At 65.9% G+C, this 55006-nt stretch carries 57 protein-coding genes (2 of these 57 running past the window's edge); 29 read left to right on the top strand and 28 right to left on the bottom strand.

All coding sequences use genetic code 11. From position 1 onward, the window contains the following. The 8 genes from ASE52_RS12090 to ASE52_RS12055 form a co-directional block, all read left to right on the top strand. On the top strand, positions 1 to 345 hold the 3' portion of the coding sequence (locus ASE52_RS12090) for an IPTL-CTERM sorting domain-containing protein (protein ID WP_082606850.1). Its footprint begins 456 nt before the window's first position; the window shows 345 of its 801 coding nt (coding positions 457-801); the start codon falls outside the window, past its left edge; it ends in the stop codon at positions 343 to 345. A gap of 125 nt (positions 346 to 470) precedes the next feature. Then, positions 471 to 1367 carry a DUF3667 domain-containing protein gene (locus ASE52_RS12085; protein WP_057226394.1) on the top strand — a complete coding sequence of 299 codons (897 nt, stop codon included), beginning with the start codon at positions 471 to 473 and terminating at the stop codon, positions 1365 to 1367. 125 nt (positions 1368 to 1492) lie between these two features. Beyond that, entirely contained in the window at positions 1493 to 2674 is a 1182-nt protein-coding gene (locus tag ASE52_RS12080) for a helix-turn-helix transcriptional regulator (protein WP_158004156.1), read from the top strand. Between the two features lie 202 nt (positions 2675 to 2876). Continuing rightward, positions 2877 to 4583, top strand: coding sequence for a TPM domain-containing protein (locus tag ASE52_RS12075; protein ID WP_140426223.1), 1707 nt, complete (start codon positions 2877 to 2879; stop codon positions 4581 to 4583). A gap of 3 nt (positions 4584 to 4586) precedes the next feature. Next, the gene (locus ASE52_RS12070) at positions 4587 to 4904 is read left to right on the top strand and encodes a hypothetical protein (RefSeq protein WP_140426222.1); all 318 of its coding nucleotides are present in this window, start codon (positions 4587 to 4589) and stop codon (positions 4902 to 4904) included. A 97-nt stretch (positions 4905 to 5001) separates the two neighbouring features. Beyond that, a complete protein-coding gene (locus ASE52_RS12065) occupies positions 5002 to 5442 on the top strand; it encodes a lysozyme inhibitor LprI family protein (RefSeq protein WP_057226386.1) in 441 nt (146 codons plus the stop codon). Beyond that, on the top strand, positions 5442 to 5855 hold the full coding sequence (locus ASE52_RS12060; RefSeq protein WP_140426221.1) for a hypothetical protein: 414 nt from the start codon (positions 5442 to 5444) through the stop codon (positions 5853 to 5855). The genes ASE52_RS12065 and ASE52_RS12060 overlap by 1 nt, the downstream gene beginning before the upstream one ends. A gap of 57 nt (positions 5856 to 5912) precedes the next feature. After that, positions 5913 to 7634 (top strand): DUF4832 domain-containing protein, encoded by a 1722-nt coding sequence (locus tag ASE52_RS12055; RefSeq protein WP_140426220.1) that lies wholly within the window; start codon positions 5913 to 5915, stop codon positions 7632 to 7634. Between the two features lie 33 nt (positions 7635 to 7667). Here ASE52_RS12055 and rsmD read toward each other — a convergent pair whose 3' ends face one another. Genes rsmD through ASE52_RS12040 form a run of 3 tightly spaced genes read right to left on the bottom strand, consistent with a single transcriptional unit; the run spans position 7668 to position 11180 of the window. Continuing rightward, complete coding sequence (gene rsmD / locus ASE52_RS12050) at positions 7668 to 8369, bottom strand: 16S rRNA (guanine(966)-N(2))-methyltransferase RsmD (protein ID WP_057226380.1); 702 nt, start codon at positions 8367 to 8369, stop codon at positions 7668 to 7670. After that, a complete protein-coding gene (locus ASE52_RS12045) occupies positions 8366 to 9712 on the bottom strand; it encodes a pitrilysin family protein (protein WP_029414016.1) in 1347 nt (448 codons plus the stop codon). The genes rsmD and ASE52_RS12045 overlap by 4 nt, the downstream gene beginning before the upstream one ends. A 22-nt stretch (positions 9713 to 9734) precedes the next feature. Then, on the bottom strand, positions 9735 to 11180 hold the full coding sequence (locus ASE52_RS12040; RefSeq protein WP_057226378.1) for a pitrilysin family protein: 1446 nt from the start codon (positions 11178 to 11180) through the stop codon (positions 9735 to 9737). Positions 11181 to 11207: 27 nt separating this feature from the next. On the opposite strand from ASE52_RS12040, the gene ftsY reads away from it, so the two are divergent. The 3 genes from ftsY (at position 11208) to ASE52_RS12025 (ending at position 16624) form a co-directional block, all read left to right on the top strand. Then, positions 11208 to 12647: a signal recognition particle-docking protein FtsY gene (ftsY, locus tag ASE52_RS12035; RefSeq protein WP_082606849.1), complete on the top strand. Its 1440-nt coding sequence runs from the start codon at positions 11208 to 11210 to the stop codon at positions 12645 to 12647. Between the two features lie 127 nt (positions 12648 to 12774). Further along, on the top strand, positions 12775 to 15447 hold the full coding sequence (locus ASE52_RS12030) for an EAL domain-containing protein (RefSeq protein WP_057226375.1): 2673 nt from the start codon (positions 12775 to 12777) through the stop codon (positions 15445 to 15447). A 112-nt stretch (positions 15448 to 15559) separates the two neighbouring features. Next, complete coding sequence (locus tag ASE52_RS12025; protein ID WP_057226373.1) at positions 15560 to 16624, top strand: hypothetical protein; 1065 nt, start codon at positions 15560 to 15562, stop codon at positions 16622 to 16624. Between the two features lie 74 nt (positions 16625 to 16698). Here the strand turns inward: ASE52_RS12025 and cutA are convergent, their stop codons facing one another. Beyond that, positions 16699 to 17046, bottom strand: a complete 348-nt coding sequence (cutA, locus tag ASE52_RS12020; RefSeq protein ID WP_057227197.1) for a divalent-cation tolerance protein CutA — start codon at positions 17044 to 17046, stop codon at positions 16699 to 16701. Positions 17047 to 17428: 382 nt separating this feature from the next. Here cutA and rpoH point away from each other — a divergent pair, with 382 nt between their 5' ends. Next, on the top strand, positions 17429 to 18370 hold the full coding sequence (rpoH, locus tag ASE52_RS12015) for an RNA polymerase sigma factor RpoH (protein ID WP_057226371.1): 942 nt from the start codon (positions 17429 to 17431) through the stop codon (positions 18368 to 18370). A gap of 114 nt (positions 18371 to 18484) precedes the next feature. Next, positions 18485 to 19507 (top strand): tripartite tricarboxylate transporter substrate binding protein, encoded by a 1023-nt coding sequence (locus ASE52_RS12010; protein ID WP_057226369.1) that lies wholly within the window; start codon positions 18485 to 18487, stop codon positions 19505 to 19507. 87 nt (positions 19508 to 19594) lie between these two features. Here the strand turns inward: ASE52_RS12010 and ASE52_RS12005 are convergent, their stop codons facing one another. From ASE52_RS12005 to ASE52_RS11985, 5 genes are read right to left on the bottom strand one after another with little or no spacing between them, the layout of a single operon-like run. Then, positions 19595 to 20212 carry an SCO family protein gene (locus ASE52_RS12005; protein WP_050812412.1) on the bottom strand — a complete coding sequence of 206 codons (618 nt, stop codon included), beginning with the start codon at positions 20210 to 20212 and terminating at the stop codon, positions 19595 to 19597. An 8-nt stretch (positions 20213 to 20220) separates the two neighbouring features. After that, positions 20221 to 21123, bottom strand: a complete 903-nt coding sequence (gene cyoE / locus ASE52_RS12000; protein ID WP_057226367.1) for a heme o synthase — start codon at positions 21121 to 21123, stop codon at positions 20221 to 20223. Continuing rightward, a complete protein-coding gene (locus ASE52_RS11995; protein ID WP_057227195.1) occupies positions 21120 to 22298 on the bottom strand; it encodes a COX15/CtaA family protein in 1179 nt (392 codons plus the stop codon). Before ASE52_RS11995 ends, cyoE begins: the two co-directional genes overlap by 4 nt. Beyond that, positions 22298 to 23041 carry a hypothetical protein gene (locus tag ASE52_RS11990; RefSeq protein ID WP_057226365.1) on the bottom strand — a complete coding sequence of 248 codons (744 nt, stop codon included), beginning with the start codon at positions 23039 to 23041 and terminating at the stop codon, positions 22298 to 22300. The genes ASE52_RS11995 and ASE52_RS11990 overlap by 1 nt, the downstream gene beginning before the upstream one ends. After that, positions 22983 to 23762: an SURF1 family protein gene (locus ASE52_RS11985; protein WP_057226363.1), complete on the bottom strand. Its 780-nt coding sequence runs from the start codon at positions 23760 to 23762 to the stop codon at positions 22983 to 22985. The genes ASE52_RS11990 and ASE52_RS11985 overlap by 59 nt, the downstream gene beginning before the upstream one ends. A gap of 15 nt (positions 23763 to 23777) precedes the next feature. Here ASE52_RS11985 and ASE52_RS11980 point away from each other — a divergent pair, with 15 nt between their 5' ends. After that, positions 23778 to 24002: a twin transmembrane helix small protein gene (locus ASE52_RS11980; protein ID WP_010458091.1), complete on the top strand. Its 225-nt coding sequence runs from the start codon at positions 23778 to 23780 to the stop codon at positions 24000 to 24002. A gap of 123 nt (positions 24003 to 24125) precedes the next feature. Here ASE52_RS11980 and ASE52_RS11975 read toward each other — a convergent pair whose 3' ends face one another. The 8 genes from ASE52_RS11975 to ASE52_RS11945 form a co-directional block, all read right to left on the bottom strand. Beyond that, positions 24126 to 25007 carry a cytochrome c oxidase subunit 3 gene (locus ASE52_RS11975; RefSeq protein WP_057226361.1) on the bottom strand — a complete coding sequence of 294 codons (882 nt, stop codon included), beginning with the start codon at positions 25005 to 25007 and terminating at the stop codon, positions 24126 to 24128. A 61-nt stretch (positions 25008 to 25068) separates the two neighbouring features. Beyond that, on the bottom strand, positions 25069 to 25293 hold the full coding sequence (locus ASE52_RS11970) for a DUF2970 domain-containing protein (RefSeq protein WP_057226359.1): 225 nt from the start codon (positions 25291 to 25293) through the stop codon (positions 25069 to 25071). Continuing rightward, positions 25290 to 25928 carry a cytochrome c oxidase assembly protein gene (locus ASE52_RS11965; protein ID WP_010459318.1) on the bottom strand — a complete coding sequence of 213 codons (639 nt, stop codon included), beginning with the start codon at positions 25926 to 25928 and terminating at the stop codon, positions 25290 to 25292. Before ASE52_RS11965 ends, ASE52_RS11970 begins: the two co-directional genes overlap by 4 nt. A gap of 13 nt (positions 25929 to 25941) precedes the next feature. After that, positions 25942 to 26058, bottom strand: coding sequence for a cytochrome oxidase small assembly protein (locus tag ASE52_RS26295; RefSeq protein WP_241776986.1), 117 nt, complete (start codon positions 26056 to 26058; stop codon positions 25942 to 25944). 5 nt (positions 26059 to 26063) lie between these two features. Continuing rightward, entirely contained in the window at positions 26064 to 27698 is a 1635-nt protein-coding gene (ctaD, locus tag ASE52_RS11960) for a cytochrome c oxidase subunit I (protein WP_029413216.1), read from the bottom strand. 30 nt (positions 27699 to 27728) lie between these two features. Continuing rightward, positions 27729 to 28898 (bottom strand): cytochrome c oxidase subunit II, encoded by a 1170-nt coding sequence (gene coxB, locus ASE52_RS11955; protein ID WP_057226357.1) that lies wholly within the window; start codon positions 28896 to 28898, stop codon positions 27729 to 27731. Between the two features lie 59 nt (positions 28899 to 28957). After that, positions 28958 to 29434 carry a DUF2244 domain-containing protein gene (locus ASE52_RS25090; protein WP_029413218.1) on the bottom strand — a complete coding sequence of 159 codons (477 nt, stop codon included), beginning with the start codon at positions 29432 to 29434 and terminating at the stop codon, positions 28958 to 28960. A gap of 151 nt (positions 29435 to 29585) precedes the next feature. Further along, the gene (locus ASE52_RS11945; protein ID WP_057226355.1) at positions 29586 to 30488 is read right to left on the bottom strand and encodes a hypothetical protein; all 903 of its coding nucleotides are present in this window, start codon (positions 30486 to 30488) and stop codon (positions 29586 to 29588) included. Between the two features lie 34 nt (positions 30489 to 30522). Here ASE52_RS11945 and ASE52_RS11940 point away from each other — a divergent pair, with 34 nt between their 5' ends. Together ASE52_RS11940 and ASE52_RS11935 are read left to right on the top strand one after the other, a co-directional pair. Continuing rightward, positions 30523 to 31245 (top strand): ComF family protein, encoded by a 723-nt coding sequence (locus ASE52_RS11940; protein WP_057226353.1) that lies wholly within the window; start codon positions 30523 to 30525, stop codon positions 31243 to 31245. Positions 31246 to 31328: 83 nt separating this feature from the next. After that, a complete protein-coding gene (locus ASE52_RS11935) occupies positions 31329 to 31856 on the top strand; it encodes a tRNA (cytidine(34)-2'-O)-methyltransferase (RefSeq protein WP_010459333.1) in 528 nt (175 codons plus the stop codon). Between the two features lie 26 nt (positions 31857 to 31882). On the opposite strand, the gene ASE52_RS11930 is transcribed toward ASE52_RS11935, so the two are convergent. The 4 genes from ASE52_RS11930 to ASE52_RS11915 form a co-directional block, all read right to left on the bottom strand. Continuing rightward, positions 31883 to 32824 (bottom strand): LysR family transcriptional regulator, encoded by a 942-nt coding sequence (locus ASE52_RS11930; protein WP_057226351.1) that lies wholly within the window; start codon positions 32822 to 32824, stop codon positions 31883 to 31885. Between the two features lie 262 nt (positions 32825 to 33086). Further along, positions 33087 to 33551 carry a MaoC family dehydratase gene (locus ASE52_RS11925; RefSeq protein WP_057226349.1) on the bottom strand — a complete coding sequence of 155 codons (465 nt, stop codon included), beginning with the start codon at positions 33549 to 33551 and terminating at the stop codon, positions 33087 to 33089. Between the two features lie 96 nt (positions 33552 to 33647). Next, on the bottom strand, positions 33648 to 34265 hold the full coding sequence (locus ASE52_RS11920; RefSeq protein WP_057226346.1) for a ParA family protein: 618 nt from the start codon (positions 34263 to 34265) through the stop codon (positions 33648 to 33650). 108 nt (positions 34266 to 34373) lie between these two features. Then, positions 34374 to 35012 (bottom strand): LysE family transporter, encoded by a 639-nt coding sequence (locus tag ASE52_RS11915; RefSeq protein ID WP_057226344.1) that lies wholly within the window; start codon positions 35010 to 35012, stop codon positions 34374 to 34376. Positions 35013 to 35252: 240 nt separating this feature from the next. On the opposite strand from ASE52_RS11915, the gene kefC reads away from it, so the two are divergent. Together kefC and ASE52_RS11905 are read left to right on the top strand one after the other, a co-directional pair. Further along, on the top strand, positions 35253 to 37157 hold the full coding sequence (gene kefC / locus ASE52_RS11910) for a glutathione-regulated potassium-efflux system protein KefC (protein WP_057226342.1): 1905 nt from the start codon (positions 35253 to 35255) through the stop codon (positions 37155 to 37157). A 211-nt stretch (positions 37158 to 37368) separates the two neighbouring features. Beyond that, the gene (locus ASE52_RS11905) at positions 37369 to 38784 is read left to right on the top strand and encodes a Fic family protein (RefSeq protein WP_057226340.1); all 1416 of its coding nucleotides are present in this window, start codon (positions 37369 to 37371) and stop codon (positions 38782 to 38784) included. Positions 38785 to 38849: 65 nt separating this feature from the next. On the opposite strand, the gene ASE52_RS11900 is transcribed toward ASE52_RS11905, so the two are convergent. Further along, entirely contained in the window at positions 38850 to 39248 is a 399-nt protein-coding gene (locus ASE52_RS11900) for a hypothetical protein (RefSeq protein WP_057226338.1), read from the bottom strand. 313 nt (positions 39249 to 39561) lie between these two features. Between ASE52_RS11900 and ASE52_RS11895 the strand changes: the two genes are divergently transcribed. From ASE52_RS11895 to ASE52_RS11860, 8 genes are all read left to right on the top strand, one after another. Then, entirely contained in the window at positions 39562 to 41766 is a 2205-nt protein-coding gene (locus tag ASE52_RS11895) for a TonB-dependent siderophore receptor (protein ID WP_241776985.1), read from the top strand. 34 nt (positions 41767 to 41800) lie between these two features. Beyond that, on the top strand, positions 41801 to 42961 hold the full coding sequence (locus ASE52_RS11890) for a PepSY-associated TM helix domain-containing protein (RefSeq protein WP_057226334.1): 1161 nt from the start codon (positions 41801 to 41803) through the stop codon (positions 42959 to 42961). Positions 42962 to 43037: 76 nt separating this feature from the next. Continuing rightward, a complete protein-coding gene (locus ASE52_RS11885; RefSeq protein WP_057226331.1) occupies positions 43038 to 43907 on the top strand; it encodes a hypothetical protein in 870 nt (289 codons plus the stop codon). Further along, positions 43904 to 44287 carry a hypothetical protein gene (locus ASE52_RS11880; RefSeq protein ID WP_057226329.1) on the top strand — a complete coding sequence of 128 codons (384 nt, stop codon included), beginning with the start codon at positions 43904 to 43906 and terminating at the stop codon, positions 44285 to 44287. Before ASE52_RS11885 ends, ASE52_RS11880 begins: the two co-directional genes overlap by 4 nt. 174 nt (positions 44288 to 44461) lie before the next feature. After that, positions 44462 to 45106, top strand: a complete 645-nt coding sequence (locus ASE52_RS11875; protein WP_057226327.1) for a trimeric intracellular cation channel family protein — start codon at positions 44462 to 44464, stop codon at positions 45104 to 45106. A gap of 117 nt (positions 45107 to 45223) precedes the next feature. Then, positions 45224 to 45928 carry a transglutaminase family protein gene (locus tag ASE52_RS11870; RefSeq protein ID WP_057226325.1) on the top strand — a complete coding sequence of 235 codons (705 nt, stop codon included), beginning with the start codon at positions 45224 to 45226 and terminating at the stop codon, positions 45926 to 45928. Beyond that, entirely contained in the window at positions 45925 to 46401 is a 477-nt protein-coding gene (locus ASE52_RS11865) for a PaaI family thioesterase (protein ID WP_057226323.1), read from the top strand. The genes ASE52_RS11870 and ASE52_RS11865 overlap by 4 nt, the downstream gene beginning before the upstream one ends. A 148-nt stretch (positions 46402 to 46549) precedes the next feature. After that, on the top strand, positions 46550 to 46954 hold the full coding sequence (locus ASE52_RS11860; protein ID WP_057226321.1) for a hypothetical protein: 405 nt from the start codon (positions 46550 to 46552) through the stop codon (positions 46952 to 46954). Positions 46955 to 46992: 38 nt separating this feature from the next. Here the strand turns inward: ASE52_RS11860 and ASE52_RS11855 are convergent, their stop codons facing one another. Beyond that, positions 46993 to 47910, bottom strand: coding sequence for a LysR family transcriptional regulator (locus ASE52_RS11855; protein ID WP_057226319.1), 918 nt, complete (start codon positions 47908 to 47910; stop codon positions 46993 to 46995). 130 nt (positions 47911 to 48040) lie between these two features. Here ASE52_RS11855 and ASE52_RS11850 point away from each other — a divergent pair, with 130 nt between their 5' ends. Beyond that, positions 48041 to 48646, top strand: coding sequence for a short chain dehydrogenase (locus ASE52_RS11850; RefSeq protein ID WP_057226317.1), 606 nt, complete (start codon positions 48041 to 48043; stop codon positions 48644 to 48646). 109 nt (positions 48647 to 48755) lie between these two features. Here ASE52_RS11850 and ASE52_RS11845 read toward each other — a convergent pair whose 3' ends face one another. Further along, on the bottom strand, positions 48756 to 50258 hold the full coding sequence (locus tag ASE52_RS11845; RefSeq protein ID WP_057226315.1) for a PLP-dependent aminotransferase family protein: 1503 nt from the start codon (positions 50256 to 50258) through the stop codon (positions 48756 to 48758). A gap of 66 nt (positions 50259 to 50324) precedes the next feature. On the opposite strand from ASE52_RS11845, the gene ASE52_RS11840 reads away from it, so the two are divergent. Beyond that, a complete protein-coding gene (locus ASE52_RS11840; RefSeq protein WP_082606848.1) occupies positions 50325 to 51683 on the top strand; it encodes a benzoate/H(+) symporter BenE family transporter in 1359 nt (452 codons plus the stop codon). Positions 51684 to 51731: 48 nt separating this feature from the next. Here the strand turns inward: ASE52_RS11840 and ASE52_RS11835 are convergent, their stop codons facing one another. Continuing rightward, positions 51732 to 52136 carry a VOC family protein gene (locus tag ASE52_RS11835; RefSeq protein WP_057226311.1) on the bottom strand — a complete coding sequence of 135 codons (405 nt, stop codon included), beginning with the start codon at positions 52134 to 52136 and terminating at the stop codon, positions 51732 to 51734. 80 nt (positions 52137 to 52216) lie between these two features. Further along, entirely contained in the window at positions 52217 to 52633 is a 417-nt protein-coding gene (locus tag ASE52_RS11830) for a hypothetical protein (RefSeq protein WP_057226308.1), read from the bottom strand. Between the two features lie 101 nt (positions 52634 to 52734). Between ASE52_RS11830 and ASE52_RS11825 the strand changes: the two genes are divergently transcribed. Continuing rightward, positions 52735 to 53382 (top strand): TetR/AcrR family transcriptional regulator, encoded by a 648-nt coding sequence (locus ASE52_RS11825; protein WP_241776984.1) that lies wholly within the window; start codon positions 52735 to 52737, stop codon positions 53380 to 53382. 49 nt (positions 53383 to 53431) lie between these two features. Here ASE52_RS11825 and ASE52_RS11820 read toward each other — a convergent pair whose 3' ends face one another. Together ASE52_RS11820 and ASE52_RS11815 are read right to left on the bottom strand one after the other, a co-directional pair. Then, the gene (locus ASE52_RS11820; protein ID WP_057226306.1) at positions 53432 to 54445 is read right to left on the bottom strand and encodes a tripartite tricarboxylate transporter substrate binding protein; all 1014 of its coding nucleotides are present in this window, start codon (positions 54443 to 54445) and stop codon (positions 53432 to 53434) included. A gap of 146 nt (positions 54446 to 54591) precedes the next feature. Then, positions 54592 to 55006: the 3' portion of an SDR family oxidoreductase gene (locus ASE52_RS11815; RefSeq protein WP_057226304.1), read on the bottom strand. It continues 326 nt past the right edge of the window; only the last 415 of its 741 coding nucleotides appear in the window; its start codon lies off the right edge, out of view; the stop codon is at positions 54592 to 54594.

The raw sequence follows: 55006 nt of genomic DNA, 5'->3' as shown, positions 1-55006 counted from the left end.
CACTTCTTCCGCTACCACGCCCACAACAACCAGTTCACAGGCCCGCTGCCCGCCCTGCCCCCAACGCTGGAGCAGCTGCGCGTGGAGAACAACCAGCTCACCGGCCCGGTGCCCGCCCCGCCCGCAGCCCTGATGGCAAGCGCATCGGCCCTGTGCCCCAACCAGCTGACCCCTTCGGCCAGCGCTGCCTGGGACACTGCCACAGGCAGCACGCCCTGGCACGCCACCTGCAGCGCCCCGCCTGCCGCCACCCCCGTTCCCACCCTGAGCGAGTGGGCGCTGATCCTGCTGGCCCTGGGGGCGGCCACGGTGGGCATGGGGGCGCTGCGCCGCAAACAGTTTTAAGCCTTTTTGGCCCCTGGCGCTTGTCCATCAGGCGCCAATAGCTATACAAAATGTAGCAATTCAGCGTCTGCAGCGCAGACTTGGCAGCCGATCCGCACAGGGTTGGCAACGCACGCCCCCAGCCAATGCCCCCGCGCCACATCATTCATGTGAACGATGGCGGGCGCCACGTTACGGCCTACGATCCGCAGCCCATCCCTGCACGGCACGCGCCTTCTTCTGTGACCCTCACCCCGCCCCGGCCCACCCCCACCGCCGTCAGCGACGCGCTGTTCAACACCCAGGCCTGCCTGAACTGTGGTGCACCGCTCACCGGCCCGTTTTGTGCGCAGTGCGGGCAGAAAAAGGCCGCGCGCATGGGCAGCAGCACCGTGCGCAAGGAGGCCTGGGAGCGTTTTCGCTGGTTTGAATGGAGCACCATCCGCAACGCACTGCGCGTGCTGCCCCAGCCCGGCACCACCGCACGCGAATACGTGCTGGGCCAGCGCAAGGACCACCCCCACCCGCTGACCCTGCTGTGCCTGGCCATCGGCTTCCTGCTGATCGTGCTGGGCCACACCGACTATTTGCGGCCCGAGCTGCCCAGCGAGGCGGCGCAGCGCATGTACGCGCTGGTCGCCGGGTATTCCAAGTGGTCGTTCTCGCTGGGTGCGGTGGCGGCGTTTGCCAGCATGTGGATGGTCTTCCGCCGGTGGGGCTACAACGCGGCCGAGCTGCTGGCCCTGGCGCTGTACTGCCAGGCGGTGTTCATTGCGCTGCAGATGGTCAACCAGCTGCCGCTGGTGCTGGCGCCGTCTCCCGGCCTGCTCAAGTGGCACAAGGCCTGGTCGCCCTGGTACATGACGGCGCTGCAGACGCTGATGCTCATGGTGGCGCTGCGGCAGTTTTTGGTGCTGGACCTGCGGCGCGATGGCTGGCGGCTGCTGCTGGCCGGCGCGCTGTTCGCGGCGCTCAAGTGGCAGGCCACCCAGCTTTATGCCCGCGCAGTGGTCGAACTCGTGCTGTGGCAAATGGGCGCCTGAAAACCGTGAACAAGTTCATGAAAACCTGTCGGGCCGCAGCCACATCCTTCACCTGAATGATGTTGCGGCGGGGACATCGACCCTACCATCCGGCGCAGATCATTCAACCTGATGAGGAGCCCCCATTGAGCGGTGAAGAGCGGGACCCGCAGCCTGTGGGAATACCGGGTTTCGAGACCCTGATGGCCGAAAGCCTGGAGGCCCTGGGCGAGCCCGGCATGGTGGAGCGCCTGCTGCACCGTGTGGGCGAATCGCTGGGCAGCCACAAGGTGGTGCTGTTTTGCCCCCTGCCCGGCTCGGACGACCCGCTGGCCGCCTACCAATGGGGCATGCCCGATGATTTTTTGGCGCGCTACGCGAACCTGATCCAGGGCAGCGATGCCTGGAGCGAGGCGCTGGAGCGCCAGCAGGCCCAGGCGCTGGCACGCGGGGGCTCGCTGAGCCAGCAGCTGGTGGGCACCCAGGCGCTGCGCCGGGGCGCGTTTTATGCCGACTACCTGAAACCCCTGGGCATCGACGCCATGGTCAACAGCATCGTGGAGGCCTCGCCCGAGGTGGGCATGCACGTGCTGGCGATGTACAACGACCTGGGCCAGAGCGAGTTCACCCCCGAACAATTTTCCCGGCTGCGCGCCGTGACGCCCTGGGTGCGCAGCCTCATGCGTGCCCAGCGCCGCCTGCAGCAGGCCCGCCGCCACAGCAGTGCGCTGGAGCGCACGCTGGACCAGCTGCCGCTGGGGCTGATGCATGCGAACCAGCGTGGCGAGGTGCGTTACCTGAACGAACATGCCCGCGCCTGGCTGGGGGTGGAGGATGAATGCCGCATCCTGCTGCGCAACGCCACGGGCTGGCAGGCGCGCCAGCCCCTGCAGCTGGCGCAGATCCACCCCGGGCTGACGCCACTGCTCACCGCCAGCCTGAGCACACGCTCGCCCGTCTCGGCCCGGCTGCAGACACAGCAGGACCCGGCGCCGGGAACGCTGGTGGCCCTGGCCGCGCCGCTGCGCAATGGCCCGGGGCCCGCCGCCGAGCCGCTGGCCCAGTTCATCCTGGTGCCCGAGGCACCGCCCCACGCGGGTGCCACGGTGTCGGTGTGCAGCGCGCTCTATGGCCTGACCCCCGCCGAAGCCGCCCTGCTGCCCCTGCTGCTGCAGGGCATGACGCCGCGCGAAATGGCCGACAACCGGCACGTGAAGATGCCCACCGTGCGCTCCCAGCTGGCCAGCCTGTACGCCAAGACCGGCACACGCGGCCAGGCCGAACTGGCCCAGCGCGTGCTGCGCGTGGCGGCCCTCGTGACAGCATGAGACACCCCCCTGAGTCGCCTTCGGCGCCTTCCCCCCGCTCTCGCATTGCTGCGCAATGCGGGCAAGGGGACGCGGCCCTCACTGCAGGGCGGCCGTTGCTCGGTCGCCCTGGCTTGGGGCGCGCCAGTTTCGACGGCTGCGCGCAACACGCAGCGCAAACGGCCACCGCATTCACTGATCCCAACCCAAGGAACCCATCCCCATGAAACACAGCAATGTTCGCCCCGTCGCCTTCGCCTGCGCCGCAATGATGGGCCTGGCCTTTGGGGGCCTGGCCATGGCGCAAAAGACCGCCGCTGTCGCCAAGCCCAGCAAGGCCCAGCTGGCCGCCGAACTGGCGGCCACCCTGCAGGCGTGTTCGTACGACGGCAGCCCGCTGGCGTTCTCGCCGCCCGACCTGTCCAAGGGCGGCGCCACCGGCAAGCAGGTGGTGGCCGAGATCATGAAATACACCGGCCTGCCGGCCAACTTTGTGGTGGTGGAGGGCAAGGTGCCCAATGCGGCGGCGGTGATCATGGCGGGGCCGGACAAGATCCCGCGCCGCGTGATCGCCTACAACCCCGGCTTCATGGGCGAGGTGATCCAGGCCACCAAATCCAACAACTGGGCGCCTGTGAGCATCATGGCCCACGAGATCGGACACCACCTGTCGGGCCACACCATCGTGCCCGGCGGCAGCCAGCCGCCCATCGAGCTGGAGTCCGACAAGTTCAGCGGCTTTGTGCTCTACAAGATGGGCGCGCCGCTGGCCGACGCCCAGCGCGCCATCGCCACGCTGATCCCCGAGAAGGACGGCGAAACCCACCCCGGCCGCAAGAAGCGCCTGGCCGCCATCGAATCTGGCTGGAAGGAAGCCTGCGAGCTGCAAGGCGGTGGGCCGCAGTGCTCGGGCGGATTGCCGGTGCGCACCGCAGCGGCTGCCCCCGCTGCACCGGCACCCGCTGCCGCATCACCCGCCCCGGCACCGGCTACCACGGTGGCCAAGGCCCCGGCGCCCACCGCAGCACCCGCGGTGCCCTCGGCCAAGACGCCCGCCCCAGCCCTGGCCGCCGCGGCCGAAACCCTGCCCAAGGCAGACGCGGCCGCCATCCCGTCCAAGGGCACACAGTTCATCTATGACGAGTTCGGCATCCTGGACCCGGCCATCCGTGCGCAGTTTGAAAAGCAGATGTACGACCATGCGCAGAAGACAGGCGTGGAGATCGTCACCCTGCTGGTGAAGGACCTGGGCGGCAAGACCGCCGAGGAATACGCCCACGCCATGATGCGCCAGCTGCGCGTGGGCAAACTCGACGTGGGCAACGGTGCCGTGCTGGTGGTGGCGCCTGAGCAGAACCAGGCCGCCGCCGTGCTGGGATCGGGCGTCGCGCTGGAGATGGGCAGCCACGACAAGACGGAGCAGCTCAAGCGCTGGATGAACACGGCCTGGGCGCTGTGCAAGAAAAAGAGCGCCTGCGGCAACTGGACCGAAAACCTGATGCTCGCAGCCGACCACCTGCGCCGCGATACCAGCCACGCCGACTGGACCATCGCCTACCAGTCGCTGGGTGACATCCAGAAGGCCGATGCCGCTGAAAACGGCAAGGTCACCAACCCGAAGGACAGCAAGGTCTGGCGCAAGATCGTGCGCCTGTCGGGCACCGTCGAGGCGCTCAATCCGCCCGCTGGCAACAAGGCCGCCTGGGTCAACGATGCGAAGGTCAAAAACGGCAAACAGGCCGTGCTGCTGCGCAGCGCCGAGGGGCTGACCACCATGCTCTACCTGGACCCACGCACCGCCGCCCTGCAACCCGGCGGCAAGCTGGAACAAGGCAAGACCTACACCGTCATCGCGCGCGCAGCGGGCCTGTCGTGGAACCCCAAGGACACGCAGTCGCTCGACGTGCTGAGCTACAACGTGGCGGAATGACGCATGCGGCCACACACCCTTGCCATGGTGCTCACAGGTGCCGGCAACCTGTTGCTGGCGGGCGTCTGGATGTTTGGCGCGCTGCTGGGCGCCAACGGCATGAACTCCAGCCAAGGCGGGCGCTTCCTGGGCGCGATCGCACTGTCACTGGCGCTGCTGTGGGCGGGCAGCCTGGTGCTGGCGCGGCGGCTCACCGCCTGGGGCCTGGCGCGCGGCTGGAGCACGGGGGTCTGCGTGGTGCTGGCCACCGTGCTGGCGGTGGTGGCCTGGGCGGCATTGGCGTTTGTGGCCACGGTGGTGGTGGCCATCGCGCTGACATGAGAGCGTCTTCTCCCTCCACCCGCAGGGCTGCAGGCCCGACGGAGCGCCTGTGCAGCAGCACAACCCCCATCTGTATCACACCACCCGGAGACCACCCATGACCCGATCCACCTTGTGGTGTGCACTGGCGCTGCTGGCACCCCTGGCCTCCGGCGCACTCGCCGCCGAACACTTTTGCGGCCAGACCACGGCCCACCCCATCGACAAGGCCCTGGCTGCGGCCGCCGAACGCAGCGGCGGCGTGACGGTGGACCTGCGCGACGCCCAGTCTGCCGCCTACGCCGCATGGGACAAGGAGCTCAACCGCATCTACGCCCAGGCCCTCAAGGCCGCTGGCCCGACCCGGCGCGACGCCCTGCGTGCGGCACAGCGCGCATGGCTGGCGTTCGACACCGCGCAGGGCCAGTGGGACGCCATGCTGCACGCCGACCAGGGCACATCGGCCGCGCTCAACATCGCCGGTGCCGCGCTGGAACGCCGCCGCACGCGGATGTGCGACCTGAGCATGGACCTGCAAAGCCTGAAGGATTCGGAATGATGCGCCGCACACTCCTGCGGCTGCTCCCCGTGCTGGCACCCGGACTGGCCCACGCGCAGGACCAACCCACGGTGTGGCTGCGCGTGCGCAACCACAGCCAGGAGGTGTTCGAGCATGTCTGGCAAGGCGTGCCGGGCACCCGCAGCGACGTGGACCTGGGCCCCTTGCGGCCCGGCCAGACCAGCCGGTGGCACGCCTTTCCAGCCATGCTGGCGCACTACCGCAAGACGCGCATCCAGCTGGCCCAGCGCCAGCTCGTCGACGTGACCGACACCTCCTTCCCCCAAGGCCGCGCCACCCTGGAGCCGGGCCACTACACCTTCGCCTACACGCTGGAGGGCGATGTATTGCGGTTGACGGTGATCCCGGAAGCCCTGGCCACTGCGCCGGACAGATCACATCAAAAACAATAGCTTCTAACGCTTATCGGATAAGCGCTAGAGCCCAATTTCATTCAAAAAATGGCGTCCATGAACACCCTCAGCACCTTGCACTCTGTCCGCATGGCGCGGCTCACCGCCCTGGCGGCTGCCCTGTTTGCGGCGGCCTGTGGCGGCGGGGACGCCAACGAGGCTCCCACTCCCGCCCCAGGCACGGCCCCCGCACCCGCACCGGGGCCCACGCCGGAACCCCCAGCGCCGCCCCTGCCCGCCCCCACGGCACCGCCGGTGCAGCCCCCGTCTGCACCACCCCCATCGCCGCCGCCATCGCCGTCGCAGCCACCCTCGGTACCACCACCGCCACCTCCTCCGGCGCCACCCCCGCCCAGCGCGGGATGGAGCGTGGTCTCGGTGAACTCCCTGCTCACGCCCCTGGCCATCGCCAGCGACCTGACCCCCAACCCCGGCCGGGGCTACTACCAGTGGCGCTCGGACCCGGGTGACGTGCCGCTCGCACAATCGGCACCGCCCCAGGCCGCCTACCAGCGCTACCTTTGGAAAGACCTGGAAGGCAACACACCCGGCCAATACAACCTCGGCAACCTGGTGGCCGCGCGCGATGCCGCGCGGGCTGCGGGCCGGCAGTTTGCCTTTCGCATCCAGGCCATGCGCGGCTACGGCACCAACACGCTGGACGTGCCCACCTACCTGCACGGTGCGGGCACGGCACAGCCGCAATGCTCAGCACCCAACCCCGCCTGCGTGTGGACGGCCCCGATGCCTGCCCCCACCCCGCCCGCGCCCGCATTGCCGCCCACTCTGGTGCCCAACTGGAACCACCCCTATGTGCTGGAGCGCATGCAGGCCCTGCTGCAGGCCGTGGCCACCGCGCTGGGCGACACCTCGGACCTGGCCTGGATCGACGTGGGCCTGTACGGGCAGTACGGCGAATGGGCCATGAACACCACCAACGTGGTCTACGCCACAGCGCCCCCTGGCATCACCCCGGCCTCCAACGCCACCAAGCGCAGCCTTGCACAGATGCATTTCGACAGTTTTCCCAATGCGCAACATGCGATGCTCATCCCGCATGCCAATCTGGACACGCTGCAATATGCGTTCTTCCAGCAGACCACCACCGCGCTGCCCGTGGGCCTGCGCTGGGACTGCCTGGCGCAGGACGGCTTCATGAAGCAGTGGACCGACCGCCCGAGCGACTGGGCACAGATCTCGGACCGCTGGAAGACCGCCCCCTGGATCGCGGAGTTCTGCCCCTTCGGCCCCGGGGACACCAAGACCAACGCGGCCACCGCGCTGCAGCAGGTGCGCGATTTTCATGTGTCCACCGTGGGCAACGGCAACCTGAACACGCCGTGGTCCAGCTTCCCGGGCACCGAACAGGCCGACCTGGCCGCAGTGGGGCGCGAGGCGGGCTACCGCTTTGCCCTGGGGCCCATCACCGCCACGACCCCCACGCCCAGCACGGTGCAGGTGCAGGCGCGCGTGGACAACACGGGCAACGCACCGCTCTACACCCCCTGGCAACTGCAGGCGCAGCTGCGCAATGGCGCAGGCCAGGTGGTGGCCAGCCGGGAGCTGCTGAGCGCCGCCCAGGCGCGTGCGATTCTTCCGGGCCAGCCCGCACAGATCAACACCACCTGGACCCTGCCGAGCCCACCCGCTGGCAACTACACGGTGCACCTGGCATGGGTGCGCCAGCCCACGCTGGCGGGGCTGCCTCAGACGCTGCGCTGGAACATGTCGGGCACCGAGGCCGACGGCAGCGCCCGGCTGGCGACGTTGAAACGGTAGGGTGCTGCGGGTCTGCGGGCCCGCAGCTTCGTCTCAGGCGCTGCGTTTGAGCAGGTGCGCGTGTACCGCACCCGCCTTGAGGTGGCGGTGCACAGCCAGTCCCCACGGGGCCAGCTCTTCATCGGCCCAAACGCGGGGCGCTTCGAGGTACACAAACCCATCGGTGGCCACCGCCTTGGCGGCGGCCTGCAGGGCGGCGCTGAACAGGTCACTGTCGAACGGCGGGTCCAGCAGCACCAGGTCGATGCTGGCAGGCGCCGCCTGCTTGAGGGCGGCAATCCCGTCGCCGCGCTGCACGCGCACGGCGGTGGCCTGCAGGCGCTGCTGCAGGGTGTGCAGCTGGGCCACCAGGGCGGCATCGCTTTCCACCAGCTGCACGGCGCTGGCACCGCGTGAGGCAGCCTCCAGCCCCAGGGCGCCGGTGCCCGCGAAGGCGTCCAGGCAGCGCCAGCCCGCCAGGTCCTGCCCCAGCCAGTTGAACAGGGTCTCGCGCACGCGGTCGGGCGTGGGGCGCAGGCCGGGTCGCTGTGCCACGGGCAGGCGGGTGCGCTTCCACAGCCCGCCGATGATGCGGATTTCGCCCGCGCCCTTGGGCGCAGCGGCTGCGGCCGCCTTGTCCTTGTTTTTGGGCGCGCCCTTTTTGCCGTTGGCGGCAGCCGGGGGGGTGGCCGCAGCGGTCTGGGCCTTGCGGATCTCGGCGTTGATGGCGGTGGTTTTCAGGGTCGAGCGGCTCATGGCTTGCCCCCCACCACCACGGTCACCATGCGTTCGGGTTGCAGCTTCTTGGCCATGGCCGTGCGCACGTCGGCCACAGTGAGGGCTTCGACCTTCTTCGTCCACTGGTCCAGGTAATCGAGCGGCAGCTCGTTCCAGGCGATGTTGGCCACGTTGCCCAGGAGTTTCTTGTTGCTGTCGATGCGCAGCGCAAAGCCACCGATGAGGTTGTCCTTGGCGGCGCGCAGCTCGGCTTCGGTGGGGCCTTCGGCCACGAAGCGCGCGATCACGTCGCGCGAGACCTTCACGGCCTGGGCCGCCTGGTCGGGGCGGGTCTGCAAACCCACGGTGAAGGCACCGGCGTGCATGCCAGCGGCAAAGTAGCTGTACACGCTGTAGCTGAGGCCGCGCTTTTCACGCACCTCGTTGGTCAGGCGCGAGACAAAGCCGCCGCCCCCCAGGATGTGGTTGCCCACCAGCAGCGCCACAAAGTCCGGGTCGCGCCGCTGGAAGCCCGGCTGGCCGATGAGCACATGGGCCTGGGCCGAGGTGAAGGGGAGGGTCTGCTCCACCGGCGCGGCCAGCGCGCTGATCTCGCCCACGGGCGGCAGCGGCGCGCAGCCGGTGCTGGCGGGCAGGCGCGACAGCAGCGTGGCCACCAGCGCCTGGGCCTGCGCGCGCGACACGGCGCCCACGATGCTGACCTTGGCGCGGCAGGCGGCGATGTGCTGGGTGTGGAACGCCTGCATGTCGGCCACGTTGATGCGCGCCAGCGTCTCTGCGGTGGTCTGCACGCCGTAGGGGTGGCTGCCGTACACGGCAGCTTCAAACGCGTGGTTGGCCACAGTGGCCGGGCGTGTCAGCGACTCCTTGATGCTGGCGCTCCAGCGGGCGCGGTCGCGTGGCCAGACGTCGGCTGGAAAGCTGGGCTCGCCGATCTGGCGCGCGGCCAGGCGGGCGGCCTTGTCGAGCAGTGGTGGGTCGGTGAGCGAGCGCAGCGAATACTGCAGCCTGTCATTGTCGGCGGCCGCCTCGAAATTGGCGCCCAGGTCGGCCCAGGCCTCGCCCAGGCCGTTCTCGTCGAGCGCGGGCTCATTGCCCAAGGCCTTCACGCCCTTGCTGGCCATGGCGGCCATGGCACTGGCCAGGCCCGCCTGGGCCGCAGGGTCGCGGCGGCTGCCGGCGTCAAAGTCGATCTGCACATCCACCATGGGGATGACCGGGCTTTCGACCAGGTAGACCTTGGCGCCGCTGGGCTCCGTCCAGTGCTGGATCGGCAACAACGCCCAGGCAGAGTTTGAATAAAAAACGGCTCCAGCGCTTATCAGTAAAGCGCGAGCAGCTATGTTTTTGAGAGTAATCATGTACAAAGGCCCCAGTGCGGGTTCAACGGATCACAGCGCCGGGCGGCAGTGTGGGGCGGGCGCGGGGGGCATCCAGGGGCTGTGGCAGCAAGGTGGCCACCGTGAGCTGGTCGTCGTCAAAATACTTGGCAGCCACGGCCTGCACCTGGGCGGGCGTGACGGTGCGCAGCAGCTCCAGCAGGCGTTCGTTGGCGTCGAGCGGAAAGCCCTGCACCCAGTTGCCGCCCAGTTCCTGCGCCTGGTTCATCACCGAATCGCGCTCGTACACGGTGGAGGCGATCCATTGCGTCTTGACGCGGGCGAGTTCGGCCTCACTCACGCCATCGCGGGCCACGCGGGCCACCTCGGCGCGCAGGGCATCTTCCACCTGCTGGGCCGTCTTGCCTGCAGCGGGCACGCCGTTGAGCATGAACAGGCTGGGGCCACGCCCCGTGACCATGGCGCTGCTGTTGGCGCTGTCGGCCACGCGGTTCTCGCCCTGGGTGAGCGCACGGTCGAGCCGGGCGCCGTCGTAGCCGCTGAACACCGCCGACAGCACCATCAGCGCGAGGGCGTCGCGGTCGGTGTCGGTAAGGTTTTCCACGCGGTCCAGGCTGGGGGTGCGAAAGGCCAGTGCCACATAGGCCTGTTCGGCCGGGGCCTTGACGGCAATGCGGCGCAGGCCCTGCTGCGCGGGCTCGGTGCGTGGCTTGCGCTCGGGCAGCGCATGGGCGGGAATGCTGCCGTAGTACTTTTCAGCCAACGCCCGCACCTGGGCCACATCCACATCGCCGGCCACCACCACCACGGCGTTGGTGGGGGTGTACCACTGGCGGTAGAAGGAGCGCGCGTCGTTGGGCGTCATGGCATCGAGGTCGCTCATCCAGCCCACGATGGGGCGGCGGTAGGGCGACGCGGTGAAGGTGGCGGCAAACAGCTGCTCGGCCAGCATGGCGCGGGGCTGGTCTTCGGTGCGCAGGCGGCGCTCTTCCTTCACCACCTCCAGCTCTTTCTTGAATTCCTCATCCGGCCAGTGGTTGTGGGCGAACCGGTCGGATTCGAGCTTCATCACGTCTTCGAGCCGGTTGGAAGGGATCTGCTGGTAGTAGCCTGTGTAGTCCCGGCTGGTGAACGCGTTCTCCCGCCCGCCCAGGGCGGCCACGCGGCGCGAGAACTCGCCCGGCGGCAACGTCTTGGTGCCCTTGAACAGCATGTGTTCGAGCACATGGGCCACGCCCGTGGTGCCGTCCACTTCGTCCATGGAGCCCACCCGCACCCAGACCATGTGCACCGCCGTGGGGGCGCGGCGGTCGGGCTGCACGATGAGCTGCATGCCGTTCTTGAGCGTGAACTGCTGCGCGCCAGAGGCCGTGACGGACGGCGTGGTGGAAGGCGCAGCGGGGGGTTGAGGGGCGGGAGGCGTTGCCGCAAAGGCAGCCCCGGACGAGAGGCAGGCCAGCAGGCCCAGTAGGGTGAAAGCGCGTTTCATAGAATGGCTGATTCTAAGAACCCTCCAATGTTCAGTTTTTTCAAGAAAAAGCCCACCCCCGAGTCCGCACCCACACCGGAGGCCGCCGCACCTGTAGTGGCCCCGCTGGCACCTGCTGCAACGCCTGCCACGCCTCCTGGTACACCGCCGGCCCCATTGCCCGGGTTCGCGCCGGTCCCGCCCACCGTCGCCACGCCCTCGCCCGCCCCATGGGCTCCCGCTCCAGCGCCCATGCCATCGGTGGTCCCCCCCGCCCTGCCTGCTGCACCCGTGGAGCCCGCCCCCGCGCCAGCTCCCTCTGCGTTTGGCTGGCTGCGCAACCCGTTTGGCAGCAAGCCGCCCGAGCCAGCGGCGCCTGCGCCCGTGGCAACGCCGATTTCTGTTGCCGCTCCTGCTCCGCTGACGCCTGCGCCCACGCAGTTAGCCCCCACGCCCCAGCCCGTGGTGCGCCCGTCGCCTGCCAGCTTCACCCCGCCACCTGCGCCCGTAGCGTCTTCGCCTGTCCCGGCAGCCCCGGCGCCCCTCGCTGTTCAAGTCCCGACGCCCGCGATTCCCGAACCCGTGGCCGAACGCAAGGGCTGGCTGGATCGCCTGAAGGCCGGCCTGCGCAAGACGGGCAGCAGCATCACCACGGTATTCACCGGCACGCAGATCGACGATGCGCTGTATGAAGAGCTAGAAGAAGCGCTGCTCATGGCCGACACCGGCGTCAAGGCCACCACCCACCTGCTGGCCGACCTCAAGCGCCGCGTGAAGGAGGCCAAGGCCACCGACCCCGCCGCCGTCAAGGGCCTGCTGGCCGATGCACTGACCGACCTGCTGCGCCCCCTCGAAAAAGCCCTGGTCATCGGCGAGCACACGCCCACGGTGATCATGGTGGCGGGCGTCAACGGCGCGGGCAAGACCACCTCCATCGGCAAACTCACCAAACACCTCGCTGGCGAAGGCGCGGCCGTGCTGCTGGCGGCGGCCGACACCTTCCGCGCGGCAGCGCGCGAGCAGCTCGGTGTCTGGGCCGACCGCAACACGGTCGAAATCGTGAGCCAGGAAGGCGGCGACCCGGCCGCCGTGAGCTTTGACGCGGTGACCGCCGGTAAGGCGCGCGGCAAGGACGTGGTGCTGGTGGACACCGCCGGGCGCCTGCCCACGCAGCTGCACCTGATGGAAGAGCTGCGAAAAATTCGCCGCGTGGTGACCAAGGCCGACGCCACGGCCCCGCACGAGGTGCTGCTGGTGATCGACGGCAACACCGGCCAGAACGCGCTGGCCCAGGTGCGGGCATTTGATGATGCGCTGCAGCTCACCGGCCTCATCGTGACCAAGCTCGATGGCACCGCCAAGGGCGGCGTGCTGGCTGCCATCGCGCAGGAGCGCCCGATCCCGGTGTATTTCATCGGCGTGGGCGAAAAGCTCGAAGACCTGGAAACCTTCAGCGCGCGCGAGTTTGCGCAGGCGCTGCTGACCTGAGAACCTGTTCAAAGAGCGCCCGCCCGCTCCCGACAGTGATCCATGGCCCCCTCGGGGCCATTTTCACGTTTACGAACGGCAGCAATTCCCCCATGATGGGCTTTCCCCAGGAAAGGCACGGACGCCCATGTTCATTGAGCTGATCAAAGGTGTTGCCTTGCTGTTGGCGCTGTGCTTTTTGCATGGGTTCAACATCCGCCTGTGGCGCCAGCATCCCCGCACCGGGCAGGTGTTCTCCGGCATCCTCTTTGGCACCATCTGCGTGGTGGGCATGCTCACACCGGTGGTGCTGATGCCGGGTGTGATCTTTGACGCGCGCTCGGTGGTGCTCAGCATGGCGGGCCTGTTCGGAGGCCCGCTGGTGGCCTGCATCGCTGCCGCCATGGCCGCCACGGGTCGCCTGTGGCTGGGCGGCGCGGGGGCGGAGGTGGGCCTGATGGTGATTGCGCTGTGCACTGCGCTGGGCCTGGTCTACCGCGAAGGCCGCGCACGCGGACGCCTGGGGGTGGAACCTGTGACGCTGGCACTGTTCGGCCTGCTGGTGCACACCGCCGTCCTGGCGGTGTTCCAGCTGCTTCCCGCCGAGGTCGTCCAGCGCGTCAACCAGACGCTGGCCCTGCCCTTTCTGCTGACCTTCACGCCCGCCACGGTGGTGCTGGGCCTGCTGCTGCAGGATGTGGAAGAACGTCTGGCCACCGAACGCGCACTGCACGGCACGGCGGCACGGCTGCGGGCCATTGCCCAGGCCATTCCCGACGTGCTGCTCGTGCTGGATGCCCAGGGGCGCTATGTGGAAGTGCTCTCGCCCGACGACGCCCCGCTGGCAGCCAGCCCGCCCCATCTGGTGGGCAAGCGGATGCACGACGTGCTGCCGGCAGAGCAGGCCGACATGTTTCTGGAGCTGATCCGCAATACCTTGCGGTCAGGCCAGACCCAGAGCGTGGAATACGAGATGCAGACGCTGTCGGGCACGCGGCAATTTGAAGGGCGCGCCCAGCCCCTGGGCGTGAGGGTGGGGGGCCAGGCGGCCGTGGTCTTCCTGGCGCGGGACATCACCAAGCGCAAACGTGCAGAGAGTGCGCTGCGCGAGTCGGAGCTTCGCTTTCGCTCGCTGCTGCGCAACATCCCGTCCATCTCGGTGCAGGGTTATCTTGCAGACGGCACCACCAGCTACTGGAACCAGGCGTCCGAGCAGCTGTATGGCTACACGGCCGAGGAAGCGCTGGGCAGCAACCTGCTCGACCTCATCATCCCGCCACCCATGTGGGACGCCGTGCGCGAGCACGTGCGCCACATGTTCGCCACGGGCGAGGTGATTCCGGCGAGCGAGCTGCAGCTGCGGCGCAAGGACGGCACGCCCGTGCATGTCTTCTCGAGCCACGCCTATATCCAGGTGCCCGGCCACCCACCAGAAATGTTCTGCATCGACATCGACATCTCAGGCCGCAAGGCCGCCGAGGACGAAGCACGGTACCTGGCCTTCTACGATGCCCTCACGCAGCTGCCCAACCGCCGCCTGCTGGTAGACCGGCTGCAGCAGGTGCTGGCCAACAGTGCCCGATCGGGGCTGACCACCGCCGTGCTGTTTGTGGACCTGGACAATTTCAAGACCCTGAACGACACCCGAGGCCATGAGGTGGGCGACTTGCTGCTGAAGGAGGTGGCGCTGCGCCTGCGCGGCTGCGTGCGCGAGCAGGACACCGTGGCGCGCCTGGGCGGTGATGAGTTTGTGGTGGTGCTGCAGAACCTCAGCAATGACCCTCCGGAAGCCGCCGCCCAGGCGCGCACGCTGGGCGAGTTGATCCTGGCCCAGCTGCGCCAACCCTATGAACTGGCCGGGCACGAACACCACTTCACCGCCAGCATCGGGGTGACGCTGCTGCGCGACCCCCGCGATTCGGTGGACGAGGTGCTCAAACAAGCCGACATGGCCATGTACCGCGCCAAGGACGCGGGCCGCAACACCCTGCGCTTTTTTGACCCCGACATGCAGCAGGCCGTGAACCGCCGCGCACTGCTGGAAACCGAACTGCACAACGGCCTGCGGCAGTCGCAGTTTCTGCTGCTGTACCAACCCCAGGTAGACCACCGGGGGCGGGTGACCGGCGCCGAGGCGCTGGTGCGCTGGCAACATCCCGTGCAAGGCATGGTCCCGCCGTCTGAGTTCATCCCCCTGGCTGAAGAATCCGGCCTGATTCTGCCTCTGGGCCACTGGGTGATGGAAACTGCCATGCGCCAACAGGCCCGATGGCGCCAGAACCCACCGTTGGCCCACCTGAGCCTGGCCATCAACGTGAGTGCGCGCCAGTTCCTGCAGGAAGACTTCGTGGTGCAGGTGCTCGCCCTGCTGCAGCGCACCGGGGCCGACCCGGCGCACATCAAGCTGGAACTGACGGAAAGCCTGCTGCTGGACAACGTGGACAGCGTGATCGCCACCATGCGCGCACTCAAGGCCCAGGGCCTGGGCTTCTCGCTGGACGACTTTGGCACCGGCTATTCGTCCTTGAGCTACCTCAAGCGCCTGCCGCTGGACCAGATCAAGATCGACCAGGGCTTTGTCCGCGATGTGCTGCTGGACCCGAATGACGCGGCCATCGCGCGCTCGATCATCGCGCTGGCAGGCAGCCTGGGCCTGGACGTGATCGCCGAGGGGGTCGAAACAGCAGCACACCACCAGTTTCTGCTGGCGCATGGCTGCAAGGCATTTCAGGGTTATCTGTTTGGCAGGCCGATGGCACTGGAAGATTTTGAAGGGGTGGCACTGGAGGCATTGGGTCCAGCGGGTGCCCCTGGCGGATGACCTCGCGCCGGTGTGGGGATTGCTTTCAAGTTGCCGCCCAGAAGTGCCGACAACCAAGGGCCACGCCAGCCAGCCCCGGGCCGAGCCTCCGTGGAAACCATGGAGGTGCCCCATGAAAATCGAGTCGTCCACCCTGCAGATGCAGGCCCAGCATGCCGCCACGCGCATGCACAGCCAGACGAGCCGCCTGGAAATGTGGGTGGGTGACCGCCCCACCCGCACACCCCCTGCCCGCCAGGCCCCACCGTTGCAGATATCCAATGCAGCCCGCCTGGCCCAGGCCGCCCATGCTACCCACGCCGCTGCAGCCTCGGTCGAACCGCTGCCGGAGCGCGACCCCGACGAAGGCCTGACGCCCCAGCTCGCCATGATCCGCGACCTGATCGAACGCATGACCGGGGTGCTCGTCCGCATTTATGCCGGGCCGCAGTCCTCCGACGCGCCCGCGGCCACCCCACCCACTCCGGCCCCAGCGAACAGCGCGGCAGCACCCCCCCGCCAGCGAGCGGGATTTGGCGTGATTTATGAACAGCGCGAGGTGCTGGAAGAAACCGAGCGTACGCAGTTTGCGGCGGCGGGCACCGTGCGCACCGCCGATGGCCAGGAGATCCGGTTCACGCTGCAGTTGGACATGCAGCGCAGCTACCGCGCGGAATCCTCCGTCAGCCTGCGGCTGGGCGACGCTGTGGCGGTAGACCCGCTGGTCGTCAACTTTGACGGCACCGCCGCCCAATTGCAGAACCTGCGCTTTGCCTTCGACCTGGACGGCGACGGGCAGACCGAACAGGTACCCTTGCTCGCTGGCAACCGGGGCTACCTGGCGCTAGACACCAATCAGAACGCACGCATCGATAACGGCCTGGAACTCTTCGGGCCCGACACGGGCAACGGCTTTTCAGAGCTGGCCCGGCATGACAGCGATGGCAATGGCTGGATCGACGAGGCCGACCCGGTCTTCGAACAGCTGCGCGTGTGGACCCCGAACGCGGATGGCACGGGCAGGCTGCAAACCCTGGAGGAACTGGGCGTGGGGGCAATACAGCTTGGAGCCCAGGCAACGCCGTTAGCCCTGCGCACGGCGGACAACGGCAGCCTGGGCGCCGTGCGCTCCACCAGCATCTACCTGCGAGAGAACGGCAGCGCAGGCACCGTGCAGCAAATCGACCTGAACGTATAGACCGAAAGCCAAGGGGCCGTTGGCGGCCCACCCCTCGGTCAGAGGGCCCGAAAAACCCGGGTGACGCCCAGCGATCAGGCCAGCACCGTGGCGTGGGCCACCTGTGCATCCACCCAGTCGGCATATTCTGCAGACCCCTGCTGCGCCTGGACCACCAACTGCGGCAGCGCATAGGGATGCTGTGCCCGTAGCAATGCCAACAGCGGGTGCAGCGCACGGGGCACGGTCTTGCAGACCAGCCGGAGTTCGCGGTCCTCCTGCAAGGCGCCCTGCCAGCGAAAGTAAGCCGTGATGGGCTCCACCTGCACACAGGCTGCCAGCCGCGCCTGCAAGACCAGCTGTGCCAACCGCCGCGCTTCCGCTTCGGTGGCCACCGTGGTGGTGACAACAAGAATGTCACAAAGGGCAGTCGGCTCGGTCATGCGCGTCTCCCGAAGGCGTTGGGCGATGCAGTCTGCCATAGCGGGGGGTGCAAAGCCAGCGGGGGAGAAAATTGCTGGATCATGAACAGACTGTTCCAAAAGTCGCACCAATCGCAAAGCGGGGCACCAAAGTGCCGGAACCACCGACACCGCCAGGACTCCGACAACAGGAAGTCAAGTGCATCGCGTCTTCCAAATATGGAAAAAACACCTTTTAAATCAACACGTTAATTCAACAATTTGCAAATAGTCCGCCTGAATCCCGGCGGTGCACAGAGGACAACATAGCGGCAGCATTGCAAACAACCGGAAGGGAACTCCGGGTTTAGCACTCTGTCCTATGGAGTGCTAATATCATGGCTTAGAGGAAAGGATTCCCGGAATGAACATTCAATCTGGAACCGCAACGACGACTTTGGCACCCGCCAATCCCTGGGCGCTGGTGCCCCCCTTGGGCAATCTTGACGCGTACATCTCCGCCGTCAACCGCCTGCCGTTGCTCACGCACGAAGAAGAGCAGACCTACGCGCGGCAGCTCAAAGACAACAACGATCTGGACGCCGCCGGTCGGCTGGTGATGTCGCACCTGCGCCTCGTGGTTTCGATTGCACGCCAATATCTGGGCTATGGCTTGCCCCATGGCGATCTGATCCAGGAAGGCAATGTGGGCCTGATGAAGGCGGTCAAGCGCTTTGACCCCGACCAGGGCGTGCGCCTGGTGAGCTATGCCATGCACTGGATCAAGGCCGAGATCCACGAATACATCCTGAAGAACTGGCGCATGGTGAAGGTGGCCACCACCAAGGCGCAGCGCAAGCTGTTCTTCAACCTGCGCTCCATGAAGCAGGGCTTCAAGGCTGATGCCGCAGCCGCCGATGCCGCAACACACCGCGATACGCTGTCCGACCGTGAAATCGACACGGTGGCCGCGCAGCTCAATGTGAAGCGCGAAGAGGTCATCGAGATGGAAACCCGCATGTCGGGCGGCGATGTGCTGTTGGATCCGGCGCCTTCGGACGATGGCGAACAGGCCTTTGGACCAATCGCCTATCTGGCCGACGCGTCGCACGAGCCCACTGCCATGATCGAGTCGCGCCAGCGCGATGTGCTGGCTACCGATGGCATCGCCACGGCGCTGGGCAGCCTGGACGACCGCAGCCGCCGCATCGTGGAAGAGCGCTGGCTCAAGGTCAATGATGACGGCACGGGCGGCATGACACTGCACGAACTGGCTGCGGTCTACGGCGTGAGCGCAGAACGCATCCGCCAGATCGAAGTGGCCGCCATGAAAAAGATGAAAAAGGCTCTGGCGGAGTACGCCTGAGCACTGGCGGGCACGCGTTAATATTCCGCTCCTGCAGAAGTTGTCTCACGGGGCCCCAGTTCTGGGGCCCCGTGTCGTTTTGGCACCTGAATATTCTTGAGGAGACTCCGTCCCATGTTGTCACGCCCCGTTTCCCGCCGCGCGTCGCTGCTGATAGCCCTGGCTGCCGCTTCCCCCTGGGCCCTCGCCCAGAACACGGCCAAGCCAGCCGCAGCACCTGCAGCGTTGGCCTGGCCCACCAAGCCGGTGAAGATCATCGTGGGCTTTCCCGCCGGTACGTCGCCTGACCTGACGGCTCGCGCCTTCTCCGAGCCGCTGTCCAAGGCCCTGGGCCAGCCAGTGATCGTGGAAAACAAGGTGGGTGCGGGTGGCAACATTGGCGCAGACGCGGTGGCCAAGGCCCGCGACGACCACACCATCGGCCTGATGATCAACGGCAACATGACCATCGCCAAGATGATCAACCCAGCGGTACCCTACGACCCGCTCAAGGACCTGGCCCCGCTCAGCCTGGTCGGCACGTCCCCCCTGGTGCTGACCGCGCCCGTGACCCAGCCCGGTGTGCCCGCGAATGCCGACGCGCGCGAATTCTTCGTGGCGGCGCGCAATGGCGGCGACAAATGGAGCTACGGCACGCCCGGCGTGGGCACGGTGGGCCATATCGGCACCGAACTGTTGAAGTCGCGCAGCAACATCAACCCCGTGCATGTGCCGTATCCCGGCTATCCACAAGTCGCCAACGCCATGCTGGGCGGGCAGCTGCAGATGGCGCTGCTCCCCCCCGCGCTGGCCCAGGCCCAGGTGCGCGCTGGCAAGCTGCGCGCCATTGGAGTGACATCGGCAGGCCGCAGTCCCTTGGCACCGGATATCCCGAGCCTTTCGGAAGCCGGCATCCGGGGCTTCAACCTTGAAATCTGGAATGCGTTTGCTGCGCCAGCCACCATGCCCAAGCCGATCCAGGCCAAGCTGGCGGCCTTGATCAGCGAGATTGCGCGCAGTGAAGAAATGCGCAGCAAGCTCTTTCAACAAGGCTGGCAGGTGGCAGGCACTTCACCCGAAGGGTTAGCCAACCGCATCAAGGCCGACACCAGCCTGCTCGGCGGTGTGATTGCCATGCGCGGCATCAAGGCCGAGTAAAGAAAAAAGAAGGCAGCGGGGCGACGAGGGCCCGCGCGGCCCTCTACGGCAGCTGCGCGCCGGCCGCACGGAGCGCAGGCAGGCCGTTCAGCCTGCCTCGCCCAACAGCGCCTTGACGTCCGATGCCAGGGCCTGCACGCCGCTGCCATAGCGGTTGTACACGCGCAGGCGCCCCGAGGTGTCGTACACATAGCTACCCGCTGAGTGGTCCATGGTGTAGCTGGTGGGTGTCTTGCCATCCACCTTCTTGTAGTAGATCTTGAAGTCCTTGGCGACCGCAGCCAGTTGGTCCGCTGTGCCATAGAGGGCCAGAAAACTCGGGTCGAAGTTGGCCATGTAGGCCTTGAGCACCTCGGGTGTATCGCGCTCCGGGTCCACCGTGACGAAGATGCCCTGCAGGCGCTCGCCGTCCTTGCCCAGCATTTTCTTCACCTCGGCCAGCTCTTGCATGGAGGTGGGGCACACGTCCGGGCACTGCGTGAAGCCGAAGAACACCACCACCACCTTGCCTGCAAAGTCCTTGAGGTGGCGCGCCTGGCCGTTGTGGTCTGTCAGCGGGAGGTCGCGGGCGTAGTCCGCACCGGTGATGTCCACGCCGCGGAACTCCGCCTTTTTCTCGGAACAGGCACTAAAAATGCCCATAGCGCTTATGGATAAAGCGCTAACAGCTATCGTTTTAAGAGCATTTCTTTTCAGCATAGGCATGGCGATGTTCACAGCACGTAGTGGTCCACCAAAAGGGCGGCAAACAGGGCGCTCAGGTGGATGAGGGAGAAGCGGAAGGTCTTGCGCGCGAGCGCGTCCGAGTAGTTGCGCCACAGGGCAAAGCCGTAGCCACAGAAGCCAGCGCTCAGAACCACGGCGGCGACCAGGTAGATCCACGAGCTCATGCCGTACACGAAGGGCATCAGGCACCCGGCAAACAGGATCAGGGTGTACAGAAACACCTGCAGGCGGGTGAACTCGTTGCCATGGGTCACCGGCAGCATGGGCAAGCCAGACTTGCGGTAGTCCTCCACCCGGTACAGGGCCAGCGCCCAGAAGTGAGGGGGCGTCCACAGGAAGATGATGAGAAACAGGATGAGCGCTTCGGGGCCGACATCGTTGGTCATGGCGGCCCATCCCAGCACGGGAGGCATGGCGCCCGATGCACCGCCGATCACGATGTTCTGCGGGGTGAGGGGCTTGAGGATCACCGTGTAGATGACCGCATAGCCCACGAAGGTCGCAAACGTGAGCCACATCGTCAGGGGATTTACCCAGAAATACAGCAGCGCAGAGCCTGCGGTGCACAGCACGGCAGAAAACAGAAGCGTCTGGGCGTTGGACAACTGGCCCTTGGCCGTGGGACGCCAGGCAGTGCGCTTCATCTTGGCGTCGATGCCCTGTTCCACGATGCAGTTGAAAGCGGCTGCAGCCCCCGCAACCAGCCACACACCGGCGCAGGCCGCCGCCATCAGGCCGAGTTGCGAGGCCGACGGAAGCCCCGGCACGGCCAGCACCATGCCAATGAGCGCACAAAACACGATGAGCTGGACCACACGGGGTTTGGTCAGCGCATAGAACTGCGACAGGCGCGAAGGCGGGGAAACAACGGCAGGGGCAGCAACACTCATGCGGACACTCTCGATGCGCCCGAGGGCGCGGAAAACTCTTGCAGCGCGGACGCCGCGCGGCTGGACACCAAGGCCCAGGTCAACACCACCACCAGCGCCGCAGCACCTCCGGTATGCAGCACGGCAGCCAGCAGCGGCCAGTCCAGAACAACATTGGACAGGCCGGTGGCCAATTGCATCAACGCCAGCCCGGCGAGCCAACGGGCCTGAACCGGCAGTACACCGGCCTGGCGAAGTCGCCAGCACACCAAGCCCAGAGCAGCGAGGACCACGTAAGCCATCAAGCGATGCACGTAATGGATGGCCGTGAGCCCGGCAAAACTGATGTGGCTGCCGTCCTGCAGCAAGCCCAGCGCACGCCAGATCTGAAAGCCCTGGCCAAAGTCCATGGCTGGCCACCAGCTGCCCTGGCAAGTGGGAAAGGTGGTGCAGGCCAGCACCGCATAGTTGGTGCTGACCCAGCCGCCCAGCACCACTTGCAGGGCCACGAGCACGCCGGTCACCACCAGCCCCCAGCGCAGCCCTGTGGAAATAAGCACGGGCGCCTTGCCTTGCGCACCCTGGGTTTGGCGCACAGCCTGCACACACAACAGCGCCAGCAGCACCAGCCCGCCAATGAGGTGCAGCGTGACGATGGCGGGAAACAGCTTCATCGTTACCGTCAGCGCCCCGAACGCGCCCTGCAGGCACACCCAGAACAGCGTGAACGTGGGCCACCACGGGCTGATGGGGGGAGGTTCACCCCCACCATGCCGGGCCTTGCGGTGCTGCACCCAGGCCGACACGGTGAGCACGATGATGAGCACGCCCACACCTGTAGCCAGGTAGCGGTGAATCATCTCGACCCAGGCCTTGCCATGCGTCACCGGGCCGGTGGGCATGGCCTCTTGGGCTGCGGCAATCTCTGTACGCGCCCCCACGGGGCTGGCATTGCCATAGCACCCCGGCCAGTCAGGGCAGCCCAGGCCGGAGTCGGTCAGGCGGGTAAAAGCGCCAAACAGCACCAGGTCGAAGGTCAGGAACAGGGTGAGCACCCTGAGTGCCTGCAGCCGCCGCATGGGGGAGCTGTTCCGGTTGCGCCAGCCTACCCAGGCCAGGGGCCCGAGCGCAATCAACACGCCCAGCAGCATGAGCCGGGCGATGGGCGCCAGATCGTAAAGCGGTTGTGTGTCCATCACGGTTTGCCAGGACGCCCGGCCTCATCCCACGAGGAAGACGCACGCAACAGGCGTTCAAAATCTCGCTTGGCTTTGGCCGCACCCGCCGTGTCCATGGCAGCCGGGAAACGCATCATCCAGTTGCCCATGGGATCCACCACATACAGGTGGTCGGCGATCTGATGGCCTTCGGCCGGAGCAAGCCACGCATTCAAAGCGGCGGCATCCATACGCAGTACCGTCGCTTTTTGCAGCGCAGGTGCAAGTTCGGGGGGCACGCTGGTGGTGTCGTTCACCAGCCATACCCAGTCCACGCGGTCTTTCTCCTTGCCCACGCTTTCCCGCAGTTGACGCTGCAGATAGAGGTGCTTCTGGCAGGCTGCATCGCACGCACCACCAGCAACGCTGACCAGAAGCCATTGCCCCTTCAGCGACACCAGGGGGACGGTCGTGCCATCGAGTGCGGTAGCAGTCAGATCCGGCAGGGTTCGCTGCGGCTGGATCAGCTCGCCGTAGTTGCGCCGGCCATCGGGGCGGATCACGTAGTACGTCAGGTACGAGGCGATGACAGGGGCGGCACAGATAAGCAGCACGCCGAACATCTTCCACCGCCCATGGCGCGTACGCTGGGTCTGGGCCACGGCACCCGCCGCTTCGGGCAGCGTATGCACGGTAAGACCCAGGGGATGGTCTCCATGAGCCTCAGGCGGCAGGCTGGCTGCGTGGGCGAATGAACCGTCGGACGATTTGGAACCAGACATAGAGAAGTGCAATCAGGCCGCAGAGCCCGAACCATTGAAATGCGTAACCGTAGTGTTTGTCGACGCCTGCGCCGACCACGGGCCAGTCGCGCAGCAACCCCTCGCCCGCTTCGCCCGTCTGCAACACCGTGAGGTGGGCGAGCGCCAGGCCGGTTTCGGTGCGGAACGCCGCCAGATCGAGATTTTGCCGGATGCGGGAAGACCCCAGCGCACTGTCGGCGCCCTGGAACTCATAGAGGCGTGAAGGCGCGGGCGCAACGCGGCCCTGTACCCGCACCATTGCACCCTGCGGCGTCTGCACCTGCGGCAATTGCTGGCGGTCCTGGAAGTTGCGCGCGGCCCAGCCACGCTGCACCAGCACCACCGCACCGCCTGGCCCAGCCAGCTGCAACGGGGTCACTACAAAGAACCCTGGGCGCCCGTGCATTTGACGATTGTCGAGGTACACGGTGTGCTCTGCCAGCCAATGGCCCTCCAGAACCACGGTGCGGTGCACCAGCGAAGCGGCGTCCTGCGCAGAACCAGCCGACCCTGCCAGCAAAGCGCTGCCGTCGATGGCCGGCATGCGGCCACGCTCGTCCAGCACGGCCTGCAGCCCTTCTTTTTCTGCTGCGCGCGACAGCTGCCAGCGGCCGAGCGAGGCCGTGACCAGCATGCCCGCAGTGGCCGCAAGGGCGATCAGCCAGAAACGCAGGCCCAGAGGACGGCGGGAAGCTGTCACTGGATAATGTCTCCCATGAAATACCTCGTAGTGGTGGCGTTCATCGCCATTCTGGCCAGCTTGGCATCTGCCTTGTTCTTCATGATGCGCAACGGGCGCGATGACAAATCGAAGGGCAACCACATGGCCAAGGCGCTTGCGGTGCGGGTGGGTATCTCCATCGTGCTCTTCCTATGTATTCTGGTGGCTTGGCAGCTGGGCTACATCCAGCCCACCGGCCTGCCAGCGACGACCCGCTAGCCTCACCCCGGCGCAACCGGGCAACCGCCCGCCTCCGGCGAGGCGCCTGCGTTTGGTGTGGAGATCTGCTTGCCCACAAAAAAAGCGCCGCGAGGCGCTTTTTTTGTGGGCGGCAGGCGCTCTTTACATCCAGTAAACCAGCACGTACAGGCCCAGCCATACGACGTCCACAAAGTGCCAGTACCAGGCAGCACCTTCAAAACCGAAGTGTTTGTCCGCCGTGAAGTGGCCCTTTTGCAGGCGCAGGGTAATCACCAGCAGCATCAACATGCCCAGAAACACGTGGAACCCGTGGAATCCGGTCAACATGAAGAACGTCGAGCCGAACACGCCCGAATTGAGCTTGAGGTTCAGATCGGTGTAGAGGTGGTAGTACTCATACCCTTGCACCAGCAGGAAGACAAAACCCAGCAGCACCGTGGCCCACATGAAGCCGATCGTCTTGCCGCGGTGGTTTTCGCGCAGTGCGTGGTGGGCGATGGTCAGCGTCACACCCGAGGTCAGCAGCAGCGCCGTGTTGATGGTGGGCAACCAGAAAGGGCCGACCGTCTGGAAGGGTTCGACGATACCAGCGGGTGAAGCGGTCACCCCAGCGGCGAGGCTGGGCCAGACTGCCTTGAAATTGGGCCACAGCAATGCGTTGTCCAGGCTGCCCAGGGCAGGCACAGAATGCGAACGCGCCCACCAAAGAGCCGTAAAGAACGCGCCAAAGAACATCACTTCCGAGAAGATGAACCAGCTCATGCTCCAGCGGTAGGACAGATCGATCTTGTGACCATAGAGGCCACCCTGGCTCTCGCGGATGGCATCACCGAACCATTGGTACAGCGTGAACAGCCACCATACCAGGCCCAAGGCCAGCGAATACTTGCCCCAATCGTGGCCATTGATCCACTGGCCTGCGCCCAGAATGACAAAGAACAGACCGGCCGCCGCCATCACCGGGTGACGCGACTCTGCGGGTACATAGTAGTACGGGGTTCCGCCGTGGGTTGATGCACTCATTTCAGCTCCTGACTCTCAAAATCTTTGTTTTCAGTATTTGTTCGTACCAACCAGCACACACTCACACAATCCAGTTCACCAGCCCAATCAGGCCGATGACCAGCAGAAAAACCGCCACCAATCCCACCACGATGATGTGCAGTGGATTGAGTTTTTCGACATCCTGCTGGTACTCGCTGCCCTTGCGCAAGCCAATCAGCGACCAAGCCACCGCACGCACCGTGCGCAGCAAAGATCCCTTGCGTTCATGCGGCTTCACAACGGGCTGGTCCAATGGGGCATTCATGAGCCCGCTCCTGCCACTGTGGGGATGATGGCAGGCACAGCCAAGTCCAGGGCGGCAGTGGATTCCGGGGCCGCAGGCGTCTTGCCACCCACTTCAAAGAACGTATAGGACAAGGTGATGGTCGTCACGTCCTTGGAGATACGTGGATCAATCACAAACGCCACCGGCCATTCTTTTTTCTCGCCGGGCTCCAGCGTGTACTGGTTAAAGCAGAAACACTCCAGCTTGTTGAAGTGCGCCGCGGCCTGGCGCGGTGCGTAACTGGGGATGGCCTGCGCAGCCATGCGACGGTTCTGGATGTTCTGAAACTCGTACATCACCGTGGTCAGCTCGCCCGGATGCACCTTCACCGAGCGCTGGGCAGGCTTGAAATCCCAGGGGCCGCGCGCGTTGGCATCAAACTCGACCGTGATCGTGCGGGTCTTGTCCACCTGCGTATTCGCAGGCACCTTGACATCCTTGCCCGCCACGCCATTGCCCGGCACCTGCCGCTCGGAGAGCGACAGGATGTTGATGCCCGTCATCTCGCAAATGTGCTTGTAGATAGGGATCAGCACATAGCCGAAAGCGAACATGCCGGCCGCAATCACGACCAGCTTGCCGACCATCTTGGCGTTTTCGCGGTGCAGGCTCATGGAGGTTGCCGGTTCAGCGAGACAGCAGAACTACCTTGACCACGAACCCGACAAAGAAGACAACCGCCACGGACGCCAGGATCAGCGCCATCCGCAGGTTGCTCTTTTTCTGTTCGGGTGTCACGGGCATGGTCTTCAGCCAATCACGCGGGTTGCCGTAGCGTCCAGCTTGGGTGGGTTTTCAAACGTGTGGAACGGTGCTGGCGATGGGACTTCCCATTCCAGGCCTTCGGCGCCATCCCATGGCTTGGCAGCAGCTTTTTCACCCTTGCCACGCATGGCAGGCACCACCACGGCCAAGAAGAAGTACACCTGTGCCAGGCCGAAACCAAATGCTCCGACAGACGCGATGGCGTTGAAGTCGGCGAACTGCATGGGGTAATCGGCATAGCGGCGGGGCATGCCAGCCAGACCCAGAAAGTGCATCGGGAAGAAGGTGATGTTGAAGAAGATCAGCGACGACCAGAAGTGGATCTGACCACGCGTCTCCGAGTACATCACACCGGTCCACTTGGGCAGCCAGTAATACACGCCGGCAAACATCGAGAACAGCGAACCAGCCACCAGCACATAGTGGAAGTGGGCCACCACGTAGTAAGTGTCCTGCAGCTGGATGTCGATGGGCGCCATGGCCAGGATCAGGCCGGTGAAGCCACCCATGGTGAACACGAAGATGAAGCCCACTGCGAACAGCATGGGGGTCTCGAACGTCATGGAGCCGCGCCACATGGTGGCGATCCAGTTGAAGATCTTCACGGCCGTGGGCACAGAGATCAGCATGGTGGCGTACATGAAGAACAGCTGGCCGGTGACGGGCATGCCGGTCGTGAACATGTGGTGGGCCCACACGATGAACGACAGGATGGCGATGGACGAGGTCGCATACACCATGGAGGCATAGCCGAACAGCTTCTTACGAGCAAAGGCGGGCACGATCTGGCTGATGATGCCGAAGGCCGGCAAGATCATGATGTACACCTCGGGGTGGCCGAAGAACCAGAAGATATGCTGGTACATCACTGGGTCACCGCCGCCGGCGGGGTTGAAGAAGCTGGTGCCAAAGTGGCGGTCCGTCAGCGTCATGGTGATGGCGCCGGCCAGCACGGGCATCACGGCGATCAGCAGGTAGGCGGTGATGAGCCAGGTCCAGGCGAACATGGGCATCTTCATCAGCGTCATGCCGGGGGCGCGCATGTTCAGGATGGTCACGATGATGTTGATCGAGCCCATGATGGACGAGGCACCCAGGATGTGCATCGCGAAGATGCCGGCGTCCATGGAGGGGCCCATCTGCAGCGTCAGCGGTGCGTACAGCGTCCAGCCGGCAGCGGGTGCGCCACCGGGCATGAAGAACGACGTCACAAGCATGATCGCCGCAGGAATCATCAGCCAGAAGCTGAAGTTGTTCATGCGCGCAAAAGCCATGTCGGAGGCGCCAATCTGCAGCGGGATCATCCAGTTCGCAAAGCCCACGAAGGCCGGCATGATGGCGCCGAACACCATGATCAGGCCATGCATGGTGGTCAGCTGGTTGAACAGCTCGGGGTTGACCAGCTGCAGGCCGGGCTGGAACAGCTCGGCGCGGATCAGCAGGGCCAGCACGCCGCCGACCATCAGCATCGCGAAGGCGAACAGCAGGTACAGCGTACCGATGTCTTTGTGATTGGTGGCAAACACCCAGCGACGCCAGCCAGTCGGGCCGTGGTGGTGGTCGTGGCCGTCGTGTGCGTGATCGCCCGCGTGCCCGTGGTTGTCGAGAACTGCGCTCATTTTGGATTCCTCAATACGATAGGGCGGTGATTACTTGCCACGCTGGGCCACGATTTCAGCAGGCTGCACCAGCTGGCCGGTCTTGTTCGACCAGGAGTTCTTCGTGTAGCTCACCACTGCAGCGATATCGGTATCGCTCAGCTGGGCCCAGGCAGGCATCGCGCCATTGGCCGCACCCTTGAGCAGGACCTGGATCTGTTTGGCATGGTCCGCATCCAGCACGATGGCTGAACCATCCAGGGGCTTGATGGGGCCCGCGCCCTTGCCATTGGCCTGGTGGCAAGCCGCACAGTTGGCGGCATAGACCTTTTCGCCACGCTTCATGATGTCGTCCAGCGCCCAGACCTTGGTGGGGTCATCCAGCTTGGCCGCAGCCTTCTTCTTCTGGTCGGCCACCCAGGCGGTGTAATCCTCAGCGGACACGACCTTCACGTGGATGGGCATGTAGGCGTGTTCCTTGCCGCACAACTCGGCGCACTGGCCATAGTAGTCGCCGATCTTCTCGGCACGGAACCAGGTGTCGCGCACAAATCCGGGGATCGCATCCTGCTTGATGCCGAAGGCAGGCACCATGAAGGCGTGGATCACGTCGTTGGCGGTGGTGATGATGCGGATCTTCTTGTTGACCGGCACCACCATCGGGTTGTCCACCTTGAGCAGATAGTTGGCGGGAGCGTCCTTGACGTTGCCGCTGTCGGACATCACGCGGTGGCTGCTGTCCAGGGTGGAAATGAAGGCCAGGCCCTCGCCTTCGCCGGTGATGTAGTCATAGCCCCACTTCCACTGGTATCCCGTGGTCTTGATGGTGAGGTCCGCATTGGTGGTGTCCTTCTGGGCCACCAGCACCTTGGTCGCGGGCAGAGCCATCACGATCACGATGATGAACGGAATAATCGTCCAGACCACTTCCACCGTCACCGACTCATGGAAATTGGCCGACTTGGCGCCCTTGGAGCGGCGATGTTTCCAAATCGAGTAGAACATCACGGAGAACACTGCAACAAAGATCACCGTGCAGATGACCATCATCATCCAGTGCAGAAAGTGCTGTTCTTCTGCGATCTTGGTGACGGGAGGTGCCAGATTCAGCTGGTTGACTGCAGGGCCGCCAGGAAGGTCCTGAACGGCATGGGCTGCGGAGCCCACCCATGCACCGGCAATCAGCAGCAGAGAAGCCAGCTTGTTGGAAATGCTCTTCATAGTTCTCACTTACTTCTAAGCCTCAATTTAACCAATCCCTTTCGCGCGCCTGCGTGGGGTCAGGCGGCGCGCAAGGCCATGCGGATCTCCGATGCCAGGGCCGGTCGAAGTTCGGGGCGCATGTAGCGCCCCACTTCCACCGTACGGCCCTGCGCAGACAGCATGATCAGCGAACGGTCTCCGGACTTGGGCTCTACGCGAACCCAGGTCCGATCAAACTCGGCGCGTTCCAGTTTGCCTGCCGTCTCCAGTTCCACCACAAGGCGTGAGCCCTGCAGCGAAATCCTCTCGCCATCCGCCGCATGGCGACCGTACATGGCGAATGCAACTCCTACAGCCACGATTTCAAGCCATGCAAAAGGCATGACCAGACGAGCACCGAGTATCCAGAAGCATGTTGCGATACCCAGGGACACGACACACAAGGACAGATACATCCACCCCAACTGCGCCGGCGTGACCGAACAGTTGCGAACGAGACGCCAGTCAATGCGCTGACCCGACACCGTGGCAAAACGAAAAACCAAGCCCGTCACCGGAAGTGCTCACAAGACTGCCAGCCGTGGTGCCCGTCTGCCGTTGGCAAGACAGGCGCAGCCAGCAAAGTTGCGCGGGAAGATGCCCAAAATCTCAATAACCTGGAATTGTAGCGTGCCTTGTTCCATGTCATTGACACGCCGTTACAGGCTAGTTCTCTTTGCCGCCCTGGCGCAACATGGTGCGCATGTCCTGCAGCGACACAGCACTGCTGGAACTCACCCGCACACGCGGTGCAGGCTTGAAGGCATGGCCATAAATGATTTCGAAAGTCAGTGCCAACTGACCTCCCTGCTGCGGATCTGCCAGCCGAAGCGACAGTGCCTGATAGAGCTTCTCGCGCCAGCGCCGGCCGCGCAATGAGGGAAAGCGATCAGGGTGCAGGTTGCAGCCCAGCTCGCGCAGCTCCTGAACCAGCCGCTCGGGTGTGGCAAAGGTGAGCGTGATGCGCTCCATGTCCATCACCGGTTCGGCAAAGCCCGCATGCACCAACATATCGCCCCAGTCGTGCATGTCCGTGAAGGCGTGCCCAGCTGCGGGCCATCCCAGCTCGGCATACACCGCGTGCAGTTCACGCAGCGTATCGGGCCCCAGGCAGGAAAACATCAGGTAGCCATCTACCGCCAGGGAACGGTGCCACTGCGCGATCAACGCCTGCGGGTCGGCCGCCGTGTGCAGCGCCATGTTGGCCCAAAGCATCTGCACACTGGCATCCACAGGCAGCCCCAGCTGCGGGTTGCCAGCACTCCAGCGGGCAGGGCTCCACCAGGGCTTGGCCAGTGCCTGCCGGGCGGTGTCCTCACAGTGCACGGCTGTTTCGTAGATCTGGCAGCGCGCCTTGGGATAGCGCGCGCTCACCAGCGCATGCGCCTGCAGGCCTCCACGCACTGCGTCCCAATGGCACCACGACTCGGGGGCCTGGCGAATCCACTGCAGGCGGTCCTCCATGCGGCGGGCCACTTCTTCATGGAGCCAGGGGGACACAGCGGGGGCCGCTGCATGCCAGCGGGCTGCAGCAACGGGATCAATGGTGGGAGGACGCTCGGAGGACATGGCAGGGCACTAGGACGCGCGAGTATATTGATTCATGCCTCTTACCGGTTTGACAGGGATTTCGCGCCATCTCCGCGCCTGGGCGGACAAAGTCCCCAGCCAGTGCGCCTTTTGCCACGCGTGGCCCTCGCAGCGGGTCTGCAACGCCTGCGTGGCGCGATTTGCCCAGCCCGCCACGCGCTGCCAGCGCTGCGCCCTGCGGGTGCCCCCGGGCGTTGCCATTTGTGGCGCCTGCCTCCAGAGCCCGCCCAGCTTCGACGCCTGCATCGCCGCCGTGGACTACGCCTACCCCTGGGCCGATGCGCTGGCGCACTTCAAGTTTCGCGGTGATCCAAGATGGGCCAGGGCCTTGTCCACGCTGATGCGCAGCACGCCCTGGATGGAACCGGCGCTGGAAACCGCAGACCGCGTGCTGCCGGTGCCCCTGTCCACAGAGCGTCTGCGCGAGCGGGGTTTCAACCAGTCGGCGCTGCTGGCAGGGCACCTGGCGGGGCCCAAGGCCGACCACCGCACCCTGCTGCGCCTGCACGCCACCGAGGCGCAAAGCAGCCTGCCGCGGTCACAACGCCTGCGCAATCTGCGGGGCGCTTTCGCCGTCGAGCCTGCCCGCGCTGCGGCCCTGCGCGGCCAGCGCGTGGTGCTGATTGACGATGTGATGACCACTGGCGCAACGCTGCAGGCGGCCACCCTGGCACTGCGCGAGGCGGGCGTGGCGCATGTCACCGCCGCCGTCCTGGCGCGCACGGGGCTGGATTGAAAAGTACCAAACAGGTACCAAAGGGATACTTTTGATTACGAGCGGTTGCTCAACTCACACGCCGAGCGATGACAATTGTGGGCATGTTCCATATCGTCCTCGTTGAACCCGAGATCCCGCCCAACACCGGCAATGTGATTCGCCTGGCGGCCAACACGGGATGCACCCTGCACCTGATCGAGCCCCTGGGGTTCTCGATGGAAGACCGCCAGATGCGGCGCGCAGGGCTCGACTACCACGAGTACGCCCAAGTTCAAGTCCACCCGGGCTGGACGGCCTTCCTGCGCAACGCCCAGCCTGACCCGACACGCATGTTCGCAATGACCACTCACGGCTCGCAGCCGGTGCATTCCACCTGCTTCCTGCCGGGCGACTGGATGGTGTTTGGGGCCGAAACGCGGGGGCTTCCCCCCGAGCTGCGCGAGAGTTTTCCACCTGCGCAGCGCCTGCGGCTGCCCATGGTGGCGGGTCAGCGCAGCCTGAACCTGTCCAACGCCGTGGCCGTGACGGTGTTCGAGGCCTGGCGCCAGAACAGTTTTGCCATGCCCGACGGCGAAATTACCGTGGAGCCGGAAGGCACCATCATCAGCGGATTTGCCCAACTGGGTTGATAGGCAACTTGGCCCGTGGCCCCGGTTTATCTGGCCTGCCCGCGCTGTTCAGCCATGGCCAAAGGCACCTGTTCGCTGAGAAAGTCCAGGAACACTTTCGTGCGCGCGGGCAACATGCGGCCTGATGGCAACGCGGCATAGATGGTGTAGCGCGAAAAGATCCACGCGGGCAGGATATGCACCAGTTCCCCCCGAGCCAGGTGCTCTTCCGCCAAGAGGCGTGAAGTCACGGCCACCCCTGCGCCGTCCACCGCCGCGCGCAGCAGCAGTTCGGTGCTGACAGACTGCAGCACCGCCGGCACGTCGATTTCCTGGGCCGGCAGATTGCCGTTGAGGGATTGCAGGCGCAGCTTGCGACCAGGCCCTGTCTGGGAACGGGCGGCCATGCCGGAATCGCGCAGGTAGTCGTGTTGCAGCAGATCCTGCGGCTCGCGCGGAATGCCCTTGCGCTCCAGGTAGTCGGGCGACGCCACCACAATGGCCTCGCCCTGCAGCAGCGGACGCGCAACGATGTTCGCGTCGAAGTCCTCGCCCGCCACCATGATGGTCACGTCGTACTCATCCACCCGCGCCGAGGCATAGGCATCCAGGTCAATATCGAGCAGCAGCTTGGGGAACTCGGCGTGCCACAGCGCCACCATGGGCGCCAGAAAATTGGTGGCCAGCACCGGCGCCGCAACGATGCGGATGGTGCCGCGCAGATCGCGCGTGTTGGCGGCCGCCGCCGCTTCGGCGTCGTCGATCTCGTGCAGGATGGTGCGCACCCGCTGCAGGTAGGCATCGCCCGCGTCGGTGAGCGCCAGCTTACGGGTGGTGCGTTGCAGCAGCCGCGTACCCAGGTGCTGCTCCAGCTCGGCCACCATGCGGGTGACCACAGGGGGTGACATGTCCATGGCGCGGGCGGCGGCGGCAAAGCCGCCCTCCTCCACCACACGCTCGAAAATCTTCATGGCTTGCAGACGGTCCATGGTTCAAGCCTCCTGCCTAAAAACACGAGCGTCTAACGAGAGCGCAGTCCGTGGAACACGCGCGATCCAGGCCAGCGACCGCCGCGCAAGGGCCGCCCACACCGCGCAGCGGCGCTTCACTNCTCCCGAATGGCGCAGCCATTCGGGAGGGGGGGCTGAGGGCCGCGGCTCCATGCCTGCCTGCGCAGGCATGGACGTGCCCGAAGAGCCGTCGCCTCTGGCGGCGGCACCGAGCGGCGCAGCCGCTCAGGGGGTTGTCCTGCTACGCCGGGGCGCCGAAGTTGCGCGCCAGCGATTCCGCCACGCACACGGGCTTGTCGCTGCCTTCGCGTTCCACCGTCACCAGCCAGGTCATCTGCATGCCATCGGGCGCAATCGGTTCGGCAGCCTGCAAGGTCAGTCGCGCACGCAGCCGACTGCCCACCGGCACCGGCGACGTGAAACGCACCTTGTTGAGGCCGTAGTTCACGCCCATGCGCGCGCCCTCGATGGTCAGACCCGTCTCGAAGAACTGCGGAATCAGCGACAGCGTGAGAAACCCGTGCGCAATCGGCGCGCCAAACGGCCCGGCCTTGGCACGCTCGGGGTCCACGTGGATCCACTGGTGGTCGCCCGTGGCCTGAGCGAACAGGTTGACCTGTTCCTGCGTGATGGTGATCCAGTCGGTCACGGCGACCTCCTGGCCCACGCAGGCGCTGACTTCGGAATATGAGCGAAAGATTTTCATCGTTGCAATGTAGCCCTGCACCCAGGCGCGCCTTGTCTGCCGTGTGACAGGTGTTTTCCCGGGGGCCTTGTTGTACGTTCTGCTTCACGCTGTCCTTCAAGAATTGAGCCACGTACAGATACCTTGCCATTGCTCCAGGTCGCGTGCCACGCGGCCCGGCGCCACGTCAAACAGCGTGAGACCATGCGCCGCCAGGTGCACGTAGTTCTGCGTATCGCGCAGATAACCCAGCACCGGAAACCCCAGGTTGTCCACAAAGTGGTGCAACTGCTCGGCGGCCTTGGTGCGCGCGTCCACGCGCATGCCTACGATGCCCACTTGCACGCCCGCCGCGTGGCGGTGCTCGGCCAGCTGGTCCAGAAAGCTGCGCGTGGCGAAGATGTCGAACACACTGGGCTGCAGCGGCACGATGATCTTGTCGGCCAGTTTGAGCACGTCGTTCAGGCGCCAGCCGTGCAGGCCGGCGGGCGTGTCGAGCACCGCATGCGTGGTGCCCTTGGGCGGGCGGCTGATCACATCCGAGCTGCTGTCCCAGGCGCCGATGGCGCGCGCGGCGGGAGGACGCAGGCCCAGCCAGAGCTTGGCGGACTCCTGCCGGTCGGTGTCGCCCAGGATCACGGGGTGCCCCTGGCTCGCAAAGTAGCCCGCGATGTTGGTGGACAGCGTGGACTTGCCCACGCCACCCTTGGGATTGGCGACAACAACTACTGGCATGACAACCTCCTTGGAATCTGCGGGCCCATGAAAAACCAAGCAAAATCAGCCTCTGGCGCTTGATTGACAAGCGCCAAATGCTATCAAAATCAAAGCATCAACATCCCATCAAGCGTGTTGCCCGCCACGCTTGACGAAGAACAGCCCGGCGCCCACCGCCATCAACAGGCCACCAAACACACGGTTCTGCGTGCGCACGGCACGGGCACTGCGCATCAGGCGGCGCAGGGCGCTGGCGCCAAAAGCGTAGCCGTGCATCACCACCACGTCCACCGTCAGCGTGGTAGCAGCCATCACGAGCAACTGGCTCCACAGCGGGCGTGTGTCGGTCATGAACTGGGGCAACACGGCCACCATGAAGATGATGCCCTTGGGGTTGGTGGCATTGGTCAGGAAACCCGTCAGGCAGCGCTTTTTCCAGGTGCCTGCAGACGCGGCCTCATCGCCTTGCACGGGCGATACATCGCCGGAACGCCACTGGTTGAAGCCCACGTAAATCAGGTAGCAGGCGCCCAGCACCTTCACCACGCTGAAAGCCACCTCGGACGCCAGCAGCAGCGAACCCACACCCGCCCCGGCGATCAGCAAAATCAGCAGCAGGCCCAGTTGCAGGCCAAAGATCGTGGCCCCCGTCTTGCGCACGCCGAACGACAGGCCATGGCTCATCGACAACACAGCCCCCGAGCCCGGCGACACCGCAATCAGGCACGATGCCGCGAAAAAAGCCAGCCAAGTCTGCAAGTCCATGAGTCACCGTGCCCGTGTGCGAAGAAGGGCAAACATCTTAACAACGCCCCGCTTTGATGCGACGATCTGGAAAAAAGTAACCTCTAGCGCACAACCAGAAAGCGCTGACAGCTATCAAAATAGAAGCGCTCTATTAGCATGCCACGCGCGCCCTCCCACATCGCTGCGGCAATGCCAGAATCCTGACACGCCCGCATCCCTGCGACACCTCCCCCAACGCCATCGCCCGCATCCCCCTCTATGGAACACGCCCCCACCTGGCTCACCTACGGCTTCCTGTACCTCACCGCCGCGGTGCTGGCCGTGCCCATTGCCAAGGCGCTGGGCCTCGGGGCCATCATTGGCTACCTGGCGGCGGGCATCGCGATCGGGCCCTGGGGCCTGGGGCTGGTGAGCAATGTGCAGGACATCCTGCACTTCGCTGAATTCGGCGTGGTGCTGATGCTCTTCCTCGTCGGGCTGGAGCTGCAACCGAGCCGCCTGTGGGCGCTGCGCCGCCCCATCTTCGGCACCGGCACTGCGCAGGTGCTGGGCTGTGCGGCCGTGCTGTTTGCGCTGGGTGCCCTCGCCGGCCTGCCCTGGCGCGTGAGCCTGGTGGGTGCGCTGGGCCTGGCGCTGTCGTCCACGGCGATCGCGCTGCAGTCGCTGGCCGAGCGCAACCTCATGCGCACCCAGAGCGGACAGGCGGGCTTCTCCATCCTGCTGTTCCAGGACGTGGCGGCCATCCCCATCCTGGCCTTGCTGCCCGTGCTGGGCGCCGCTGCGAGCGACGGCGCGGGCCACACGCCGGGCGAATTGGCGCTGGAAGTGCTCAAGATCGTGGGTGTGATCGCCGCCATCATCCTGGGCGGGCGCCTGCTGCTGCGCCCCGTGCTGCGCTGGATCGCCAAGAGCAACACGCCCGAGATCTTCACGGCCGCCGCGCTGCTGCTGGTGGTGGGCATCGCCTACCTCATGGTGATGGTGGGCCTGTCGATGGCGCTGGGCGCCTTTCTGGCCGGCGTGCTGCTGGCCGACAGCGAATACCGGCGCGAGCTCGAGGCCGACATCGAGCCCTTCAAAGGTTTGCTGCTCGGCCTGTTCTTCATCGCCGTGGGCATGAGCATCGACTTCGGCGTGATCCTGCGCTCGCCGGGCCTCATGGCGGCCATCCTGGTCGGCTTCCTCGCGGCCAAGGCCATCGTCATCTACACCCTGGCCAAGGTCGTCGGCATCCCTTATCAAGAGCGCCCGGTGTTCACGCTGCTGCTGGCGCAGGGTGGTGAATTCGCTTTTGTGGTGTTCCAGGCAGCAGCGGGCGCCAGCGTGTTCCCGGCCGAGACCGCGTCTCTGCTCATCGGTGCTGTGGCGCTGTCGATGCTGATCAGCCCGCTGCTGCTGGTGCTGCTCGACAAGGTGCTTCTGCGCCGCTACGCCAAGGTCAAGGCGCCGACGGCCGATGAAATTTCAGAGCCCCAGGAGGCCCCGATCATCATCGCGGGCTTTGGCCGCTACGGCCAGATCGTCTCGCGCGTGCTGCTGGCCCAGGGCCTGCGCACCACCGTGCTGGACCACAGCGTGGACATGCTGGAAGTGGCGCGCACCTTTGGCTACCGCGTGTTCTACGGCGACGCCACGCGGCTCGACCTGCTGCGCATCGCGGGGGCCGAACACGCCCGCATCCTGGTGGTGGCTGTGGACGACGCCGAGCAATCGCTCCAGATCGCCAAGCTGGCACGCGAACATTTCCCCCACCTGCAGGTGGTCGCCCGCGCACGGGACATCTCCCACTGGAACAAGCTGCGCGACCTGGGCGTGACGCTGGTGCAGCGTGAGCTGTTCGAGTCCAGCCTGCAAAGCGCCCACACCGTGCTGGAGCTGATGGGCCTGCCCGCCGCGCAGGCCACCGCCATCACGCAGCGTTTTCGCACCCACAACATCGCCCTGGCCGACCGCATGTACCCGCATTACAAAGACCAGGCCAAGTTCATCGCCGTGGCGCGCGAGGGGCGCAACCAGTTGGCGGAGCAGATGGCGAAGGAGCGGCAGGAGAGCGCGGCGATGGGGGCCGTCGGCGGCCAGTACCCGGGGTATGGCGGGGTGGACGGCGCACAAGAAGGCGATGCGTCTGCCCATGCAGCAGATCTGGATAAAAACAGGCCTTAACGCTTACCCATCAAGCGCAAACAGCTATATTTTTCGCAGTAACTATCGACAATCCATCCCGGGTGGATGGGGCTGCATGCCGAGGGCTTAGCTGCGAGAAGCACCACGCCATGACGCGCAAACCGCTTTCGCGACAGAATTTTGTCGCTTAAACTACTTTCACGACAAAAATCTGTCGCGATTTGCGTTTACGACACCAGGAGCCCCTGCCATGCCCCGCCCTACCCTTGCCCAGGAGCTGGACCAACTCGCTGTGTTGATTCACAACGCAGGCCCCGCCGGGGTCGGCAGCGACGCCCTCTTGCAACTGCTGGGGGGCACCCACGAGCGCCGCACGCTGCAGCGCCGCCTGGCACGGCTGTCAGAGCAAGGGCGCATCACGGTGCGCGGCGAGGGCCGGGCCACGCGCTACCACCCCAGCAATCCAAGCCATCCGCAGCAACCGCCTGTCGAAGCCGCGCCGCCCGCAGCATGGGCGACCGCCGACTACGTCCCCACCTCAGCAGAAGGCGCAGAAATCCGTGCCGCCATCTCCCAGTCGCGCCATCTGCGCAAACCGGTGGGCTACCAGCTGGACTTTTTGTCGCAGTACCACCCCAACGATACGGCCTACCTGCCGCACGACCTGCGCGAGCAACTGCATGGGCTAGGCCGATCCCCCGCCGACCAAACCCCCGCAGGCACCTTCGCCAGAGACATCCTCAACCGCCTGCTCATCGACCTGTCCTGGGCCTCGTCCCACCTCGAGGGCAACACCTACAGCCGCCTCGACACCGAACGCCTGATCGAGTTCGGCCAGGCCGCCGAAGGCAAGAACGCGCTGGAAACCCAGATGATCCTGAACCACAAGCAGGCCATCGAATACCTGGTTCTCCAGCCCGAAAACGCACAGGTACGTACTGACACGTTGATAGCGCTGCACGCCTTCCTGTCCGACGGCCTGATGGCCGACCCCGCCTCCGTGGGCCGCATCCGCCGCCGCGCCGTGGAGATCGGCGGCAGCGTCTACCTGCCCATCGCCCTGCCCCAGCGGCTCGAAGAACTCTTCGGCATCGTCACCCAAATGGCCGCCGAGATCACCGACCCGTTCGAGCAAGCCTTCTTTTTGATGGTGCACCTGCCCTACCTGCAGCCGTTTGAGGACGTGAACAAACGCGTCTCGCGCCTGGCGGCCAACATCCCGTTCATTCGCCACAACCTGTGCCCGCTGTCGTTCATCGACGTGCCGCAACAAGCGTATGTAGACGCCATGCTGGGCGTGTACGAACTCAACCGCGTGGACCTGCTGCGCGATGTGTTCGTGTGGGCCTACGAGCGGTCTTGCCAGCAATACGTGGCGGTGAAGCAGAACCTGGTGCCGCCGGACATTTTTCGACTGCGCCACCGGCAGGCACTGGCAGAGGTGATTGCGGCCATCGTGCGACAGGGGGAGGCTGCTACGGAGGATGCTGTGAAGCGCAGGATGCCTGCTTCTGTCCCAGAGGCCGACCACACGCATTTTGTGCAGCTGGCGCTGGCCGAGTTTGGCGCGCTGCATGCGGGGAATGCGGTGCGGTTTGGGATTCGGCCGTTGGAGTTTGGGGAGTGGGCAGGGCGGGATCGCGGGGATGCAAGTTATGGCGCCTGATTCGAATCTCATCCGCAGGGCAGCCTATCGACAGCTGACTTCCTGAGGATGCAGAGTCGCCACTGTTACGGCACATAGACCATCAGATTCTTGAATGCGAAACCTGAATCCAGAGCTAAGACACGAGCACTCAACACGAGATCACTTCGTCCTTCGGACTGCGTCCATAGATCCACCAGAACGCTCCAGTGCTTGCCGGATCGGACGCAGACGGAGAACTCCCAAGTGTCTTCCGGCAACTCCGTGAGCAAAGCCCCGTAATCTTCGACGTAGTCACGGATTCTTGCCGCTGACTCCAGCGAAAGCGCCTCTGCTCCCGTCTCGACATCTAGCAGACGGTAGTTCTGTTGGGCGAAAGCAAGAACAATCTCCCGGAATACTGGCCGCCAGGCGGTGGGAACAGGCTGCTCTATCGAGCCGTCTTCGGACGGCAGTACCTCAACACTTGAACTCCGATTGCTCATGCTTTGATCGCCTCACTTACAAATTCAAAAAGAACGGGACTTCTCCCGTTTCGGCCATTCAGTATGGAACTGCTGCGGGCGAAGTTTCCCATTCAAGATTGGAGACTGAAGACATCTGTTCATTCAGTGCGCTTTCACAACATGAACGTCGCTCGCAGCAAAGCAGCAGAAAACGACTATCTCGGTAGCACCTTTTTAATTTTCAAACGATAACTATTCGCATTAGAATTCACCTCACAGCCAGCCAGCGTCCCGGACACACAACGCGAGCCAGTGCACCTCGCGTTTTTGCCCACTCTCCACCGGGACTCCCATGTCTTCTCAGCCCTCGCGTGCGGTGTCGCCGCGCTCTTCGCTCGCCCGTCTTCGTTCGCCCTCACGTCCGTCTGCCCGCCAGGCCACCCTCTTCGCCCTGACCCCGCTGGCCTTGTGCCTCGCGCACGCCGCCATGGCGCAGCAGGCCGATGCAACGCCAACCGCCGACCCGGCCGCAGCAGCCACCAGCGCCACCGCCCCCCAGCTGCAAGAAGTCCGCATCAACGCCAGCACCGAAAAAGACATGGGCTTTGCCCCCGTCGAGGCCCAGACCGCCGGCAAGGCGCCCATGCGCAGGCTGGAGACGCCGCAGTCGGTCAGCGTGGTCACGCGCGAGCAGATGGAGTCGCGCCAGATCGTGAACGTGCAGCAGGCGCTGCAGACCGTGGCGGGCGTGAGCCCCGTCAACTTCGGGCGCCGGGGGTTTGACGACATCAACATCCGTGGCTTTCGCTCTACCGAATCCATCCTGGTCGATGGCTTGGTGCAAAGCCCCGGCATGTGGGCCAAGCTGCAGCCCTACGGCTACGAGCGCTTCGAGGTGCTCAAGGGCTCGGCGTCGGTGTTGTACGGCCAGGTGCAGCCCGGCGGCATCGTCAACGCGGTGAGCAAGCGGCCCAAGAAGGAGGCGATCAACGAAGTGGGCGTGGAAGTGGGCAGCTTCGGCCAGCGCACGCTGCAGGCCGATGTGAACAAGCCGCTGTCCGAATCGGGCAAGACGGCACTGCGCATCAATGCCCAGGTATCCAACGCCGACGACCCCACGCAGTTCGTCTACCGCAAGGACCGGTGGTTTGCGCCGTCGCTCTCCATCGACCTGGGCGCGCAGACCGACCTGGTGCTGTTTGCCACCTACAGCCAAAGTGAATGGCTGCGCCAGCAGGGCATCACGCCGTACGGCACGCTGCTGCCCAACCGCAACGGCACGCTGTCCCGCACGATGTTCACGGGAGAGCCCGCCTTTGGCGTGTACGACGTGGAGAGCACCACGCTGGGCTACGCGCTGGAGCACAAGCTGTCCGATGCCATGACGTTCCGCCAGAACGTGCGCTACGAGACCGAGAAGGGCACGGGCAACTTCGTCTCCAACCAGGCGCTGCAGGCCAACCAGCGGCTGCAGAACCGCCAGGCGACGCGCCAGTACATGGACTTTGACCTGCTGGCCACCGACACCTCGCTGCTCACGCACTTCGAAGTGCTGGGCGCGCGCCACCAGTTGGTGACAGGTCTCGATGTGCGCAGCGGCCACAGCCTGCAGGCCAGCCGCACTTGCCGCATCGGTGCGCTGGATTTGTTTGCACCCGTCTACGGCATGCAGGCCGTCTGCCCCACGGCGCTGACCAGCGATGCGCCCGCCAAGCTCAACGTGGCCGGTTTGTATGCGCAGGACCAGGTCAAGTTCGGCCAAGGCTGGACGGCTCTGGTGGGCCTGCGCCGTGATTGGTCGACCAACGACATCAATGATCGGGTGGCCAACAAACGGACGCGCCAGAAGGACAGCGCCACCACGCTGTCCGCCGGCCTGGTGTACGAGTTCAAGCCCGGCTGGGCCGCATACGGCAGCTATGGCGAATCGTTCCTGCCCACATCGGGCCTGACCTTCGCGGGGGTGCCCTTCGTGCCCGAGACCGGCAAGCAGTGGGAGGCCGGCGTGAAGTACGAGTCGCCCAATGGCCAGCTCACCGGCGCACTCGCCGTGTTCGACCTGGTGCGCGAAAACGTGACTACGGCCGACCTGGCGAACACGGGCTTCAGCGTGCAAACGGGCCAGCAGCGTGCCCGCGGCCTGGAGGTGGAGCTGGGCGCAGATATGAAGAACGGCTGGAAGCTGACCAGCGCCTACACCTACACGCAGTCCAAGGTCACGCGCGACAACAACGCCACCATCGTGGGCCTGCCGCTGAACCTCACACCGCGCCACACGCTCACCGCCTGGGCCACCTACAAGCTGCCAAAGGTCCAGCGCATCACGCTGGGCATGGGTGGGCGCTATGTCAGCGAGCAGATCGGCTCGTACCCCTTCACGCTGCCGTCGTACGTGGTGGCCGATGCGTCCATCAGCTACGCGGGCGACAGCTACCGCGTGACGGCGGGCGTGAAGAACGTGTTCAACAAGGCGTACTACGACGGCGCGATCAATGCCAACGTGGTTTCGCCCGCGTTGCCGCGCAGTTTCAACCTGGGCGTGACGTACTTCTTCTGACGCAGCGCCATCACCCCGCCACCACAAGCCGACCATGACCAGCCAGCGCACCCTGAACCGCCTCTTCGTCCTGCACTCCTGGGCGGGCATTGTCACGGGGCTGCTCATGTTCATCGTGTGCTTTTCGGGCGCGGTGGTGGTCTTCAAGAACGAGATCGATTTGTGGGCCAACCCGTCGCTGGCCCAACTGCCGCGCTCTGCCACGCCAGCGCCGCTCGATGCGATGCTGACGCAGCTGCACACCCGCTACCCCGGAGCCACGGTGGAGACCATCGCGCTGCCCGATGCGGTCAACCCGAGCTACTTCGCCTTCGTGCGCGAGCGCGGCGCGCCCGCCAACACGCGCACCAAGGTGGCCCTGCGCTCGGACACCGGCGCGGTGGTGGGCCCGGTGGACAGCCAGCTCGGCCAGTACCTGCGCATGCTGCACGTGTTTTTGTTCTTCGGGCCGCGGTGGATCGTGGGCTTTCTCGGTGCGGCCATGCTGGTGCTCATCGTCACGGGCATCGTCATCCACCGCAAGATCCTGGCCGAGCTCTTCACCCAGCGCTGGGGCCGCAGCTTTCGCGTGGTGATGTCCGACCTGCACAAGTCCGCGGGCATCTGGGGTTTGTTCTTTCACATCCTGATCGCCACGACCGGTGCGTGGATGGGCCTGGCGCCGCTGTTCGAACAGGGCTACAAATACGTCACCACGGCCACCAGCAGCACCGATGCCACCAAAGCCCCCAAGCCTGCGCGCAAGGCCGCGGGCGATGCCGCAGAGCCCGTGCAGATGCAGTCGCTGGATGCCCTGTACGCCACCGCACAGCAGGCCGTACCGGGGCTGGAGGCGCGCTACGTGTCGATGCGCCGCTGGGGTACTGATACCGCCGAGGCCAGCTTCACCGGCAACCTGAGCGACCACCTGGCCAGCACCGCGCGGGTGGACATCAACGCCGCGACCGGCGTGCCGAAGAAGGTGCACGACCCGCGCACGGCCGGCTTCTGGTCGCTGGTCAATGGCCTCATGGAGCCGCTGCACTTTGGCGACTTCGGCGGGCTGGCGCTCAAGTGGCTGTATTTCTTTCTGGGCATGACGCCCGCGTTCTTGTCGATCTCGGGCACGCTGATCTGGCTCGATGCGCGCCAGCAGCGGCGGCGCGATGCCGAGGCGGCGCAGGCGTCGACCGGGGGCATGGCGGCGGCGGGTTGAGGCCCCATCAACTGCACGCGCTTATCCGCCTCTCCGCACCGTTATTCATCGTCGATTTTGCCGCCCCCATCAACCCATGCAACGCTTCTTTCTGGCCCTGCACGCCACCACGCCCGCGGCGCTGATCGTGGCCGTGTTGGTGCACCTGTGGGGTCCGCCCGGCTTGCCCTCGTTGGCGCAGCGGCCGGTGTGGGCTGTGTGGGTGCTCATTGGCACATGGCTGCTGCTGTCGGCGCTGGCCGCGTGGGCACTGCGCACGCTGGCGCTGTGGCGCGTGGCGCTGGGTGGCGCGGGGGCGTTGCTGGCGCTGGCCGGTGCGGCGGGCCTGGTGCTGGGCAGCGCGCTGGCGTCCGGCATGCTGGCCAGTCTCGCGTTGGTGGGCGCTGCCTGCGTGGGCATTGCGGCCTTTATCGGGCCGCAGCGCGTGCAGGCGCCGCGGCGCAAAGCGGTGCGCCACCAGGCTGCGGCCGCGCCGGGCCGATCCGTCCATCCCAGTACGCACCACCACACCACCCAACGTCGCCGCTGGCCCGCGCGCGTTTTGGCCCGCTTTGGCATCCCTGCACACCTGCCGTTTTGGCTGGCCGGTGCACTGGCGGTGGAATCGTTTCGGCTCGCCCACATCGTGGCGACGGAGCCCGCGCGCTCGTCGGGCATGCTGGGCCTGCTGCTGGCTTTCTTTGTCGCGCTGCCCGCCGCCGCGGTGCGCCACTGGACGCCGCGCACCGCCCTGCTGCTGTGGGTGCTGGCGACGCTGGCCTACGGCGGCTTGGCAGCCAAAGCGGGACTGGATCAGTGGGCCGTCGCCGCGGCCCTGTGCGCGCTGGCCGCGGGTGCTCCGCTGCTGCTGCGCGCCCGGCGGAGGCTGCGCACGCGGCAGACGGAGCGCATCACACCCACCGCGCAGGTCCAGGCTGCTGACCGCCACCCGCCGGAGGCCGCATGAACGAACTCATCGCCGCCTGCGCCGCACTGGCCTCGCTGATCGCACTGACCCGCTGGGCGCGCGCCGTGCCCACCCGCGCCTGGGGCCACGGTGCCGGCAGCACCGGCCAGACTCCACCTGCACCGCTGCGCGCTTGGCCTGTCGCCATTGGCACGCTGGTGCTGCAAGGCTTGGCAGCCACCGCCGCGACCGGGCTGGCCGCCGGGCTGGCGCTGGTGGCCGCGTCGTGGATGGTGCTCGGCTGGTTGCTGGTGCTGGCCATGAACCAATGGCCCGCCGCCAGCCTGCCGTGGGCGCAGCGGCTGGGCGCGCTGGGCGGGGCGGGGTGTGTGCTGGCGCTGGCGTGGGAGCTGGTACGTGCAGGGAGCTGGGCGGCCTGACGGGCAGCGCGCCACCTCCGCCGGGTGGGTCAAAGCGCCAGATTTGGGGAAAAAATGGTGCCCAGCGCTTGATCCATAAGCACTTTTAGCTATACATTTAATAGCATAATCTCTAGACGGTACTGCCATGCGCGCCGGTGCCCGAAACCGCAGCCCCACGGCACAATCGCGCCAATGGACCAGTTGCTCGACGCCCCCTGGGTGCACACCCTGCGCTTCTTTCTGGAAGTGGCCGCCACCATCGCGTTTGCACTCTCGGGCGTGATCGCCGCGGCACGCAAGCGGCTCGACGCCGTGGGCGTGTGTGTGGTGGCCTTCGTGTCAGCCTTTGGCGGCGGCACGCTGCGCGACCTGCTGCTGGACCAGCGGCCCTTCTTCTGGATCCGCCACACCGGTTTTGTCTGGGGCATCCTGGCTCTGTGTGTGGGTGCGATGCTGTTCATGCGCCAGCGGCACTTTCAACCCACCGAGCGCGCCATGCTGCTGCCCGACGCGATTGGCCTCGGCCTTTTCGCGGCGGTGGGCGTGGACATCGCCACCGCCATCGGCATGCCGCCGATCATTGCCGTAATGATGGGCGTGACCACAGGCGTCTTTGGCGGCGTGCTGCGCGATGTGCTCTGCAACGAGGTGCCGCAGGCTTTCAGCGACCACCGACCCTATGCGCTGTGTGCCTTCGCAGGCGGCTGGGCCGACGTGGCCCTGCGCCACCTGCACGCCGCCGACTGGGCGCCGCTCGTGGCCTGCGTGCTGCTCACGGCCGGGCTGCGCGGGCTGGCGCTGTGGCGCAACTGGGAGCTGCCGGCCTGGCGGGTATGACCCACAAAAACCATGGACAGCGGCCGGCGCGCGCTATCCGGCACACTGCCCATGGCACCACCGTGACAGCCCTGCACTGCGTGGGCCTGCACACTGGCCGCAAGGAGCCTTCCCACCATGACCCAGGACCACCCCACGCCCGCACACTTGCGCGCCACCACGATCATCGACAGCGATGCGCCCGTCATCCAGACCTTCGCGGCTGAACACGCCCGCGGCACCACCGACCGCGAACGCGCCGTGGCCCTGTACCTGGCCGTGCGCGACAGCTTTCGCTACGACCCGTACCGCATCGACCTCTCGCCCGCAGGGATGACGGCCAGCACTGTGCTGGGCAATGGCTACGGCTGGTGTGTGCCCAAGGCCGCGCTGCTCACCGCCGCATGCCGCGCAGCGGGCATACCCGCGCGCATGGGCTTTGCCGACGTGCGCAACCACCTCTCCACCGAGCGCATGCGCGAGACCATGAAGACCGACCTCTTCATCTGGCACGGCTATACAGACATCTGGCTCGGTGGCCAGTGGCGCAAGGCCACGCCGGCTTTCAACATCGAGCTGTGCGACCGCTTTGGGCTGCTTCCGCTCGAATTCGATGGCGAGAACGATTCGATCTACCACCCGTTTGACAAGACCGGTCAGCGCCACATGGAGTACGTGCACCAGCGCGGCGCCTTCGACGACATGCCGCTGGCGCAGATCGTGGCGGACTTCCAGGCGGTGTACGGCGGTTGGCTCGACAGCGCCAGTGGTGGCAGCGGCACGACCAGCGCACTGCACGGGGCAAGCTTTGAGAGCGACGTGGAGCAGGAGGCCGCGCGATGACACACGCCCCTGCGCACAGCGCCTCGGACAACACGCCCCCCGCCGCCAGAGGCCCCGAAATCCCCGAAGGCTTTGTGGTGCTGGCCATGGGCGGACCCTTCATCCAAAATAACGGCCCGCTGTACGTGCGGCGTGAGGGCACCGTGGTGCAGTTTGGTTTTCGCGTGGAGCAACGCCACGTGAACACCATGGGCAACCTGCACGGCGGCATGATGGCCACGTTCTGCGACATGCTGCTGCCGCTGTCGGTGCACAGCAAGACGACAGAGGTGGCCGACCGCTTCCTGCCCACCATCAGCCTGCAGATCGACTACCTGGCCCCGGCCCGGCTGGGTATGTGGGTGCAGGGCGAGGCCGAGCCACTGCGCATCACACGCTCGCTGGTGTTTGCGCAGGGCCTGGTCACGGCCGACGGCGAGCCCTGCGCGCGGGTGAGTGGGGTGTTCAAGATCGGGCCCGTGGGGCCGGCTTAGAGCGGCTGACGAAACCCTTCTGGCGTTGTTGCCGCGTCTTGTCGTATTACTCGTACTGCCTGCGACGCAGCGCCTAGCCAGAACCGCTTCGCTGAGTTTTGTTAGCTGCTCTCAGCGACATCAGCACCCTCAACTCACAAGGACCTCCATGACGCCCACGGCCCCCGACCTGCGCACCGAAGTGCAGCACTTCTTCGATGACTTCGTGGCCGCGTTCAGCGCCTTCAGCGGCCCGCGCATCGCCGAGCGCTATGGCGCGCCCTATGTGGCCGTGGATGCACGGGGCGCATGGCGGCGCTTCCACACGAACGGCGAAACCGGGAACTACTTCCAGCAGGTGGTCATGCAGTACCACGGCCAGGGCTGCCGCAGTTGCCGCTTTTGCGACCTGGAGGTGCAGGCCCTTGGCCCCAGCGGCGCGCTGGCCACCGTGACCTGGGAGCTGCTGCGCGAGGACGCCAGCGTGCTCAGCACCTGGCGTGAGTCGTACACACTGGTGCGCGGCGAGGACGGGCGCCTTGCCGTGGCCGCATCGGTAGACCACGCCGGGTAACAGCTGCGCGTAGCAGGCCCCCTCAGGCCTGGTGCGCGCTATGCCTGCGGCGCAGCGCCCTTGGCATCGCCCGCAATCCCCAGCACCCCCACCACATGCTCCACAAACCTCGCCAGCTTGGGCAGCTGCCGCCGGTCTGGTGCATAAACCAGGTGCACGGCGCGCGCCACGGGCAGGCAGTGCGCCATCACTGCGACCAGCGCGCCGCTGGCGAGGTCGTCGGCCAGTAGCACCTCGGGCTGCATGATCAGGCCCAGGCCGCGCAGCGCGGCCTGGCGCAGGCCGTCGCCCTGGTTGCAGGTCAGGCGGGCATGCTCGGGCCAGAAAAATTCCTCGTTGCCGTCGCGCAGCGTCCATTCCACACGGCGCTGCCACACCGAGTGGCTCAAGCACTGGTGGCGGGCCAGGTCGGCCGCGCGCTCGGGCGTGCCGTGGCGCCGTAGGTAGGCCGGCGCGGCGGCAATCACCATGCGGTAGGGGCGCAGCGGGCGGGCCACCAGACCCTCGTCAGACACTTTGCCGATGCGCACCGCCACGTCAAAGCCCTCGCCCGCCAGGTCCACCACGCTGTCGGTGAGCTGCAGGTCCACGCGCACCTGTTCGTGGCGCTGCAGAAAGTCGGCCACCAGCGGCGCGATGACGTGGTTGCCCAGCGTGAACGGCGCGCTCACACGCAGCAGGCCCTGCGGCACAGCGCGGCTGCGCTCCACGGCGGATTCGGCCCAGCGCACCTGCTCGAGCACGCGCTTGCTGTCTTCATAGAACGCAGCGCCCACCTCGGTCAGGCTGTTCTGGCGCGTGCTGCGCTGGAAAAGCCGCGCACCCAGGTGGCCCTCGAGCTGCTGGATGTGTTTGCCCACCATCACGGCGGAGATGCCCAGCTGGCGCGCGGCGGCGGCAAAACTGCCGGCCTCGACCACGGCGGCCATGACCTCCATGTTGCGGAGCTTGTCCATGGCGATTCCTAATCAATGGTTAGTACAAGAAGAACTTCAATGTACTTTATGCATTGATTGATTCACAAAAGAATCGGGGCTGTCGATTGTTGCTCTTCTTCAACCCTTCTTTCACTTCAAGGAAATCACCATGTCCAAGATTCTTCTCATCGGCGCCAGCGGCACCATCGGCCAGGCCGTGCAAGCCAACCTGGGCGCACGCCACGACGTGATCACCGTGGGCAGGAGCAGCGGCACGCACCGCGCAGACCTGTCTCAGCCCGCGTCGCTGGCTGCGCTGTTTGCCGCGGTGGGCCGGGTGGACGCCATCGTCAACACCGCCGGCAACCTGCACTTTGGGCCCCTCACCGAGATGACGGCCGAGCAGTTCAACCTGGGTTTGCAGGACAAGCTGCTGGGCCAGGTGCAACTGGCGCTGCTGGGCCACAAATACCTGAACGATGGCGGCTCCATCACGCTGATCAGTGGGGTGCTCTCCATCGAGCCCATCCGCAACGGCGCCAACGCCACGGCGGTGAATGCCGCCATTGAAGGCTTCGTGGCCGCCGCTGCCATCGAGCTGCCGCGCGGGCTGCGCATCAACGCCGTGAGCCCCACCATCCTGACGGAGTCGGTGGGGGTGTATGGGCCGTTCTTCCCCGGGTTCGAGCCCGTGCCCGCTGAACGCGCAGCCCGTGCCTACCAGCGCAGCGTGGAGGGCGGGCAGACGGGGCAGGTGTACCGCGTGAATGCCTAATGGCTCCACTGCATATTGCTATATTTTTAGTAGCAATAAAGCATTAACAATCAAGCGCTAGCGGTCATTTTTATTCAAAATTTGGCCACGCTTAGGGCCAGGGCCTTCTCTAACCCGAGGGGAGGCTCCCGGCAAGGTGCCCCAGCTGGCGCACTGCCTGCTCCAGCTCGCGCGTCCAGGGGCGGGCGATGTTCAGGCGCAGGTAGCTCGCGTATTTGGCGGTGGTCGAGAACAGCGCCCCGGGCGTGAAGGCAATACCCTGCGCCACGGCCAGCCGCAGCAGCGCGAGCGAATCCACGGGCTCGGGCAGTTCCAACCACAGCCACCATCCACCCGCCGGGCTGTGCACCCGCGTGCCGGCTGGGAAATGCTTGCGCACGGCCTCGGTCGCGCGCGGCGTGGTTTGGGCCAGCCGCTCGCGCAGGCGGCGCAGGTGCGGCTGCAGCGCGCCGCTGCGCAGAAACTCGGCCATCACCGCCTGCTCCAGCCATGGGGCCGCGAGCGAGGTACTCAGCTTGAGCGACTCCATGCGCGCATGCCAGCGCCCGCCCGATGTCCAACCCAGGCGAAACGCCGGGGCCAGGCTCTTGCTGCTGCTGCCGCAATAGATCACGCGGCCGTGGCGGTCCCAGGCTTTCACAGGCTGAGGCCGGTGCGGCGTGTGCGAGAGATCGCCGAACACGTCGTCCTCGATCAGCGCGAGGTCGTGCTGCTCCACCAGGCGCAGCAGGCGGCGCTTGTTGCGGTCGGGCATCACGTGGCCCAGCGGGTTCTGGAAGTTGGGCATGGCGACCACGGCGCGCACGCCGCCCTGGTGCTCCAGCGCGTATTCCAGCGCTTCCAGGCTCATGCCTTCGCCCGGCGTGCAGGGCAGCTCGATGGCGCGCAGGCCCAGGTTGCCCAGCATCTGCAGCAAGCCAAAGTACACCGGCGACTCCACCACCACCGCATCGCCCGGCCGGGCGACGGCGCGCAGCGCGACGTTGAGGGCTTCGGTGCTGCCGTTGGTCACCAGCAGTTCTTCGGGCTGCAGGTCCAGGCCGTAGGTCGCCATCCAACCCACCAGCTCGGTGCGCAGCGCGGGCAGGCCGCTGCCGGTGGGGTAGGTGCCCAGCATCTCGGGCTGGCTGCGCAGCAGGCGCTGGGCGATGCGGGCCAGCGCCTCGGTGGGGTACCAGGCGGGCGCGGCGTTGGCCAGGTGCAGCCCCCACTGCAGGGGCTGTTGGGTGGTCAGCGAATACAGCTGGGTCATGCGGTGCTCCAGCGACACCAGGCGGTCAAACTCGACCGGCGGCGGGGTGGAGTGCGCGCGGGCCGGTGTGCTGCGTCCGCCCTGCATGTCAACACCCGTCTCATCCCGGGGCGGCGCGCGTTGGGCGGTGGGCTCCGCGACATACATGCCGGACTTGTGCCGCGCCTGCACGGCGCCCAGGGCCTCCAGGTGGCGGTAGCAGCGCACCACGGTGGCCACGCTCACGCCCTGCGCCGCGGCCAGCGCACGCACCGAAGGCAGGCGCTCGCCCGGCGCATAGCGCTGCTGGGCAATGTCGCGGCGCACCAGCTGTGCAAGTTGCAGGTAACTGTGCTGCAGTACAGATGAAGATTCAGCCATCTGTACAGCATAAACCGTGGGCGGACTGTGCCCGCTTGGGGGGTGGCCTGCGGGCACCATGGCCCCATGACAACGCAGCACCACCCCACCCACCCATCGCCGGTATTGGCGAACGCCTCCACCCGCGTTGCTGGCACTGTGCCCGCCACCACGGGCCCAGTCCCCGTATTACCCGCTCCGGCGACCTCCACCCGCTGGATGGCCACGGCCCACGACCTGTTTCCCGCCGTGGTGGCGGGGCTGGTGGCCGTGCTGATCTCGTATGCCGGCCCCCTGCTGCTGGTGCTGCAGGCCGCGCAAGCCGGGCACCTGACGGCGGCGCAGGTCACCTCGTGGGTATGGGCCATCTCCATCGGCGCCGGAGCGTGCGGGCTGTGGATGAGCTGGCGTCAGCGCGTGCCCGTGGTCTGCGCGTGGAACACGCCCGGCGCGGCACTGCTGGCCAGCGCGCTGGTGGCCCTGCCCTACAGCCAGGTGATTGGCGCCTATCTGGTGGCTGCGGCGGCATTGTTGCTGATCGGGTGGACCGGCATCTTCGACCGGCTGATGGCGCGCATCCCGCGCAGCCTGTGCGCTGCCATGCTGGCGGGCATCCTGCTGCGTTTTGGCGTGGACGCCTTTGGCGCGGCCCGCAGCACGGTGGAGGGCGCGCCTTGGCTGGTGGGCGCCATGTTTGCGGGCTACCTGCTCTTCAAGCAGCGCTCAGCCCGCTATGCGATCGCCCTCACCTTGCTGCTCGGGGTGGCCCTGTGGCAATGGCTGGGCTGGGGGCAGGTGGCCGCGCAACCCGCCGCCAGCGCCCTGGGCACCTCGCCCTCCGCCTGGGGTCTGGCGTTGCCGGTGTGGACCACGCCCGAATTTTCTTGGACGGCCATCCTGAGCACCGCATTACCCCTGGCAGTGCTGTGCCTTACCGGCCAACAGGTGCCCGGCGTGGCCGTGCTGCGCGCATCAGGCTACACCGCCCACAACAACCAGCTCATCGCGGGCACCGGCCTGGCCAGCCTGCTGCTGGCGCCGTTCGGAGCCCACGGCATCAACCTCGCGGCGATCACGGCCGCCATCTGCACCGGCGAAGAAGCCCACCCGCTGCCCGAAAAGCGCTGGGTGGCGGGTGTGGCCTGCGGTGCGTTCTATCTGCTGCTGGGCAGCTTTGCAGGCGCCATCACCTACGCCTTTGCACAGCTGCCCGCCGCACTGGTGAGCACCGTGGCCGGCCTGGCACTGCTGGGCGCCATCCAGAACGGACTGATCGGTGCCCTGGCCGAGCCCAGCGAGCGCGAAGCCGCACTCGTCACCTTTGTGGTCACCGCCTCCAACGTGAGCCTGCTGGGCCTGGGTTCCGCCTGCTGGGGGCTGGCGCTGGGGCTGCTGACCTGGTGGGTGCTCAAGCCCCGCGCCGCCGCCGTGCCCGCCAGGGCATAAGTGGCTGCCGCCCGTGCACTGCGGCGCGGGGGATGGAGCGACGGGCTCTCAACCATCTCCCTTTGCGCAGTTCAGCATCCACTGAACGCCAAACCGATCGGTCAATTTTCCGTAGTAGTCGCCCCAAGCCTGGATGCCCAAGGGGGTTGTGACGGTCCCGCCAACCCCCAGGGCCTGAAAGAGCTTGTTCGTGGCATCCCGGTTGTCCATTGCCAGCAAGTGCGCAGAGCCCCGCATGGGTTCGGCATCATCGTTGTCCGAGGCATAAAAGAGGAGTCCTGGGCCCTGGAACTTGGCGTGCATGACCTTGCCGCGCAGGGCCTCGTTCTTGACGGGCATGCCGTCGACACCGTAGCGCAGCACCTCCACAACGTGGCCAAGACCACATTGCGCATAGAAATCCAGCGCTTCGTCGCAGGTTGTGGTGAAGAACAGATAGTTCGAGAGTTGCATGGTCGTATCCCTGAAACGCGGAGCGAGGTTGCGACACTGTCGGCCCCGCTCCGCAAATTGGCTTGGCAGCCCAGGCGCTATCAGGCCGCGGCAACCCCTGCACCGAGCTGCGCGTTGGTCAGGGCCGTCCCCGCAATGCCCCAGGCCCCATCCACGGCGTGCACCACGTTGACCCAGATACGTTCCCTGGGATGCTGCGCGAGCGACAGCTCATGAATGATGTCCGTGGCCTCCTCGACGTAGCCGACTTGCACCTCGCGGCTGGCGAAGGCGAATGAAGGGACCTTCCATTCGACGAAAACCACGGAGGCCTCCTGGGACCCGGAATACGTGTGCGCCTTCGGCACAAGGTGGATCGACCCCACGATATTGCGTTTCATCGCTTCGTTGCCCGCCAGCCCATGCCACTTGAGCATGGCATCGGACAGTCGGCTGAAGGCGACTTTTTCCTGGCCTTCGGGCAGGACGCCTTTGGTGAGGGTGAGAGTGAGTGGCATGGGTGGTTCCAGGTCAAGACAACGGCGTTGAACTCATGCCCTGCCGTGTGCAGGACATTTCAAGTAACGATCGTTATCCAATAATACATAACGATCGTTCTTTGAACAACTACAATCGTCTGCATCACACGCCAGAGGAGTTCCACGTGGTTTCAAGGTCCGAGCAAAAGGTGCTGACGCGCCAACGCATCCTGGAAGCCGCGGGGCGCGGGTTTCGCAAGGGAGGATTCGGCGGGGTCGGGGTGGATGGCCTGGCGAAGGAAGCGGGACTGACTTCGGGCGCTTTCTATGTTCATTTCGACTCCAAAGCCCACGCGTTTCGCGAATCGGTGGCGCAAGGCATGGCCGAATTGAAAGGCGGCGTGCAGTACTACCAGGCGGAGCATGGGCGCGCCTGGTGGCCTGAATTCGTGCGCTTCTACCTTCGTGCCAAGCGCACCTGCGACCTGTCGGAAAGCTGCACGCTGCAAACCATGCCACCGGAAGTCGCGCGGGCGGATGAGGCCTCCCGCGCCAGCTTTGAAGTGGCCTTGCGCGATGTGGCGCAGGCAATCATCGATGGCCCCGCCTCACCCGGCGCGCCGCGGGAGCTGGGTGCCGCCTGCGCCGCCCTGTCTTCGCTGGTGGGCGCCGTCACGCTTGCGCGGGCGGTGGGGAGTGAAGCCTTCGCGGACCAGATCGCGGCGGGGGCGGAACAGGCATTGCTCGGCGCGGCGGCCGGCCACAAGGGCCCTGGCAAAGCCCGCTGAATCCGGGGCCGGGAGGTCCGTGGCGGCGGGGCCCGGCCCCGCCACAAGATCAGTCCAGGCTAGCGCCAGACTCCTTGACGACCTTGCCCCATTTCACCGACTCGGACTGGATAAAGGCGGCGAACTGCTCGGGCGTCTCGCTATACGTTTCGGCGCCCTGCTCGTTGATCTTCTTTTTCACCTCAGCCTGGTTCAGCACCTTGGCCAGCGCGGTGTTGAGCCTGGCCAGCACCGGTGCGGGCGTGCCAGCAGGCGCGAACATGCCGAACCACGACGTGGCCTCGTAGCCGGGCACGCCGGCTTCGGCGATGGTGGGCACGTTGGGCAGCTCGGGCGAGCGCTTGGCGGTGGTCACGGCAATGGGCACCAGCTTGCCGCTGCGCACATGCTGGATGGCCGAGGGCATGTTGTCGAACATGATGCCGATCTGGTTGCCGAGCAGGTCGGTCACGGCCGGTGCGCTGCCTTTGTAGGGCACGTGCACCATGTCCACCTTGGCCAGGCTCTTGAACAGCTCGCCCGACAGGTGGATGGAGCTGCCGTTGCCCGACGAGCCGAAGTTGAGCTTGCCGGGATTGGCCTTGGCGTAGGCGATCAGCTCGGGCACAGTCTTGAAAGGCTGTGCTGGGTTGGCCACCAGCAGGTTGGGCACGTTGGCCACACGCGAGAGCGGCGCGAAGTCCTTGATGGGATCGAACGGCATCTTCTTGTACAGGCTGGCGTTGATGGCGTGGGTGCCCACCGTGCCCATGAACAGGGTGTAGCCATCTGCCGAGGCCTTGGCCGCCAGCGCGCCACCGATGTTGCCGCCCGCACCGGCGCGGTTGTCCACGATGACCGACTGGCCGAGTTCGGTGGTCAGTGCCTGGCCGATGATGCGGGCCAGGATGTCGGTGGTGCCGCCCGCGGCAAAGGGCACGACGATGGTGACGGGCTTGGTGGGATAGGCCTGGGCCATTGCTGCGCTGCTGCCCAGCAGGCCAGCACCGGCGATGGCGGCGATGCCCGCGCAGGCAGCGGCCGACAGCGCAAAGCGGCGGGTGGTGTGGATGGGACGGGTCATGGTTTGTCTCCTTCAGGAAGGTGGATGAAATGGGTGTCACGAGCGCGGAATCCGCCGCGCCGTGGCCTCAACCGGGCGCCAAAGCCTCCGGGCGAGAACAGGGGGTGCGCCCCTTTCAGGGCTGCTGTGAAAATGCGTTCAGGTGGCTAGACAGGTGCCACGCCGAGCGTGGTACCACCGCACACGTACAACACCTGCCCGGTCACGAAACCGTTGTCGGGCGAGAGGAAGAACAGCGCCGCGCGCGCCACGTCGTCGGGCGTGCCCATGCGGCCCACGGCAATGCTTTTGAGGATGCGCTCGGTCTGCGGCGCGCCCTCGGGGTTGCTCTGGCGGAACAGCTCGGTCGCAATCGGCCCGGGGCCGATGGCGTTGACGGTGATGCCGTCACGCCCCAGCTCCATGGCCAGCGTGCGTGTCATGCCGATCATTCCGGCCTTGGTGGCCGAATACACGATGCGGTCGGCCTTGCCCAGTGCGGCGCGCGACGACATGTTGACGATGCGGCCCTGCCCGCTGGCGCGCAGCGTGGGCAGAAAGGCTTGCACCAGCAGCATGGGC

This window comes from Acidovorax sp. Root275 (assembly GCF_001428965.1).
Classification (GTDB): Bacteria; Pseudomonadota; Gammaproteobacteria; order Burkholderiales; family Burkholderiaceae_C; genus Acidovorax; species Acidovorax radicis.
The sequence above is the reverse complement of the archived record's forward strand: the minus strand, read 5'-3'. Positions and strand labels throughout refer to the sequence as shown.

What these genes read in the sequence shown, in the direction of transcription:
- ASE52_RS12085 (WP_057226394.1), top strand. Translation starts at nt 471, where the DNA reads ATGCCCCCGCGCCACATCATTCATGTGAACGATGGCGGGCGCCACGTT.
- ASE52_RS12075 (WP_140426223.1), top strand. Translation starts at nt 2,877, where the DNA reads ATGAAACACAGCAATGTTCGCCCCGTCGCCTTCGCCTGCGCCGCAATG.
- ASE52_RS12070 (WP_140426222.1), top strand. Translation starts at nt 4,587, where the DNA reads ATGCGGCCACACACCCTTGCCATGGTGCTCACAGGTGCCGGCAACCTG.
- ASE52_RS12065 (WP_057226386.1), top strand. Translation starts at nt 5,002, where the DNA reads ATGACCCGATCCACCTTGTGGTGTGCACTGGCGCTGCTGGCACCCCTG.
- ASE52_RS12060 (WP_140426221.1), top strand. Translation starts at nt 5,442, where the DNA reads ATGCGCCGCACACTCCTGCGGCTGCTCCCCGTGCTGGCACCCGGACTG.
- ASE52_RS12055 (WP_140426220.1), top strand. Translation starts at nt 5,913, where the DNA reads ATGAACACCCTCAGCACCTTGCACTCTGTCCGCATGGCGCGGCTCACC.
- rsmD (WP_057226380.1), bottom strand. Translation starts at nt 8,369, where the DNA reads ATGAGCCGCTCGACCCTGAAAACCACCGCCATCAACGCCGAGATCCGC.
- ASE52_RS12045 (WP_029414016.1), bottom strand. Translation starts at nt 9,712, where the DNA reads ATGATTACTCTCAAAAACATAGCTGCTCGCGCTTTACTGATAAGCGCT.
- ASE52_RS12040 (WP_057226378.1), bottom strand. Translation starts at nt 11,180, where the DNA reads ATGAAACGCGCTTTCACCCTACTGGGCCTGCTGGCCTGCCTCTCGTCC.
- ftsY (WP_082606849.1), top strand. Translation starts at nt 11,208, where the DNA reads ATGTTCAGTTTTTTCAAGAAAAAGCCCACCCCCGAGTCCGCACCCACA.
- ASE52_RS12030 (WP_057226375.1), top strand. Translation starts at nt 12,775, where the DNA reads ATGTTCATTGAGCTGATCAAAGGTGTTGCCTTGCTGTTGGCGCTGTGC.
- ASE52_RS12025 (WP_057226373.1), top strand. Translation starts at nt 15,560, where the DNA reads ATGAAAATCGAGTCGTCCACCCTGCAGATGCAGGCCCAGCATGCCGCC.
- cutA (WP_057227197.1), bottom strand. Translation starts at nt 17,046, where the DNA reads ATGACCGAGCCGACTGCCCTTTGTGACATTCTTGTTGTCACCACCACG.
- rpoH (WP_057226371.1), top strand. Translation starts at nt 17,429, where the DNA reads ATGAACATTCAATCTGGAACCGCAACGACGACTTTGGCACCCGCCAAT.
- ASE52_RS12010 (WP_057226369.1), top strand. Translation starts at nt 18,485, where the DNA reads ATGTTGTCACGCCCCGTTTCCCGCCGCGCGTCGCTGCTGATAGCCCTG.
- ASE52_RS12005 (WP_050812412.1), bottom strand. Translation starts at nt 20,212, where the DNA reads ATGCCTATGCTGAAAAGAAATGCTCTTAAAACGATAGCTGTTAGCGCT.
- cyoE (WP_057226367.1), bottom strand. Translation starts at nt 21,123, where the DNA reads ATGAGTGTTGCTGCCCCTGCCGTTGTTTCCCCGCCTTCGCGCCTGTCG.
- ASE52_RS11995 (WP_057227195.1), bottom strand. Translation starts at nt 22,298, where the DNA reads ATGGACACACAACCGCTTTACGATCTGGCGCCCATCGCCCGGCTCATG.
- ASE52_RS11990 (WP_057226365.1), bottom strand. Translation starts at nt 23,041, where the DNA reads ATGTCTGGTTCCAAATCGTCCGACGGTTCATTCGCCCACGCAGCCAGC.
- ASE52_RS11980 (WP_010458091.1), top strand. Translation starts at nt 23,778, where the DNA reads ATGAAATACCTCGTAGTGGTGGCGTTCATCGCCATTCTGGCCAGCTTG.
- ASE52_RS11975 (WP_057226361.1), bottom strand. Translation starts at nt 25,007, where the DNA reads ATGAGTGCATCAACCCACGGCGGAACCCCGTACTACTATGTACCCGCA.
- ASE52_RS11970 (WP_057226359.1), bottom strand. Translation starts at nt 25,293, where the DNA reads ATGAATGCCCCATTGGACCAGCCCGTTGTGAAGCCGCATGAACGCAAG.
- ASE52_RS11965 (WP_010459318.1), bottom strand. Translation starts at nt 25,928, where the DNA reads ATGAGCCTGCACCGCGAAAACGCCAAGATGGTCGGCAAGCTGGTCGTG.
- ASE52_RS26295 (WP_241776986.1), bottom strand. Translation starts at nt 26,058, where the DNA reads ATGCCCGTGACACCCGAACAGAAAAAGAGCAACCTGCGGATGGCGCTG.
- ctaD (WP_029413216.1), bottom strand. Translation starts at nt 27,698, where the DNA reads ATGAGCGCAGTTCTCGACAACCACGGGCACGCGGGCGATCACGCACAC.
- coxB (WP_057226357.1), bottom strand. Translation starts at nt 28,898, where the DNA reads ATGAAGAGCATTTCCAACAAGCTGGCTTCTCTGCTGCTGATTGCCGGT.
- ASE52_RS11945 (WP_057226355.1), bottom strand. Translation starts at nt 30,488, where the DNA reads ATGTCCTCCGAGCGTCCTCCCACCATTGATCCCGTTGCTGCAGCCCGC.
- ASE52_RS11940 (WP_057226353.1), top strand. Translation starts at nt 30,523, where the DNA reads ATGCCTCTTACCGGTTTGACAGGGATTTCGCGCCATCTCCGCGCCTGG.
- ASE52_RS11935 (WP_010459333.1), top strand. Translation starts at nt 31,329, where the DNA reads ATGTTCCATATCGTCCTCGTTGAACCCGAGATCCCGCCCAACACCGGC.
- ASE52_RS11930 (WP_057226351.1), bottom strand. Translation starts at nt 32,824, where the DNA reads ATGGACCGTCTGCAAGCCATGAAGATTTTCGAGCGTGTGGTGGAGGAG.
- ASE52_RS11925 (WP_057226349.1), bottom strand. Translation starts at nt 33,551, where the DNA reads ATGAAAATCTTTCGCTCATATTCCGAAGTCAGCGCCTGCGTGGGCCAG.
- ASE52_RS11920 (WP_057226346.1), bottom strand. Translation starts at nt 34,265, where the DNA reads ATGCCAGTAGTTGTTGTCGCCAATCCCAAGGGTGGCGTGGGCAAGTCC.
- ASE52_RS11915 (WP_057226344.1), bottom strand. Translation starts at nt 35,012, where the DNA reads ATGGACTTGCAGACTTGGCTGGCTTTTTTCGCGGCATCGTGCCTGATT.
- kefC (WP_057226342.1), top strand. Translation starts at nt 35,253, where the DNA reads ATGGAACACGCCCCCACCTGGCTCACCTACGGCTTCCTGTACCTCACC.
- ASE52_RS11905 (WP_057226340.1), top strand. Translation starts at nt 37,369, where the DNA reads ATGCCCCGCCCTACCCTTGCCCAGGAGCTGGACCAACTCGCTGTGTTG.
- ASE52_RS11900 (WP_057226338.1), bottom strand. Translation starts at nt 39,248, where the DNA reads ATGAGCAATCGGAGTTCAAGTGTTGAGGTACTGCCGTCCGAAGACGGC.
- ASE52_RS11895 (WP_241776985.1), top strand. Translation starts at nt 39,562, where the DNA reads ATGTCTTCTCAGCCCTCGCGTGCGGTGTCGCCGCGCTCTTCGCTCGCC.
- ASE52_RS11890 (WP_057226334.1), top strand. Translation starts at nt 41,801, where the DNA reads ATGACCAGCCAGCGCACCCTGAACCGCCTCTTCGTCCTGCACTCCTGG.
- ASE52_RS11885 (WP_057226331.1), top strand. Translation starts at nt 43,038, where the DNA reads ATGCAACGCTTCTTTCTGGCCCTGCACGCCACCACGCCCGCGGCGCTG.
- ASE52_RS11880 (WP_057226329.1), top strand. Translation starts at nt 43,904, where the DNA reads ATGAACGAACTCATCGCCGCCTGCGCCGCACTGGCCTCGCTGATCGCA.
- ASE52_RS11875 (WP_057226327.1), top strand. Translation starts at nt 44,462, where the DNA reads ATGGACCAGTTGCTCGACGCCCCCTGGGTGCACACCCTGCGCTTCTTT.
- ASE52_RS11870 (WP_057226325.1), top strand. Translation starts at nt 45,224, where the DNA reads ATGACCCAGGACCACCCCACGCCCGCACACTTGCGCGCCACCACGATC.
- ASE52_RS11865 (WP_057226323.1), top strand. Translation starts at nt 45,925, where the DNA reads ATGACACACGCCCCTGCGCACAGCGCCTCGGACAACACGCCCCCCGCC.
- ASE52_RS11860 (WP_057226321.1), top strand. Translation starts at nt 46,550, where the DNA reads ATGACGCCCACGGCCCCCGACCTGCGCACCGAAGTGCAGCACTTCTTC.
- ASE52_RS11855 (WP_057226319.1), bottom strand. Translation starts at nt 47,910, where the DNA reads ATGGACAAGCTCCGCAACATGGAGGTCATGGCCGCCGTGGTCGAGGCC.
- ASE52_RS11850 (WP_057226317.1), top strand. Translation starts at nt 48,041, where the DNA reads ATGTCCAAGATTCTTCTCATCGGCGCCAGCGGCACCATCGGCCAGGCC.
- ASE52_RS11845 (WP_057226315.1), bottom strand. Translation starts at nt 50,258, where the DNA reads ATGGCTGAATCTTCATCTGTACTGCAGCACAGTTACCTGCAACTTGCA.
- ASE52_RS11840 (WP_082606848.1), top strand. Translation starts at nt 50,325, where the DNA reads ATGACAACGCAGCACCACCCCACCCACCCATCGCCGGTATTGGCGAAC.
- ASE52_RS11835 (WP_057226311.1), bottom strand. Translation starts at nt 52,136, where the DNA reads ATGCAACTCTCGAACTATCTGTTCTTCACCACAACCTGCGACGAAGCG.
- ASE52_RS11830 (WP_057226308.1), bottom strand. Translation starts at nt 52,633, where the DNA reads ATGCCACTCACTCTCACCCTCACCAAAGGCGTCCTGCCCGAAGGCCAG.
- ASE52_RS11820 (WP_057226306.1), bottom strand. Translation starts at nt 54,445, where the DNA reads ATGACCCGTCCCATCCACACCACCCGCCGCTTTGCGCTGTCGGCCGCT.